This is a genomic window from Kocuria sp. ChxB (genome assembly GCF_044359605.1).
GTDB lineage: Bacteria > Actinomycetota > Actinomycetes > Actinomycetales > Micrococcaceae > Kocuria > Kocuria rhizophila.
Genome location: NZ_CP121123.1, coordinates 459950 through 517620 on the forward strand (window position 1 = coordinate 459950; position 57671 = coordinate 517620).

46 protein-coding genes and 3 tRNA genes (2 of these 49 running past the window's edge) are annotated in these 57671 nt (G+C 71.6%); 20 read left to right on the top strand and 29 right to left on the bottom strand.

Features of this window, described 5'->3' with window-relative positions; genetic code table 11:
• The 8 genes from ileS to P8S73_RS02005 form a co-directional block, all read right to left on the bottom strand.
• On the bottom strand, positions 1–1000 hold the 5' end (the start) of the coding sequence (gene ileS, locus P8S73_RS01970) for an isoleucine--tRNA ligase (RefSeq protein WP_144801722.1). The gene continues 2312 nt to the left of window position 1, outside the view; 1000 of the gene's 3312 nt are visible here — the first part of the coding sequence; the start codon lies at positions 998–1000; its stop codon lies off the left edge, out of view.
• 391 nt (positions 1001–1391) lie between these two features.
• Complete coding sequence (cobA, locus tag P8S73_RS01975; RefSeq protein WP_144801723.1) at positions 1392–2768, bottom strand: uroporphyrinogen-III C-methyltransferase; 1377 nt, start codon at positions 2766–2768, stop codon at positions 1392–1394.
• A gap of 109 nt (positions 2769–2877) precedes the next feature.
• A complete protein-coding gene (locus tag P8S73_RS01980) occupies positions 2878–3912 on the bottom strand; it encodes a siderophore-interacting protein (RefSeq protein ID WP_039100559.1) in 1035 nt (344 codons plus the stop codon).
• The gene (locus tag P8S73_RS01985; RefSeq protein ID WP_396350467.1) at positions 3909–4943 is read right to left on the bottom strand and encodes an ABC transporter ATP-binding protein; all 1035 of its coding nucleotides are present in this window, start codon (positions 4941–4943) and stop codon (positions 3909–3911) included. The genes P8S73_RS01980 and P8S73_RS01985 overlap by 4 nt, the downstream gene beginning before the upstream one ends.
• Complete coding sequence (locus P8S73_RS01990; RefSeq protein ID WP_039100558.1) at positions 4940–5989, bottom strand: iron chelate uptake ABC transporter family permease subunit; 1050 nt, start codon at positions 5987–5989, stop codon at positions 4940–4942. Before P8S73_RS01990 ends, P8S73_RS01985 begins: the two co-directional genes overlap by 4 nt.
• Positions 5986–6972: an iron ABC transporter permease gene (locus tag P8S73_RS01995; RefSeq protein ID WP_237573672.1), complete on the bottom strand. Its 987-nt coding sequence runs from the start codon at positions 6970–6972 to the stop codon at positions 5986–5988. Before P8S73_RS01995 ends, P8S73_RS01990 begins: the two co-directional genes overlap by 4 nt.
• A gap of 116 nt (positions 6973–7088) precedes the next feature.
• Positions 7089–8150, bottom strand: coding sequence for an ABC transporter substrate-binding protein (locus tag P8S73_RS02000; protein WP_144801726.1), 1062 nt, complete (start codon positions 8148–8150; stop codon positions 7089–7091).
• Between the two features lie 121 nt (positions 8151–8271).
• Complete coding sequence (locus tag P8S73_RS02005) at positions 8272–9072, bottom strand: SDR family oxidoreductase (RefSeq protein WP_144801729.1); 801 nt, start codon at positions 9070–9072, stop codon at positions 8272–8274.
• Between the two features lie 354 nt (positions 9073–9426).
• Between P8S73_RS02005 and valS the strand changes: the two genes are divergently transcribed.
• The gene (gene valS / locus P8S73_RS02010; RefSeq protein WP_039100554.1) at positions 9427–12078 is read left to right on the top strand and encodes a valine--tRNA ligase; all 2652 of its coding nucleotides are present in this window, start codon (positions 9427–9429) and stop codon (positions 12076–12078) included.
• A 77-nt stretch (positions 12079–12155) separates the two neighbouring features.
• Here the strand turns inward: valS and P8S73_RS02015 are convergent, their stop codons facing one another.
• The 6 genes from P8S73_RS02015 to P8S73_RS02040 form a co-directional block, all read right to left on the bottom strand.
• Entirely contained in the window at positions 12156–12758 is a 603-nt protein-coding gene (locus P8S73_RS02015) for a DsbA family protein (RefSeq protein WP_039100553.1), read from the bottom strand.
• 31 nt (positions 12759–12789) lie between these two features.
• Positions 12790–14085 (bottom strand): ATP-dependent Clp protease ATP-binding subunit ClpX, encoded by a 1296-nt coding sequence (clpX, locus tag P8S73_RS02020; RefSeq protein ID WP_039100552.1) that lies wholly within the window; start codon positions 14083–14085, stop codon positions 12790–12792.
• 176 nt (positions 14086–14261) lie between these two features.
• The gene (locus tag P8S73_RS02025; RefSeq protein ID WP_039100551.1) at positions 14262–14924 is read right to left on the bottom strand and encodes an ATP-dependent Clp protease proteolytic subunit; all 663 of its coding nucleotides are present in this window, start codon (positions 14922–14924) and stop codon (positions 14262–14264) included.
• A gap of 50 nt (positions 14925–14974) precedes the next feature.
• On the bottom strand, positions 14975–15628 hold the full coding sequence (locus tag P8S73_RS02030) for an ATP-dependent Clp protease proteolytic subunit (protein ID WP_039100550.1): 654 nt from the start codon (positions 15626–15628) through the stop codon (positions 14975–14977).
• Between the two features lie 234 nt (positions 15629–15862).
• A complete protein-coding gene (tig, locus tag P8S73_RS02035; protein WP_039100549.1) occupies positions 15863–17191 on the bottom strand; it encodes a trigger factor in 1329 nt (442 codons plus the stop codon).
• 102 nt (positions 17192–17293) lie between these two features.
• A tRNA-Pro gene (locus tag P8S73_RS02040) sits at positions 17294–17366 on the bottom strand.
• A 186-nt stretch (positions 17367–17552) separates the two neighbouring features.
• Here P8S73_RS02040 and P8S73_RS02045 point away from each other — a divergent pair.
• Positions 17553–17626, top strand: a tRNA-Gly gene (locus P8S73_RS02045).
• A 134-nt stretch (positions 17627–17760) separates the two neighbouring features.
• On the opposite strand, the gene P8S73_RS02050 is transcribed toward P8S73_RS02045, so the two are convergent.
• Together P8S73_RS02050 and P8S73_RS02055 are read right to left on the bottom strand one after the other, a co-directional pair.
• The gene (locus P8S73_RS02050) at positions 17761–18681 is read right to left on the bottom strand and encodes an Fpg/Nei family DNA glycosylase (protein WP_144801732.1); all 921 of its coding nucleotides are present in this window, start codon (positions 18679–18681) and stop codon (positions 17761–17763) included.
• 15 nt (positions 18682–18696) lie between these two features.
• Positions 18697–19209, bottom strand: coding sequence for a ribose-5-phosphate isomerase (locus tag P8S73_RS02055; protein WP_101888324.1), 513 nt, complete (start codon positions 19207–19209; stop codon positions 18697–18699).
• A gap of 222 nt (positions 19210–19431) precedes the next feature.
• Here P8S73_RS02055 and pepN point away from each other — a divergent pair, with 222 nt between their 5' ends.
• Both pepN and P8S73_RS02065 read left to right on the top strand, forming a co-directional pair.
• Entirely contained in the window at positions 19432–22023 is a 2592-nt protein-coding gene (gene pepN, locus P8S73_RS02060) for an aminopeptidase N (RefSeq protein ID WP_396350468.1), read from the top strand.
• Between the two features lie 152 nt (positions 22024–22175).
• Positions 22176–22586, top strand: a complete 411-nt coding sequence (locus P8S73_RS02065) for a globin (protein WP_050899421.1) — start codon at positions 22176–22178, stop codon at positions 22584–22586.
• A gap of 123 nt (positions 22587–22709) precedes the next feature.
• Here P8S73_RS02065 and P8S73_RS02070 read toward each other — a convergent pair whose 3' ends face one another.
• Both P8S73_RS02070 and P8S73_RS02075 read right to left on the bottom strand, forming a co-directional pair.
• Positions 22710–23420 carry a hypothetical protein gene (locus P8S73_RS02070; protein ID WP_396350469.1) on the bottom strand — a complete coding sequence of 237 codons (711 nt, stop codon included), beginning with the start codon at positions 23418–23420 and terminating at the stop codon, positions 22710–22712.
• Positions 23417–23884 carry a thioesterase family protein gene (locus tag P8S73_RS02075; RefSeq protein ID WP_019309011.1) on the bottom strand — a complete coding sequence of 156 codons (468 nt, stop codon included), beginning with the start codon at positions 23882–23884 and terminating at the stop codon, positions 23417–23419. Before P8S73_RS02075 ends, P8S73_RS02070 begins: the two co-directional genes overlap by 4 nt.
• 43 nt (positions 23885–23927) lie before the next feature.
• On the opposite strand from P8S73_RS02075, the gene P8S73_RS02080 reads away from it, so the two are divergent.
• Positions 23928–24818 carry an acyl-CoA thioesterase II gene (locus P8S73_RS02080; protein ID WP_039100545.1) on the top strand — a complete coding sequence of 297 codons (891 nt, stop codon included), beginning with the start codon at positions 23928–23930 and terminating at the stop codon, positions 24816–24818.
• 193 nt (positions 24819–25011) lie between these two features.
• On the opposite strand, the gene P8S73_RS02085 is transcribed toward P8S73_RS02080, so the two are convergent.
• Together P8S73_RS02085 and P8S73_RS02090 are read right to left on the bottom strand one after the other, a co-directional pair.
• Positions 25012–26274 carry an MFS transporter gene (locus P8S73_RS02085; RefSeq protein ID WP_039100544.1) on the bottom strand — a complete coding sequence of 421 codons (1263 nt, stop codon included), beginning with the start codon at positions 26272–26274 and terminating at the stop codon, positions 25012–25014.
• Positions 26271–27041, bottom strand: coding sequence for a siderophore-interacting protein (locus P8S73_RS02090; RefSeq protein WP_039100543.1), 771 nt, complete (start codon positions 27039–27041; stop codon positions 26271–26273). The genes P8S73_RS02085 and P8S73_RS02090 overlap by 4 nt, the downstream gene beginning before the upstream one ends.
• A 259-nt stretch (positions 27042–27300) precedes the next feature.
• Here P8S73_RS02090 and P8S73_RS02095 point away from each other — a divergent pair, with 259 nt between their 5' ends.
• Genes P8S73_RS02095 through P8S73_RS02110 form a run of 4 tightly spaced genes read left to right on the top strand, consistent with a single transcriptional unit; the run spans position 27301 to position 35676 of the window.
• Positions 27301–28779 carry a pyridoxal-dependent decarboxylase gene (locus P8S73_RS02095; RefSeq protein WP_039100542.1) on the top strand — a complete coding sequence of 493 codons (1479 nt, stop codon included), beginning with the start codon at positions 27301–27303 and terminating at the stop codon, positions 28777–28779.
• The gene (locus P8S73_RS02100; RefSeq protein WP_039100541.1) at positions 28776–31004 is read left to right on the top strand and encodes a GNAT family N-acetyltransferase; all 2229 of its coding nucleotides are present in this window, start codon (positions 28776–28778) and stop codon (positions 31002–31004) included. The genes P8S73_RS02095 and P8S73_RS02100 overlap by 4 nt, the downstream gene beginning before the upstream one ends.
• The gene (locus P8S73_RS02105; protein ID WP_396350470.1) at positions 31001–32920 is read left to right on the top strand and encodes an IucA/IucC family protein; all 1920 of its coding nucleotides are present in this window, start codon (positions 31001–31003) and stop codon (positions 32918–32920) included. Before P8S73_RS02100 ends, P8S73_RS02105 begins: the two co-directional genes overlap by 4 nt.
• A complete protein-coding gene (locus tag P8S73_RS02110; protein ID WP_396350471.1) occupies positions 32917–35676 on the top strand; it encodes a GNAT family N-acetyltransferase in 2760 nt (919 codons plus the stop codon). Before P8S73_RS02105 ends, P8S73_RS02110 begins: the two co-directional genes overlap by 4 nt.
• A gap of 58 nt (positions 35677–35734) precedes the next feature.
• Here P8S73_RS02110 and P8S73_RS02115 read toward each other — a convergent pair whose 3' ends face one another.
• The 3 genes from P8S73_RS02115 to P8S73_RS02125 all read right to left on the bottom strand — a co-directional run bounded on the left by P8S73_RS02115 (position 35735) and on the right by P8S73_RS02125 (position 38845).
• Positions 35735–36121, bottom strand: a complete 387-nt coding sequence (locus P8S73_RS02115; RefSeq protein ID WP_121240890.1) for a YciI family protein — start codon at positions 36119–36121, stop codon at positions 35735–35737.
• Between the two features lie 252 nt (positions 36122–36373).
• A complete protein-coding gene (ettA, locus tag P8S73_RS02120; protein ID WP_019309003.1) occupies positions 36374–38056 on the bottom strand; it encodes an energy-dependent translational throttle protein EttA in 1683 nt (560 codons plus the stop codon).
• A 93-nt stretch (positions 38057–38149) separates the two neighbouring features.
• Positions 38150–38845 (bottom strand): single-stranded DNA-binding protein, encoded by a 696-nt coding sequence (locus P8S73_RS02125; protein WP_121240892.1) that lies wholly within the window; start codon positions 38843–38845, stop codon positions 38150–38152.
• Between the two features lie 260 nt (positions 38846–39105).
• Between P8S73_RS02125 and P8S73_RS02130 the strand changes: the two genes are divergently transcribed.
• Together P8S73_RS02130 and P8S73_RS02135 are read left to right on the top strand one after the other, a co-directional pair.
• A tRNA-Arg gene (locus P8S73_RS02130) sits at positions 39106–39181 on the top strand.
• A gap of 229 nt (positions 39182–39410) precedes the next feature.
• Positions 39411–40004: a DUF2231 domain-containing protein gene (locus P8S73_RS02135; protein WP_121240894.1), complete on the top strand. Its 594-nt coding sequence runs from the start codon at positions 39411–39413 to the stop codon at positions 40002–40004.
• A gap of 229 nt (positions 40005–40233) precedes the next feature.
• Here the strand turns inward: P8S73_RS02135 and P8S73_RS02140 are convergent, their stop codons facing one another.
• Positions 40234–43326 carry a bifunctional [glutamine synthetase] adenylyltransferase/[glutamine synthetase]-adenylyl-L-tyrosine phosphorylase gene (locus P8S73_RS02140; RefSeq protein WP_237573671.1) on the bottom strand — a complete coding sequence of 1031 codons (3093 nt, stop codon included), beginning with the start codon at positions 43324–43326 and terminating at the stop codon, positions 40234–40236.
• 9 nt (positions 43327–43335) lie between these two features.
• Complete coding sequence (locus tag P8S73_RS02145; RefSeq protein WP_019308999.1) at positions 43336–44679, bottom strand: glutamine synthetase family protein; 1344 nt, start codon at positions 44677–44679, stop codon at positions 43336–43338.
• 372 nt (positions 44680–45051) lie between these two features.
• Between P8S73_RS02145 and panB the strand changes: the two genes are divergently transcribed.
• A complete protein-coding gene (gene panB, locus P8S73_RS02150) occupies positions 45052–45906 on the top strand; it encodes a 3-methyl-2-oxobutanoate hydroxymethyltransferase (RefSeq protein ID WP_059281352.1) in 855 nt (284 codons plus the stop codon).
• 25 nt (positions 45907–45931) lie between these two features.
• On the opposite strand, the gene P8S73_RS02155 is transcribed toward panB, so the two are convergent.
• Positions 45932–46108: a hypothetical protein gene (locus P8S73_RS02155; RefSeq protein ID WP_019308997.1), complete on the bottom strand. Its 177-nt coding sequence runs from the start codon at positions 46106–46108 to the stop codon at positions 45932–45934.
• A gap of 176 nt (positions 46109–46284) precedes the next feature.
• Between P8S73_RS02155 and map the strand changes: the two genes are divergently transcribed.
• Positions 46285–47181 carry a type I methionyl aminopeptidase gene (map, locus tag P8S73_RS02160; protein WP_039100519.1) on the top strand — a complete coding sequence of 299 codons (897 nt, stop codon included), beginning with the start codon at positions 46285–46287 and terminating at the stop codon, positions 47179–47181.
• Between the two features lie 97 nt (positions 47182–47278).
• Entirely contained in the window at positions 47279–48112 is an 834-nt protein-coding gene (gene ppgK, locus P8S73_RS02165) for a polyphosphate--glucose phosphotransferase (RefSeq protein WP_039100518.1), read from the top strand.
• A gap of 197 nt (positions 48113–48309) precedes the next feature.
• Here the strand turns inward: ppgK and P8S73_RS02170 are convergent, their stop codons facing one another.
• The 3 genes from P8S73_RS02170 to P8S73_RS02180 are packed head-to-tail and all read right to left on the bottom strand — an operon-like array spanning position 48310 to position 50137.
• Entirely contained in the window at positions 48310–49215 is a 906-nt protein-coding gene (locus P8S73_RS02170; RefSeq protein WP_082019216.1) for a Sir2 family NAD-dependent protein deacetylase, read from the bottom strand.
• 1 nt (position 49216) lies between these two features.
• Entirely contained in the window at positions 49217–49678 is a 462-nt protein-coding gene (locus tag P8S73_RS02175; protein ID WP_039100517.1) for a redoxin domain-containing protein, read from the bottom strand.
• A 42-nt stretch (positions 49679–49720) separates the two neighbouring features.
• Positions 49721–50137 (bottom strand): DUF3052 domain-containing protein, encoded by a 417-nt coding sequence (locus P8S73_RS02180; RefSeq protein WP_019308992.1) that lies wholly within the window; start codon positions 50135–50137, stop codon positions 49721–49723.
• A 373-nt stretch (positions 50138–50510) separates the two neighbouring features.
• Here P8S73_RS02180 and aceE point away from each other — a divergent pair, with 373 nt between their 5' ends.
• From aceE to P8S73_RS02210, 6 genes are all read left to right on the top strand, one after another.
• Positions 50511–53249 (top strand): pyruvate dehydrogenase (acetyl-transferring), homodimeric type, encoded by a 2739-nt coding sequence (gene aceE, locus P8S73_RS02185; protein WP_019308991.1) that lies wholly within the window; start codon positions 50511–50513, stop codon positions 53247–53249.
• A gap of 145 nt (positions 53250–53394) precedes the next feature.
• Positions 53395–54630, top strand: a complete 1236-nt coding sequence (locus tag P8S73_RS02190; RefSeq protein ID WP_035884967.1) for a CdaR family transcriptional regulator — start codon at positions 53395–53397, stop codon at positions 54628–54630.
• Between the two features lie 91 nt (positions 54631–54721).
• Entirely contained in the window at positions 54722–55633 is a 912-nt protein-coding gene (locus P8S73_RS02195; protein WP_019308989.1) for an ACP S-malonyltransferase, read from the top strand.
• A gap of 57 nt (positions 55634–55690) precedes the next feature.
• Positions 55691–56758 (top strand): beta-ketoacyl-ACP synthase III, encoded by a 1068-nt coding sequence (locus P8S73_RS02200; protein ID WP_019308988.1) that lies wholly within the window; start codon positions 55691–55693, stop codon positions 56756–56758.
• 149 nt (positions 56759–56907) lie between these two features.
• Complete coding sequence (locus P8S73_RS02205; RefSeq protein WP_019308987.1) at positions 56908–57153, top strand: acyl carrier protein; 246 nt, start codon at positions 56908–56910, stop codon at positions 57151–57153.
• Between the two features lie 121 nt (positions 57154–57274).
• Positions 57275–57671 carry the 5' end (the start) of a beta-ketoacyl synthase gene (locus P8S73_RS02210; protein ID WP_029603089.1) on the top strand. 866 nt of this gene lie beyond the right edge of the window, so 397 of the gene's 1263 nt are visible here — the first part of the coding sequence; it begins with the start codon at positions 57275–57277; its stop codon lies off the right edge, out of view.

Sequence of the window (57671 nt, forward strand, 5' to 3'; positions counted from 1 at the left end):
TGCCCGCGAGCTGCTCGCCCGTGTAGTGCGCCGTCACGGCCTCGGCCACGGCGGCGGCCGGGTCCTCAGCGTCCCCGTAGCCGAGGTCCTTGGCGTAGCTGCCCGCGAGCTCTGCCGCGACGAGGAAGCGGCGTCCGGCCAGCTCCCCGGCACCGGGGACCAGCACGTAGTCGATGGCGGGGCCCACCGCGAGCGCCTCGTTGGTGGGCAGGGTCCAGGGCGTGGTGGTCCACGCGATGGCCTCCGCGCCCGCGAGCTCGGCGGCGACCTCCGGGTGCGCGGCCCACGAGGTGTCCTCGGAGAGCCGGAACGCCACGGTCACGGAGGTGTCCTGGCGCATCTGGTAGACGTCGTCGTCCATGCGCAGCTCGTGGTTGGACAGCGGCGTCTCGTCCTTCCAGCAGTACGGCAGCACGCGGTAGCCGGAGTAGACCAGGCCCTTCTCGTCCAGGGCCTTGAACGCGCCGATCACGGACTCCATGTACTCCGGGTTCAGCGTCTTGTAGTCGTTGTCGAAGTCCACCCAGCGGGCCTGGCGGGTCACGTAGTCCTGCCACTCGGAGGCGTACTTCATCACGGAGGCGCGGCAGGCGTCGTTGAACGTGTCGATGCCCATGGCCTCGATGTCCTGCTTGTCAGTCATCCCGAGCTGCTTCATGGCCTCGAGCTCCGCGGGCAGCCCGTGGGTGTCCCAGCCGAAGCGGCGCTCCACGCGGCGACCCTGCTGCGTCTGGTAGCGCGCCACGAGGTCCTTGACGTAGCCGGTGAGCAGGTGGCCGTAGTGCGGCAGGCCGTTGGCGAAGGGCGGGCCGTCGTAGAAGACGAACTCGTTGGAGCCGTCCGTACCGCTGTCGCGCTGGTCGATGCTCGCCTGGAAGGTGTCGTCACGCTTCCAGTAGTCGAGGACGCGCTCCTCGACCGCGGGCAGACGCGGGGCCGCGGGGACGCCCTGGGCGTCGGGGTCGGTGCTCGCCTTGGGGTACACGAATGAGTCGGTCACGGTGCTCCATCCTGAGGTGCCGGTGGTTCAGGATGCGAGGACGCCCTGGCGCACGGGGCGCCGGTGGCGCGGTACCACCTCGCTTGTCCGCCGCACCGCCGGGGATGCCGACGACGCCGCGAGCCGCTCATTGGGGGCTGTCACGGGCCCGAGTCGTCCGGTTCTACTGAGGCCCGCACGGGCCGGTTCTTCCGGAGGGGCTCCCCGGTGATGGCCGGATCAGCGCCCGCGCGCACTGGGCGCACGGGACCATGGTAGCGCGCCGGGCGGCGTCGTCCACGTCCGTCCTCTGCCTGGGGCGGCGGGCGATCCGCAGGACGGGGTTGCCCCGCCCGGGAGTCGGCAGCCGCAGCTGCTCCCGGGTGCCGCCCGCAGCAGGGCACGGTCGCGGTCAGGGCCGCGGGTCGGTGCGCCCGAGGGCGGCGACCCGGCCCACGAGGATCACGGCCGGGGCCCGCACCCCGCGCTCCTCGGCCGTGCGCGCGACGTCCGCCAACGGCGCGAGCGTGGTGCGCTGCGTGGGCGTCCAGCCCCGTTCCACCACAGCCACGGGAAGGTCCAGGGGGTAGCCCGAGGCGAGCAGCGTCTCCGCTGTCCGCGCGAGTCCGCCCACCCCCATCATGAGGATCAGCGTGTGCCCCTCTCGGTACGGGACGTGGCGCAGCTCCTCATGGGCGGTGATGACCGTGAAGCCGTGGGCCATGTCCCGGTGCGTCACGGGGATCCCGGCGGCCGCGGGCACGGAGATCGCGGAGGTGACTCCCGGGACCACCTCGGTGGCGATCCCGTGGGCGTGGCAGAACTCCACCTCCTCGCCGCCGCGGCCGAACACGTACGGGTCTCCACCCTTGAGCCGCACCACCCGGCGCCCTGACCGCGCCTGGTCCACGACCGTCTGGTTGATCCGGTCCTGCGTGACCTTGTGGTACCCGGCGCGCTTGCCCACGTCGATGATCTCCGCGTGCTCCGCGAGCGCCGGGAGCAGGTCCGTGGGGCCCAGCCGGTCCGCGACCACCACGTCCGCGCCCGCCAGCAGGTAGCGCCCGCGCACCGTCAGCAGGCCGGGGTCCCCCGGCCCACCGCCCACGAGGGCCACGGTTCCCGGCTGCTGGGCGTCCGGTTCGAGGTGGTCGTTGGACCGGGAACCGAGCTTCGCAGGGACGTCGCCGATGCGTGCCTCGTCAGCCCATTCAGGGCGGGGACCCGGCGCCACACGGCCGCCCTGGTGCGGGGAGGGGCCCGCGGAGCTGGGGGCCGCGGGCCCGTCGGTCCCTCCTGGCGACAATGCGCCCTCCCGGGAACGCCGGGCCCTCACGGGGATCTCGCCGGTCTCCAGGCGTGCCGCGATCCACGCGGTGACGGCCTTGGCACGCCGTGGGTCCCCGCCCGCGTTGACGGCCACCGTGACCCCGTGCGCGCGAGCAACGGCCGGGACCCACGCACTGGACGCCGCGGCGTCGCCACCCGTGACGCAGAAGACCCGGTGCTGCTCCGCGGTGCGGGTCACGAGGTCCTGGACGGCGGGCGAGTCCGTGTGGGCCAGCACGAGCCACGCCCCGGGGACGTCCTCGGGGCGGAAGCCCCGGCGGTGCCACGTGAGCTCCCCGGCCTCGGCGAGCGCCCGCAGGTCCTCGTGCGCGTCCGGAGCCACGAGCTCGACGGCCGCGCCCTCGGCGAGCAGCGCGGGCACCCGGCGCGCGGCCACCGGCCCGGCACCCACCACGAGCACCCGACGGCCGGTGAGGTTCAGACCCAGGGGGTAGGTCATGGGCGGGGCACTCCTGAGGCGACGGCGGAACGGAAACCGCCATGCTACGTGCGGGTCCGTGGCCCCGTACCCCGGCCGTCACGGGGCGTCACACTCCCCCGGGCGGACCTCACTCGGTCGCGGCACCCTGCTTCCAGTAGCCCATGAACGAGATGTCCGCCTTGGGCACCCCGCCGCTCACGCACATCCGGCGCATGGACTTCACGGCCGAGGACTCCGCCGCGAGGAACCAGTACCTGCCGCGGCCCTCGGGGCGCGCCGTGGCCCACACGAACTCGGACTCGTCCTGCCAGGACGCCAGCTCCGTGTGGCCCACCGCCCAGTACCGGCGGGCGTGCTCCGCGAGCCGCTCCCACAGCCACAGCTCCAGGGCCAGGTTGCGCTCGCGGGGACCGCGCGGCAGCCAGGTCCAGACCAGCTCGGTGCCGCCGTCCAGCACCACGCGGTGGGCGCCGTGCTCGTCGCACGACGCCGCCCGGGCCAGAGCGCGCGGACCCGCCCCCGGGACGGCGTCGGCCTCCGCGGGGACCTCCACGGCCACGGTGATGGAGCGCGGGGGCTCGTACGCGCCGTCCACCGGGCGGTTGACCCGGACCCGCTGCTCCACGCCGTCCACGATCGCGGAGATCGCGGGCAGTGCCGTCTCGTCCCCCGCGATCACCACGTCCTGACCGGCTGCGCGACCGTCATCCCATGCCGCCCACCACGCGGAGTCGCCGGAGGGCACGAGCAGCCGCGCGGAGTCCCCGGCGCGGACCGAGTCCCCCCACGCGGCACCCGGACCCATGCCGTGCTCGGGGTCCCCGTGCAGCACCACGTCGATCGCGAGCTCCGGCACCCGCTCCCCCTCGAGCTCCACCGTGGTGGCGTCCCGCACGGTGTAGGTGCGCATCCACCCGGCCTCCTCGCGCGGAGCGGCCATGAACTCGCGGCGCCAGCGGACCATGTCCGCGACGTCCACGTCCACCGCGCCACCGGCGGGCGGGATGAGCACCTTGATGTAGGAGTCCGCCCGGGGCCCGGGGCCCTGCTCGCCCCACGGCATGGTCCTCAGCTGCTCCCCCGCCACGTGCACCCGCACGAGGTGCTCACTGAGCTCCTCCCGCCGGGTCACCGTGGCGTCCACGCACGCCAGCTGGGTCATGCGGACACCTCCCCGTTCTCCTCGTTCTGGTCCCGGGCGGCCGGGTGCGGCCGGGCCGTCCCGGTCCGTGACCCGAACGTGGGTCCGGTCGTCGTTCCGGCCGTGGCATCCGCCGGGGTCTGGGACCCCGCCATTCCCGGGGCTCGCGACCGGCCCGCCGACAGCGGGATCACCACGCGGGCGTCGGTCACGGGATCGTGCAGCGCGCGGGCGTCCATGTCGAACACGCGACCGACCACCTCGTCGGTCATGACCTCGTCCGCACCACCGCGGGCCACCACCTCGCCGGCCTTCATGGCCACGAGCACGTCCGCGTAGCGCGCGGCCAGGGACAGCTCGTGCAGCACCATCACCAGGGTGATCCCCCGGGCACGCTGCAGCTCGCACAGGATGTCCAGGATCTCCACCTGCCGGGCGATGTCCAGATAGGTGGTGGGCTCGTCCAGCAGCAGCACCTCGGTCTGCTGGGCCAGGGCCAGTGCGATCCACACGCGCTGTCGCTGCCCTCCGGAGAGGTCCGTCACGTGGCGTTCCATGAGATCGCACAGACCGGTGAGCTCGAGCGCCTCGGCCACGGCGGCGTCGTCCTCCGCGCGCCAACGCCCGAAGGCCCCGCGGTGCGGGTGGCGACCGCGCGAGACCAGCTCCCGCACGCTCACCCCCTCCGGCGCCACGGGGTCCTGCGGAAGGAAGCCCACCGTCTGCGCAAAACGGGTGCGGTGCCAGCCCCGGACGTCCTCCCCGCCCACGAGCACCTCACCGGCGGTGGGGGCCAGCTGGCGCGCGCACGTGCGGAGCAGCGTGGACTTGCCGCAGCCGTTGGCGCCCACGAGCGCCGTGACACGCCCCGCGGGGAACGTGACGTCCACGTCCGTGAGCACGGGCGCGCCGCCGTAGCCGGCCCGCAGTCCGCGCACGGCCACCGCGGACGACGCCGCCCGGCCGGTCCGCGCGGCGCTCGCCGCCTCCGCGCGCCGGGCCTCGTGCCGCGGGCCCGCCACGGTGTCCTTGACCTCGTTCTCGGGGCTCATACCTCCGCCTTTCCTCGTCCGATGAGCAGCCACAGCAGCACGGGGGCGCCGGCGGCCGCGGTGACCACGCCCACGGGCAGTGCCAGGTTCGGCAGGGCCTCGGCGGCCACGTAGTCCGAGACGACCATGAGCACCGCACCCACGAGGGCCGCGTGGTGCGCGTGCCCGGCGCCGCCACCGATGCCGCGCGCGATGGGCGCGGCCATGAACGACACGAACGCCACGGGCCCCACGGTGGCCGCGGCCACCGCCACCAGGGTCACCGCGAGCGCCAGGGCCGTGAGCCGCACACCCTGCACCCGCACGCCCAGCCCAGCGGCGAGCGCGTCCCCGGTGCCGAGGGCGTCCACGGCGGGCGTGAGCACCGCGCACAGGGGCAGCAGCACGAGCAGGCAGAGTCCCACCTGCGCGATGTCCTGCCAGGAGGCGGCGTTGAGCGAACCGGTGAGCCACTGCATGGCGTCCTGCGCGGCGTAGATGTCTGCACGGGTGAGCACGCCGTTGATGGCCGCCCCGGTGAGGGCACCCCCGGCCACGCCGGTGAGCACGAGCTTGCCGATGCTGGCGTGCGTGCCCCCGGCGGCGAGGATGACCGCGAGCATGAGACCGAAGCCTCCCACGAGCGCGCTGACCGTCACCGCGGCCCCGGAGAAACCCGCGGTGATCGCGACCACCGCACCGAGTCCCGCACCGGAGGACACACCCATAATGTCCGGGGAGGCCAGCGGGTTGCGCAGCACGCGCTGGAACAGGTGGCCCGCGAGTCCGAAGGCGGTGCCCGTGAGGATTCCCAGGACCGTGCGGGGCAGGGTGATCTGCCACACGATGTAGTCCGCCGGACCCTCGTAGTCGTGGGCCAGCACCGCGAACAGGTCCGGAACCGCCACCACGTACTTGCCGAGCGCGATGCGGGCGAAGGACGCGACGGCCAGGACGAGCAGCAGCAGGAGGGTGACCCGCCGGGTGCGGCGATGCGTGCGGGTACGTCCCGCGCGGACGGCGTCGACCGTCTCCGCGCGGGACGGGAGCTGCAGCGCCGCGCTCATGCCGCCACCGTCTTCCCGCGCAGCACGGCCACGAGGGCCGGGGCACCGATCACGACCAGGGCGATCCCCACCTGGATCTCCCGGTCCGGGACCAGCACGCGGGCCACGACGTCCGCCAGCAGCACGATGGCCGGTCCCGCGAGCAGGCACGCCGGGATCACCCGCCGGTAGGAGACACCCACGACCACGCGGACGGCGTGGGGCACGAGCAGCCCGCAGAACACGAGCGGGCCCACCAGCGCGGTGGACGTGCCCGCGAGCAGCACCACGGCCACACCGACCAGTCCGCGGGTCAGGGCGGGGTGGGTTCCCAGCCCCCTGCCCAGGGCGTCCCCGAGCGTGAGGGTGTCCAGGGAGCGGGCCAGGCACCACCCGAGCACGAGACCCGCGACGACCACGGGCGTGGCCGCCACCAGGAACGTGCCGTCCGGGCGGGTGAGCTCTCCCACCTGCCAGCGCCGGAAGGTGTCGAACGTGGCCTGGTGGCTCAGCAGGATCGCGCTCGTGAGCGCGGTGAGCCCCGCGGACACGGCCGCGCCCGTGAGGGCCAGCGTCACGGGACGCGCCCCGCCGCGGGCGGCCGTGGCCAGACCGTACACCGCGACCATGGCCACGGCCGAGCCCAGCGCGGCCAGCCACAGCTGGTTCGCCACACCCGACAGTCCGAACAGCGCGCCACCCGTCACCACCGCGAACGCGGCACCGGCCGTGAGCCCCAGGATCCCGGGATCGCCGAGCGGGTTGCGGGTGGCTCCCTGCAGCAGTGCCCCCGCCACGGACAGGGCCGCCCCGGTGAGCACCCCGGCGGCGGTGCGCCACACGCGGGACTCCACCACGGCGCCGTCGAGCGGGGGCACGCCCGGCACGGCGCCGGGATCACCGACGAAGACCTGCGGCACCACACGCCACGTGCTCGCGAGGTCGATCGGACGGGAGCCGCACGAGATCGAGAGAACGACGGCCACGATGAGAACGACCGCCATGACGAGCCAGGGCAGGACCCGGCGCCCCGGGCGCCCCGCACGGGAGCCCGGGGCGTGGGCACCGGCGGTATCCGCGGCGCCGGAGCGTGTGAGGGAGGTGCTGGCGGGCACGGAGGTTAGGCCCCCAGGGCGTTCTTGATCGCCGGGACGTGGGTGTCCAGGGCGTGCGGCAGGGACAGCGGCGAGGACGAGTACCCCGAGAGCACGTCCTGCTTGGTCGTGAGGAACAGCCCGTGGCCGGCGGCGATCGCCGGGATGGTCTTGAGCACGGAGTCGGTGCGGAACTTCTCCGCCTGCGCCTCGTCCTCGGCGGCGGCCACGAAGAGGTCGCTCTCGAGCTCGTCCGCGCGCTCCTTGGGCCACTCACGCCAGAACTCCTTCTCGGAGACGTTCTTGGTGACCACGGGCGCCAGGGTCAGGCCCAGCTCGGTGAAGAAGCGGGGGCGACCGTCCGAGGGGCCGTAGAAGCCCAGGGACTGCGAGACGTCCCCGTAGATGAAACTCTTGCCCCGGGCGTCGCCGAGCTCCTCGGAGCGGGTGCGGATGAGCTCCTCGGTACGGGAGATCAGCTCGTCGCCGGCCTGGGAGCGCCCCAAGGCCTGGGCGGTCACCCGCTGCATGTCCTGCCACGAGTTCACCCACGGGCCCGTGGGGTAGACCACCGTGGGGGCGATCTTGGTCAGGCGCTCGTACTCCTCCTGGGTCACCCCGGAGTTCACGGCGATGATCAGGTCGGGGCTCAGCTGGGCGATCTCCGTGAAGTTCACGCCGTCGGACTCGTCCATGGTCTGGGGCGCCGTCCCGCCCAGGTCGGAGACCTTGGCGTCGAACCAGTCGGTGGAGCCCTCGTCGTTGCCGCCCCACGCCACCTTGGTCATGCCCACGGGAACCACGCCGAGTGCGGCCACGAAGTCCTGGGTGTTGCTCGCACCCACGCACACCACGCGCTCGGGGGCCTTCTCCACGCTCGTGGACCCCAGGGCGTGCTTCACGGTCACGGGGAACGTGTCGGTGGGCGTGGAGGACGCCGAGGCACCCGGTGCCGCCTCCGAACCGCCGCCGTCCCGGGAGCCGGTGGAGCACGCCGTGACCCCCACCAGGGCGGTCACGGCCAGGCCGGAGCCGAGCAGGGTGCGGCGGCTGAGCTGGCGGTGGGGCTGGGACGAGTCGCGGGACATGGGCTCTCCTCGAGCGGTGAATTTGATAAGGCTTGCCTAACCTAATTCACTCGTTCGAGTGGTCGCAAGTGGGCTGTCCACGTCTCTCAGCACCTTCCCCGCCGCCGCGCGGGGGCCCGCGTCAGGACGTGCTGCGGATCACCTTGTGCGGTGCCGCCTGGGCCACGGGCTTGAGGGTCAGCGTGTCGATATTCACGTGGTGCGGCAGCTCCACCGCGAACGCGCAGACCTCCGCGACGTCCTCACCGGTGAGCGGCTCCGCCACGCCCGCGTAGACCTTCTCCGCGGCGGCCTGGTCCCCGCCCAGGCGGTTGAGGGAGAACTCGGGAGTGTGCACGAGCCCGGGCGCGATCTCCACGACCCGCACGTTGTGCTCGGCTTCCTCCAGCCGCAGCGCCTCGGTCATCGCACGCTCGGCGTACTTGGCGGCGTTGTACCCGGCACCGCCCTCGTACGCCCGGATCGCGGCCAGCGAGGTGAGGTTGAGCACCGTGCCCCGCCCGTTGGCGCGCAGCGCGGGCAGGAACGCCCGGGTGACCCGCAGGGTGCCCAGCACGTTGACCTCGTACATCCACTGCCAGCCCTCCGGGTCCGCGTCCGCCACGGAGTCCGTGCCGCGCGCCCCGCCGGAGATGTTGAGCACCGCGTCCACGGTCCCCTGCTCGGCGAGCACGCGGTCCCGCAGCGCGTCCACCTGCCCCTGGTCGGTCACGTCCGTGGGCGCGGCGATCGCCCCGGTCTGCTCCGCCAGCTCGGCGAGCCGCTCCGCCCGCCGGGCCACGGCGTACACCGTCCACCCGCTGGCCCGCAGCCGCCGCACCGTGGCCTCGCCGATGCCGGTGCTCGCTCCGGAGACCACCGCCACCTTGCCCGCCCCCGCCGTGCCGGGGGTGCCGTATGCCGATTCCGTGTTCTGCGTCATGCCCCGCAGTCTACGGAGCACGACGCCGCCCGGCCGGGTCCACGGGCCCGCGAGCGTTCCCGGGTCGGGGACCGGGCTACGGCCCGGCAGCATGTGCCGCACCGCCCGAGCTCGCTCGCCCCGGACCCGGACCGGACACGGTGACGGGAACCGGACGGCGTCCGGCGGGCATCGCCCCGGGCGGCGTCGCGCCCCGAGAGGTGACCGTGCGGCGTCGTGCGGGCAGCATCCCGGGGCGGCGAGGTGCCCGGCAGCGGTGATTGTGCGGCGTCGTGCCCCGTGCGCCCCACAGTGCGAGCGGCGTCGTCCCCCGGGGATTCGAAGCGGGGAAAAACCCCGTGAGAGACTGGGCGCATGGCACACGAGATGACGGGTACAGACACGCCCGAGACCCCCGACCACGCAGCGACCACCGCCACGGTGAGCGTTCCCGAGAAGCCGGCCCTGGAGGGCCTGGAGGAGAAGTACGCCGCGCAGTGGCGCGAGAACGGCACCTACGCGTTCCGCGAGGACACGGACCGGGAGTCCGTGTACTCGATCGACACTCCCCCGCCCACGGCGTCCGGCTCCCTGCACGTGGGACACATGTTCTCCTACACGCAGACGGACGTGCTCGCGCGCTTCCAGCGCATGAGCGGCAAGAACGTCTTCTACCCGCTGGGCTGGGACGACAACGGGCTGCCCACCGAGCGCCGCGTGCAGAACTACTACGGGGTGCGCTGCGAGCCCGGCCGCCCGTACGTGGAGGGCTACCGCCCGCCCGAGAAGCCCGCCAAGAACCAGCGGGACTGGGACGTGGTCTCCCGCCAGAACTTCATCGAGCTGTGCGAGGAGCTCGCCGTGGAGGACGAGAAGGTGTTCGAGCACCTGTTCTCCACGCTGGGCCTGTCCGTGGACTGGAACCGCACCTACCGCACGATCGACGCGCACTCCCGCAAGGTCTCGCAGCTCGCATTCCTCAAGGACTACGAGGCCGGCAACGCCTACATGGCCGAGGCGCCGACCATGTGGGACGTCACGTTCCGCACCGCGGTGGCCCAGGCCGAGCTGGAGGACCGCGAGCGCGAGGGCGCCTACCACCGCGTCTCGTTCCACCGCCCGGACGGCGAGAAGGTGTTCATCGAGACCACCCGCCCCGAGCTGCTGCCCGCGTGCGTGGCCCTGGTGGCCCACCCGGACGACGAGCGCTACCAGCACCTGTTCGGCACCACCGTGCGCTCCCCGCTGTTCGACGTGGAGGTGGAGGTCAAGGCGCACGCGCTGGCCAAGCCGGACAAGGGCTCGGGCATCGCCATGATCTGCACGTTCGGCGATCTCACGGACGTCACGTGGTGGCGTGAGCTGGACCTGCCCACGCGTGCCCTGATCGGACGCGACGGCCGTTTCCAGGCCGAGCAGCCCGAGTGGATCGCGGACGGCGCCCCCGCCGAGCGCTACGCGGAGGTGGCCGGGAAGACCGTGTTCTCCGCGCAGAAGGCCGTGGTGGACATGCTGCGCGAGTCCGGGGACCTGGACGGCGAGCCGAAGAAGATCATGCACCCGGTGAACTTCTACGAGAAGGGCGACAAGCCCCTCGAGGTGGTCACCTCCCGCCAGTGGTACATCCGCAACGGCGGCCGGGACGCCGAGCGCCGCGACGTGCTGATCCAGCGCGGCCGCGAGATGGCCTGGCACCCCTCCTTCATGCGCTCGCGCTACGAGAACTGGATCGAGGGCCTCAACGGGGACTGGCTGATCTCCCGCCAGCGCTTCTTCGGCGTGCCCTTCCCCGTCTGGTACCCGCTGGACGCCGCCGGGGAGCCGGACTACGAGCACCCCGTGCTGCCCTCCCCCGAGCAGCTGCCGGTGGACCCCGCCGCGGACACCGCCCCGGGCTACACCGAGGAGCAGCGGGACCAGCCCAGCGGGTTCATGGCGGACCCGGACGTGCTGGACACCTGGGCCACGTCCTCCCTGACCCCGCAGATCGCCACGGGCTGGGGCGTGGACGAGGAGCTGCACGCCAAGACGTTCCCCATGGACCTGCGCCCGCAGGGTCACGACATCATCCGCACGTGGCTGTTCTCCACCGTGGTGCGCGCCGAGACGCTCGCCGGGACGGTGCCGTGGACCAACACGGCGCTGTCCGGGTGGATCCTGGACCCGGACCGCAAGAAGATGTCCAAGTCCAAGGGCAACGTGGTGGTCCCCACGGACGTGCTGGAGAAGTACGGCGCGGACGCCGTGCGCTACTGGGCGGCCTCCGCGCGCCTGGGCGCGGACACCGCGTACGACGAGGGGCAGATGAAGATCGGGCGCCGCCTAGCCATCAAGCTGCTGAACGCGTCCAAGTTCGTGCTGGCCCAGGGCGTCACTGAGGCCTCCGTGCTGGGCTCCGGCACGGACGCCTCCGTGGTGACCAACGGCCTGGACCGCTCCCTGCTGGCCCAGCTGGCCACGGTGGTGGAGCGCGCGAGCGCCGCGTTCCGGGAGTACGAGTACGCCCGAGCGCTGCAGCTGATCGAGTCCTTCTTCTGGACGTTCACGGACGACTACGTGGAGCTCGTGAAGGACCGCGCCTACGGTTCCCGCGGGGGGCAGGCCCAGGCGTCCGTGCACGCGGCCCTGGCCACCACCCTGGACACCGTGCTGCGGCTCTTCGCACCGTTCATCCCGTTCGCCACCGAGGAGGTCTGGTCCTGGTGGCGCACCGGATCGGTGCACCGCGCGTCCTGGCCCGTGACCGACGGCTACGCCGGTCTTGCGGCCGAGGGCGACCCCGAGGTGCTCACCGTGGTGGGCGAGGCCCTGTCCGGGCTGCGCAAGTCCAAGTCCGAGGCCAAGGTCAAGCAGCGCACCGCGGTGCTCTCCGCCACGGTCAGCGCCCCCGCGGCCCAGCTGGAGCAGCTGCGTGCCGGGCTCGAGGACCTCAAGGCGGCGGGCAACGCCGCGGACCTCACGCTCTCCCCCGCCGAGGGTGAGCTCAGCGTGAGCGACGTCGAGCTGGAGCAGACCGAGGAGGCCTGACCCGGTTCCCCGGAGAAACACGACGGCGGGCCCGGACATCGTCCGGGGCCCGCCGTCTGCGGAACGGGTCGGAGACCTCAGCTGAAGTCCGGGCCCTTCTCGCGGCCGCGCTTGAGCTCGTAGAACCCCGGGTAAGAAGCCAGCGCCAGCGCACCGTCCCAGACCTTCCCGGCCTCCTCGCCCTTGGGCGCGGGGGTGAACACGGGGCCGAAGAACCCCGTGCCGTTCACGGCGATCACCGGGGTGCCGATGTCCTTGCCGGCCACGGCCCGTGCCTCGTCCGTGGAGGCGCGCAGGGCGGCGTCATAGTCCGTGGAGTCCTTGGCGGACGCGAGCTCCGCGGGCAGCCCGACCTCCGCGAGGGACTCGGTGATGATCTGCTCCAGGTCCTCCATGCCGCGGGGGTGGCGGCGCGTGCCCATGGCGTCGTAGAGCTTCTTGCGGTACTCGTCCCCGTGCTGCTGCGCGGCGGCCTCTACCACGCGCACCAGCCACATGGAGTCCTGCCGGCCGTGGTGGTGGTTGTCCGGGTTGTCCTCGTTGAGGATGCCCAGGGAGATGATCTTCCAGTCCACCTCCACGTCGCGCACGCGCTCGACCTCCTCCATCCAGCGGGACGTCATCCACGCCCACGGGCACAGGGGGTCGAACCAGAAGTCGACGTGCTGCTTCTCAGCCATGAGAGTTCCTTTCGTTGGTTCGTGCGGCGCGTCACGCTGACTTGTGGCGACGCCGCTCGGCCTCGATCATCTCGTGCGTGAAGATCTCGGGGTCCGCGATCTTGGCCACGGCGTCCTCGGTCACGAGCACGGCGGCGATGTCGTCCCGGCCCGGGAGGTCGAACATGACGGGCATGAGGATGTCCTCGAGAATCGCCCGCAGGCCGCGGGCACCGGTGCCGCGCTCGAGCGCGAGCTCCGCGATGGCCTCCAGGGCCTGGGGGTCGAAGGTGAGTTCCACGCCGTCCAGCTGGAACAGCTTGCGGTACTGCTTGACCAGCGCGTTGCGGGGTTCGGTGAGGATGCGCACCATGTCCGCCACGGAGAGCTTGGACAGCGTGGTCACCACGGGCAGTCGCCCGATGAACTCGGGGATCAGCCCGAACTTCAGCAGGTCCTCGGGCTGCACCTGCCCGGCGATGTCCACCTCGGTGGTGTCCTTGATGGGTGCGCCGAAGCCGATGCCCTTCTTGCCCGTGCGCTGCTGCACGATCTCCTCGAGACCGGCGAACGCACCGGCCACGATGAACAGCACGTTGGTGGTGTCCAGGTGCAGGAACTCCTGCTGGGGGTGCTTGCGCCCGCCCTGCGGGGGCACCGAGGCCACGGTGCCCTCGAGGATCTTCAGGAGCGCCTGCTGGACCCCTTCGCCCGATACGTCACGCGTGATCGAGGGGTTCTCCGATTTACGAGAAATCTTGTCGATCTCGTCAATGTAAATAATCCCCTGCTCCGCCTTCTTGAGATCGAAATCAGCGGCCTGGATGAGCTTGAGGAGAATATTCTCGACATCTTCACCGACATACCCGGCTTCCGTCAGGGACGTGGCGTCCGCGACCGCGAACGGCACGTCCAGCTTCTTGGCCAGCGACTGCGCGAGGTAGGTCTTGCCCGAGCCCGTGGGGCCCACGAGGAGGATGTTGGACTTGGCCACCTCGATGGCCTCTTCGTCCCCCTCGGCTCCCGCAATCGCAAGAGTGTGACCGGAGACCCCGGCGCGGATGCGCTTGTAGTGGTTGTACACCGCCACGGCCAGCGCCCGCTTGGCGGGTTCCTGGCCGATCACGTACTCCTGGAGGTGGTCGTAAATCTGCTGCGGGCGCGGGAGCTCCGTCTGGCCCGTCTCCGGGACCTCGGTGAGCTCCTCCTCGATGATCTCGTTGCACAGCTCGATGCACTCGTCGCAGATGTAGACGCGCGGGCCCGCAATCAGCTTGCGCACCTGCTTCTGGCTCTTGCCACAGAAGGAGCATTTGAGCAGGTCAACGCTCTCTCCGATGCGCGCCATGTGTCAGCCTCACAGTTCGTCGTGGCGGGTGCTGGGACCACTCTAGGCGAGGGGCGGGCGGTGCACCCAATCACCACCGCGGTGTCATGGGCAGCCCGCCGACGCTCGAACGGGACGCGGCCACGGCGGGCACCGGGTGCCCACCGTGGCCGCGTTCCACGCCGTGGCGGACCGCGTCAGGCCTGGGTCACCGTGGAGGGCTTGTTGATCTTGCGGGAGTCCAGGACCTGGTCGATGATCCCGTACTCCTGCGCCTCCTTGGCAGTGAGGATCTTGTCGCGCTCGATGTCGCGGTTGATGTCCTCCACGTTCTTGCTGGTGTGCAGCGCCATGGTCTCCTCGAGCCACGTGCGCATGCGCATGATCTCGTTGGCCTGGATCTCGATGTCCGAGGCCTGGCCGCCGCCCTGGCCCTCCATGGCGGGCTGGTGGATCAGCACGCGGGCGTTCGGCAGCGCGAGGCGCTTGCCCGGGGTGCCGCCGGCCAGCAGCACGGACGCCGCCGACGCCGCCTGGCCCAGGCACACGGTCTGGATCTCCGGGCGGATGTACTGCATGGTGTCGTAGATGGCCGTCATGGCCGTGAACGAGCCGCCCGGGGAGTTGATGTACATGGTGATGTCCCGGTCCGGGTCCTGGGACTCCAGCACGAGCAGCTGCGCCATGATGTCGTCCGCCGAGGTGTCGTCCACCTGGACGCCCAGGAAGATGATGCGGTCCTCGAACAGCTTGGTGTAGGGGTTCTGGCGGCGGTAGCCGTAGGGCGTGCGTTCCTCGAAGTCGGGGATCACGTAGCGGCTGGTGGGCAGCTGCGGTGCAGTGGCGTGAGGGAGGTTCATGAATCCGTCCTGAGAAGTCTGTGGGTGTGTCGTGGCGGGGCGGGGCGCGACTACTGCGCGTCCTTCATGGTCCCGCCGCCGCCGGTCACGTTGCTCGCGGACTGCGCGATGTGGTCGAAGAAGCCGTACTCCAGGGCACGCTGGGCGTCGAACCAGTTGTCGCGGTCGTTGTCGCGCAGGATGGTCTCGAGCGTCTGCCCGGTCTGCTCGGCGGTGAGCTCCGCGAGGCGCTGCTTCATGGAGAGGATCAGCTCCGCCTGCACGCGGATGTCCGAGGCCGTGCCGCCCATGCCACCCGAGGGCTGGTGCATGAGGATGCGGGCATTGGGGGTCGCGTAGCGCTTGCCCTTGGTCCCGGAGGAGAGCAGGAACTGCCCCATGGACGCCGCCAGACCGGTGGCCACGGTGACCACGTCGTTGGGGATCAGCTGCATGGTGTCGTAGATGGCCATGCCCGCGGTCACGGAGCCACCCGGGGAGTTGATGTACAGGAAGATGTCCGCCTCGGGGTCCTCGGCGGAGAGCAGCAGCATCTGCGAGCAGATGAGGTTGGCGTTGGTGTCCTTCACCTCGGAGCCCAGCCAGATGATGCGCTCCTTGAGCAGACGGTTGTAGACGTAGTCGTCCTGACCGCCCGGCGCCATGTCCTCCATGCGCGGAGAGGCCGGTGCGGCACCGTACGGCTGGTGGGGAGTGGAGGTCATGAATGCCCTCTTTCTTCTGGAAGGGTCGCCGCGGCTCGCCGGACGAGCGCGGGGCCCACGTACATTTCCTGAGTCAGAAGCGTAGTGCTCACCGTGTCCACCCAGCCCCAGATCCCGGGGCTGTTCGCTGGTGGCGCATGGTGGCACGCCCACGGCGAAACGCCGCGGCCGCCCCCGGTCAAGGGGCGGCCGCGGCGTCGTCTCACGCGTGCTCCGCCGGGGCGGAGTGGAGGATCACTCGCTGTCGGAAGCCTCGGCGTCCTCGTCCGCGGTGCCCACGAAGGAGGACAGGTCCACGGTGTTGCCCTTGGTGTCGGTGACCTTGGCGGTCTCCAGAACCTTGGCCAGCGCCTTGCGGCGGCGGACCTCGCCCACCATCATCCCGGCCTGGCCCGAACCGTCGAGCATCTGCGCGAACTGGTTCGGGTCCATGCCGTACTGCTGGGACATGGAGATGATGTAGTCGATCAGCTCGGACTGCTCCACGCCGACCTCTTCGGCCTCAGCCACGGCGTCCAGGATGATCTCGTTGCGGAACGCGGTCTCCGCGTTCTTGCGGACCTCGGCGCGGTGCTCCTCGGTGTCGTGGCCCGGCTCCGCGGAGGCCTGGGCCTGCTCGGAGTCGAAGTGCTGGGAGATCTGGTCCTCGATGACCTTCTCGGGCACGGGGACCTCGATGAGCTCCACGAGCTTGTCCAGGACCTTGTCGCGGGCCTCGATGCCCTGCTCCACCACGGCGGACTCGGCGGCCTGCTTCTTCAGGTCCTCCTTGAGCTCGGCAATGGTGTCGAACTCGGAGGCCAGCTGGGCGAACTCGTCGTCGGCCTCGGGCAGCTCGCGCTCCTTGACGGCGGTGACCTTGACCTTCACGGTGGCCTCGGCGCCGGAGTGCTCGCCACCGGCCAGGGTGGTCTCGAAGGTGGCGTCCTCACCCGCGGAGAGACCGGTCACGGCCTCGTCGATGCCCTCGAGCATGGTGCCGGAGCCCACCTCGTAGGAGAGGTCGTTGGCGGCGTCGACCTCGTCGCCGTCCACCAGGGCCTGCAGGTCCAGGGTCACGTGGTCACCCTCGGCCGCGGGGCGGTCCACGGACTTGAGGGTGCCGAAGCGGGCGCGCAGCTCGTCCAGGGCCCTCTGCTCGTCCTCGGCGGTGGCCTCGCGGGCCTCCACCTCCACCTCGAGGCCCTTGTAGTCGGGCAGCTCGATCTCGGGGCGGATGGCCACGGAGATCTCCACCTTGGTGTCGGCCTCGCGGTCGTTCTCCTCGGGCTTGGAGAGCACCTCCACCTGCGGCTGGGAGAGCGGGGTCAGCTCGTTCTCCGTGAGGGCCTGCTGGTAGAAGTTGTTGAGGCCCTCGTTCAGGGCGTTCTCCACCACGAAGTCGAAGCCCACGCGCTGGTCGATGAGCTTGGAGGGCGTCTTGCCCTTGCGGAAGCCGGGGATCTGGATCTGGTTGGCCAGCTCCTTGTAGGTCTCCTGCACAAAGGGCTTCAGATCCGCGTACGCGATGTCAATCGTGATCTTCGCCTCGGTGGGGTTGAGTTTCTCGACGGCGCTCTTCACTTCCGCTGTACTCCTGGGGTCGTTGGGTGCTTACGGCAACGGACCGGGGTCGGTCCGGTGGGTCGACGGGCGCTGCAGCACGGGTGCTGCGGTGCCCAGACGTCGGGGTGACAGGACTCGAACCTGCGATCTCCTGCTCCCAAAGCAGGCGCGCTAGCCACTGCGCTACACCCCGTGGTCGCGAGCTCGCCGGGCGGGCTGCGGGATCCCGCGCGAGCGCGGGACGAGGGCGCCGGACCACTCGGAGCGGGCCGACAACGTTCCACTCTATCGTGTCGCGGGGCCACGCCCGGAAATCGGGGCCCGGGACCGCGGGCGAGTGGAAGGCGGGGAGGGCCTCGTGTACTCTTTTCACGTCACCGGGGGCGTAGCTCAATGGTAGAGCCCCAGTCTTCCAAACTGGCTACGCGGGTTCGATTCCCGTCGCCCCCTCCAGACCCACGGAGAACCCCGCAGCGCCCGGCGTTGCCGGGTTCTCCGCATTTTGACGACGCCGCACGGTCACCGCAGCGGGCCGGCTGAGCTCCCCAAGTTTCCGGGCGTCCCCGAGTTCCCGGGCCTCCCCGACCTCAGGCCTGACAGCTCGGGCACCAGTACAGACCCCGGCCGTTGAGGTCCTTCTTCAGCACGGTGGTCCCGCACCGCAGGCACGGCTTCCCGTGGCGGTGGTAGACGTAGTTGGCGTGCTCGGGCCAGGCCTCGGCGTCCGGCACGCCCGGGCGGTCCACGGGGTCGGTGGTGATGATCCTGCCCACCCGCACACCCACGGCCATGAGGGCCACGTTCTCCTCCCACAGCCCCAAAAGGTCCTCCCGCGTGAGCGATGTGCCCGGGGTCATGGGGTCCACTCCGCGGCGGAAGAGGGACTCGGCCCGGAAGATGTTGCCGATCCCCGCCACCACGTGCTGCTCCATCAGCAGCACCCCGATGGGCCGTCGGGACCTCCCCGCGGCGGCGACGAACGGCTCGGGGTCGGCCTGCGGATCCAGCGGGTCCGGACCGAGCTTCGCCTCGGCGGCCGCGGCCTCCTCGGGGGTCTCGGCCACGCACAGCGCGGGGCCGCGCAGATCAGCCCAGCCGTGCTCCCCCGCGAGCCGGACCCGCACCGCACCCACGGGGGCCTCGGGAACCACCCGCCCGGCGTCGTCGTGGGCCACGGGGGCCGCCGCGGAGCCGGACTCGCGCTCCCCCAGCCGGCGCGGCGCGCCGATCGACGACGCCGCCGCGAACGTCTCGTCCCCCGCGAAGCTCCACGCGCCGTAGATCCCCAGGTGCGAGCGCAGCACGAGGACGTCCGTGGGGTCATCCGGCGCGGCGAAGTCCAGGTAGAGGAGCTTGCCGTGGGCCCTGGAGCGCGTCAGCACGCGGCCGTCGAGCAGCGCGGCGCCCGCGGAGAAGCGCCCCTGGGGGCTGCTCACGCGCAGCTGCTGCCCCTCGAAGAGGTCGGCCAGCTGGCGCGCGAGGCGGTGGACGGAGTGGCCCTCGGGCACGGGTGCTGGCCCCGCTCAGTTCGCGGTGAAGGGGCGCGTGGTGACCGCGGACAGCTTGCCCGCGATGTCCCCGGTGCGCTCGTACTCGCCCAGCTGGGCGATGCGGCGGACGTGGCGCTCGTCGCCCGAGAACGGCTCCGCGAGGAAGGTGAGGGCGAGCCCGAGGGCCTCCTCGAACTCGTGCTGACGTCCGCCGAGTGCCATCACCTGGGCGTCGTTGTGCTCGCGCGCGAGCTTGGCGGTGTCCTGGTTCCACACGAGCGCGGCGCGGATGCCCTCCACCGTGTTGGCCGCCATCTGCTCACCGTTGCCGGAACCGCCCAGCACGATCCCCAGGGAGTCCAGACCGTTCTCCCGGTCCTCCTTGACGCCCAGGGCGGCGCTGATGCAGAACGCGGGATAGTCGTCCGCGGCGTCGTACTCCACCGGCCCGTGGTCGATCATCTCGTACCCGTGCTCGGTGAGCTTCTCCATGAGGTGGTGCGAGAGCTCGAGGCCGGCGTGGTCGGTGGCAATGTGCACGCGCATGGGTGTCAGCAACTCCTGGCTTGGCGTGGGCGGTGCGCCGGGCGGCGCCCGCGGGGTCGGTGTGCGACCCCCACTGTATCGCCGCGCTCCCACGCCACCGGCCCGGACGGTCGGTGTCCGCCACGCACCGCCCGCCTGACGCGTGGGGAGGTGTGGCGGCTGTCATAATGACTGAATGCGCCGCGTGCGCATGGACTTGTCGTCGAGGAGAGGAACGCCGTCGTGCCCGGAACCAACCTGACCCGAGCGGAGGCCGCCGAGCGCGCCAAGGTCGTCTCGGTGCAGTCGTACCGAGTGGAGCTGGACCTCACCGAGGACCCCCGGACCTTCCGCGCGCGCACCACGGTGGCGTTCACCGCCGAGCCGGGGACGAGCACGTTCATCGACGCGATCACCGCCTCGGTGGAGTCCGTCACCCTCAACCGTGCGTCCCTCGACCCCGCCGAGGTCAGCGACGGCGAGCGCATCCAGCTCCCGGGGCTCGCGGCGCAGAACGAGCTGGTGGTCGAGTCCACCATGCACTACATGAACACGGGCGAGGGCCTGCACCGCTTCGTGGATCCGGCGGACGGTCAGGTGTACCTCTACTCGCAGTTCGAGGTCGCGGACACGCGCCGGATGTTCCCGGTGTTCGAGCAGCCGGACTTGAAGGCCACGTTCCAGTTCTGCGTGACGGCCCCCGCTGAGTGGGCCGTGGTCTCCAACCAGCCCAGCCCCGAGCCCGTGGCGGTCTCCGAGGGCGTGGCCCGCTGGGACTTCTCCCCCACGCCCGTGATGTCCTGCTACGTGACCGCGCTGATCGCCGGCCCGTACCTCAGCACCCGCGACAGCCTGGTCTCCTCCGACGGCCGCACCGTCGAGCTGGGGCTGTACGCGCGGCGCTCCCTGTTCGAGCACATGGACGCCGAGGAGATGTTCGAGGTCACCAAGCAGGGCTTCGAGTTCTTCGAGTCCCAGTTCGACACCCCCTACCCGTTCGAGAAGTACGACCAGCTCTTCGTGCCCCAGTTCAACGCGGGCGCCATGGAGAACGCGGGCGCGGTGACGTTCGTGGAGTCCTACATCTTCCGCTCCAAGCCTGCCCAGGCTCTCGTGGAGCGCCGCGCCATCACCGTGCTCCACGAGCTCGCGCACATGTGGTTCGGGGACCTGGTGACCATGCGCTGGTGGAACGACCTGTGGCTCAACGAGTCCTTCGCGGAGTACATGTCCACCCTGGCGTGCGCGCAGAACACGCAGTACACCAACGCCTGGACCACGTTCGTGGCCGGGGAGAAGTCCTGGGGGTACGCGCAGGACCAGCTGCCCACCACGCACCCCATCAAGGCCGAGATCCCGGACCTCGAGGCCGTGCTCGTGAACTTCGACGGCATCACCTACGCCAAGGGCGCCTCCGTGCTCAAGCAGCTCGTCGCGTGGGTGGGCCAGAAGGAGTTCATGGCCGGGCTCAAGCGGTACTTCGACAAGCACGCGTGGTCCAACACCGAGCTCTCCGACCTCATGGTGGAGCTCGAGGCCGCGAGCGGGCGTGACCTGACCGACTGGTCCGAGCGCTGGCTCGAGACCGCCGGGGTGAACACACTGGTCCCCCGCGTGGAGACCGACGACGACGGCGTGATCACCTCCTTCTCGATCGAGCAGATCGGCCAGGAGGGCCACCCCACCCTGCGTCCCCACCGCGTGGCCGTGGGCTTCTACGACCACCACGAGGACACCGGACGGCTCACCCGCACGTTCCGCGTGGAGCTGGACGTGGACGGCGAGCTCACCGAGGTCCCCCAGCTCGTGGGCCGGGAGCGCCCGGACCTGGTGCTGCTCAACGACGACGACCTGGCCTACGCCAAGATCCGCCTGGACGAGTGCTCCCTGGCCACCGCCATGACCCACCTCGGGGACTTCGAGGAGTCCCTGCCCCGCTCGCTCGTGTGGGCCGCCGCCTGGGACTCCGTGCACGACGGCGTGAGCCCCGCGCGCGACTACGTGGACCTGGTGCTGTCCAACGTGGGCCACGAGACCGACTCCACGGCCGTGCAGGTGCAGCTGCGCCAGCTGGACACCGCCCTGGACCGCTACCTCGCCCCGGAGCACGCGGACGAGGTTCGTGCACGGGCCGCGGACACCCTGTGGGACCTCACGGCGGCGGCTACGGCGGGCTCCGACCACCAGTGGCAGTTCTTCCGCGCCTTCCTGCGCCGCGCCTGCACCGAGGAGCAGGTCGACCGCGTGGCGGGCTTCTCCCGCGGCGAGGGCGTGCCCGAGGGCGTCGAGCTGGACACCGACACGCGCTGGGCAGTGCTCACGGCGCTCGTGGCCGCGGGCCGCGCCGGGACCGACGAGATCGAGGCGGCCCTGCGCGAGGACAACACCGAGACCGGCGCGATCGCCGCCGCAACCGCCCGCGCCGCCGTGCCCACCCCCGAGGCCAAGGCCGAGACCTGGCGTCTGGTCGTGGAGCAGGGTTCCCTGCCCAACTCCCAGCAGCAGGCCGCGATCGCCGGCTTCTTCCGGGTGCACGACGACGCCCTGCTCGCCCCGTACGCCTCCCGCTACTTCGCGGAGGTCACCGGCGTGTGGCGTGAGCGCACCCACGAGCTGGCACAGCAGATCGCCGTGGGGCTCTTCCCCCGCAGCGCCACGCAGGAGACCGTGGACGCCGCCCAGGAGTTCCTGGACGGGCTGGACCCCGCCCACAGCGGGCTGCGCCGGATCGTGCTGGAGCGTCAGGATGCCGCACGCCGCGGTGTCCGCGCCCAGCAGGTCGACGCCGCCGCCCGGGCCGAGCGCCCCGCCGACGGTTCGGACGCCGAGCGGTGAGCCCCGACCCCGACCCCGCACGGGAACCCCACTCCACCGGCCCCGGGCCCCTGTCCCCGGACGCGGCCGCCCCGACCGGACGGCGCACGTTCACGCTCGGAGCGGTCGGGTCCCGGTCCGCCGGGCCGTCCGTGACCCAGCCACCGCAGCAGGTGGGGGACGCCCGGGAGGCGGCCGAGGCGGCGTCGTCGGACTCCTTCTACGCGCAGGTGGGCGGGCACGAGACGTTCGAGAAGCTCACCCGCGAGTTCTACGCGCGCGTGGCGGAGGACCCGGACTTCAAGGCCCTGTACCCGGAGCAGGACCTCGGCCCGGCCGAGGAGCGGCTGCGGATGTTCCTGGAGCAGTACTGGGGCGGGCCCACCACGTACTCGGAGCAGCGGGGCCACCCCCGGCTGCGGATGCGCCACGCCCCGTTCCCCGTGGACACGTGGGCGCGCGAGACCTGGCTGCGGCACATGCGCGCGGCCATGGACACCCTGGAGCTGTCCCCGCTGCACGACGGCATCATGTGGGACTACTTCGACCGCGCCGCCCACGCCATGGTCAACCGCCCGGGCTGAGATCCGGGCGCGTCCTCGGACGGGCAGGCCGTGCGGCCGCCCGGCAGAGCGCAGCGGGCCGCTCTCGGGAGCTGCTCCCGGGTGCGGCCCGCTGCTGTGGGGTCCTCCGCTGCCGTGAACGGCTCAGCGGGGCAGCTTGACGAGCACGTGTCCCGCACCCGTGCTCAGCCGGGCCCACTGTCCCGTCTGCTCCACGGCCACCCGCACCACGGGCTCCGCTGACGGGAGGAAGCCCAGCACGTCCAGGGCGAAGGCGGCGGCGTCGGGAATCTCCGGGCCGTCCAGCGGGCCCCAGTCCGAGGACGCGCCCCACACACGGGAGCGCACCTTCTGCACCAAGGCCGCGCCGGAGTCCGCCGGGACGGTGTCCGCCACGGTCTGGATCCCCCGCCGGGCCACCTCGTGCACGCGGTGGGCCGCCACGGAGCCCACGGCGCTCCAGCCGGTGCGCGGTGCCACGATCCCGGCCCACGCGGCCGAGACCTGCTGCGGCGGGGCGCTGAGCCACACCGTCTGCTCGTCAGCGGACGGGGGCTCGCCCGCGACCCGCGCCAACCGGTCCGTGACCGCGGACGCCGCCACGGTGAGGTCCAGCTCGGTGGACTCGGCCAGCCTCATGGTCCGCAGCCCCAGCACCACGGGGGCGGTGTCCAGCAGGCCCGCGGGGTGGATCACCGAGACCCACACCGCGAGCACGCGGTCCAGGCCCTGCAGCCGGACGGCCGCCTGCGGGTCCACGGAGCGGGCGCGGCTCAGATAGGTGGCCAGGTCCGCGGCGTCCTGCCGGTCGAGCAGCGCGAAGCCCTCCACCCAGGGATCTCGGAGGGCGCTCATTGCCCGTGGGAGTACTTGACGTCGTCCTCGAGCGAGGCCAGCAGCGCGCGGTGGTCCTCCGAGAGCTTGACGCTCTTGCCCGACTCGGGGTCCATGACCACGATCACGGACTCCCCCTCCGCGTACACGTGGGAGCCGTCCTCCTCCTGCAGCCGGTAGGAGATGGTGAAGGAGGAACCGCCGATGCGCGAGATCCACGTGCGCACGTACACCGGGTCCATGCGGAAGAACAGCTGCTCCTTGTAGTCCACGCTCTGGTGGGCCACCACCGTTCGCAGCTCCCCCACGGACTCCCGGAACGTGGTGTCCTCGGGGATCCCGTGGTCCGGGTCCTTCGCGATGGGCGAGGCGGTGAGCCGCACGCGCGCGTCCTCGAAGTAGCGCAGCATGGTCACGTTGTTGATGTGACCGTACTGGTCCTGGTCGAAGAATCGCATCTGCACGGGAACGTCGAGGGAAGTCATGCGTCCATCACACCACATCCACCGGCCGGTTTAGAGTGGGCCCATGACTTTGGATCCGACGCAAGACCCCGTGGAAGCCCTCATCCGCATGCTCGATCTCGCCGACGGCGGCGGTGCGCGCACCACGGAGGACATCTTCGTGGGTCGCACCATCACCACCCCCCGCGCCCGCGTGTACGGGGGGCAGGTGCTCGCGCAGGCCTCGATGGCGGCCATGCGCACCGTGGACCCGGGCCGGGCGATCCACTCGCTGCACGCGTACTTCCTGCGCGGCGGGGACATCGAGCTGCCCATCACCTTCGGGGTGGAGCGCGTGCGGGACGGACGCTCCTTCTCCGCGCGCCGCATCCACGCCTATCAGGAGGGCAAGACCATCCTGTCGATGATCGCCTCCTTCCAGGAGCCCGCCGAGGGCCTGGAGCACCAGGACCAGATGCCGGAGAACGTCCCGGACCCGGAGACCCTGCCGTCCCTGCGGGAGACCATGGGCGCACTCGACATCCCCGAGGCGCGCGCCCAGGCGTTCGAACGCCCCTTCGACATGCGCTACATCACCGAGCCGCTGTTCCTGCCGTGGCAGGGATCGCAGGACTCCTACAACGCCGTGTGGGTCAAGGCCCTCGCGCCGCTGCCGGACGACCCGCAGATCCACCGTGCCGCCCTGGCGTACGTCTCCGACTACACGATGATGGAGCCCATCCTGCGCCGCCACGGCCGCTCCTGGGGCGAGCGCGGCATGAACGTGGCCTCCCTGGACCACGCCATGTGGTGGCACCGCTTCGCGCGCGCGGACGAGTGGATCCTCTACACCCAGACCTCCCCGAGCGCGTCCTCCGCGCGCGGGCTGTCCATCGGGAAGATGTTCACGCGGGACGGCACCATGATCGCCACCACCGTGCAGGAGGGCATGATGCGCCTGCCCGAGTTCCACTGAGCCGCACCGCGCACGGAACGACGACGCCGCAGGGGTGACCCTGCGGCGTCGTCGTTCGTACGGTGCGGGAACCGCTCCACCGCGGTGCGACCCGCGCGGGGCCAGCCGCCAGCGGTGCCGCGCGAGAACGCCCCTCCAGCGGTGCGACCCGCGAACGGTGAGCCAGCGGCGGCGCGGACGGCTGCGGCGTCGCTCAGCGCCTCGCGGAGAGCAGCGGGTGGGTCCGGCACGCCACCACGCCGGCCACGGCAACGAGGAGGCCGAAGACCAGGGCCGTGCCGTAGCCCCCGGCGTCGGCGATGAACAGCCCCGCCGAGGCGCCGATGGTCCCGCCCAGCATGGAGATCGAGCTCAGCAGGGTGAAGTCCGCGCCCGCGTGACCGGGGCGCGCGATCCCCAGGTTGACCGCGTAGATGCCGGTGTTCATCACGGTGTAGCCCGCGAGCACGCAGCACGCGCCCACGATGCCCAGCAGCACCTGCATGCCGTGGGCGAGCTCCGCCCCGGACCAGACCACGGGCACGAAGCAGATCCCGCCGAAGAGCTGGATGGCCGCGCCGATCAGCAGGGTGGTGCCGCGGCCACGGGTGCGGCACAGCCGGCCACCCATCAGGGCGGCCGCGAGAGCGGGTGCCGCGGCGATCACCGAGGTCACGGTGCCGATGAAGCCCAGGGACCACCCGGCGTCCACGAGCGCGGGCGTGACGAGCGACCACACGGCCGCCGAGCCGAGGGCCACGAGCGGAACCGCCACGAGTGCCCACCGCTTGCCTCCGGGCACGGACAGCACGCCGAACATCCGGGACAGGGCCGCGGGACGCGTCTCCACGGGCGCGTACTCCTGCTCCCGGTGGCGCAGCACGGGGACCATGGCCACCGCGGTGCAGGCCGCGAGCATCACGACCGCCGCGCGCCAGCCCCACGCGTCGTAGACGAGCAGCGCCAGGCCACCGCCCACCACGGTGCCGATGTAGCTGGCCCCCACCTGGACGCCCGCACCGAGATCGTGCTGCTCGGGCTCGAGCCCGCGCACGGACAGCGCGTCCGCGGCGATGTCCTGGGTGGCGGAGAACAGCACGAAGGCCGCGGCCAGCAGGATGATCGTGCCGAGACCGTCCTGGGGGTCCGAGAACACCGCCATGGCCAGCAGGGACAGCACCATGAGCGGCTGCAGCACGAGCAGCCACGTGCGGTAGTGCCCACGGGAGCGCGCCGGGGACCAGCGGTCCAGCAGGGGCGCCCACAGGAACTTTAGCGGCCACACGAGCGCGAGCAGCTGCAGCATGCCCAGGGTTCCGAGGTCCGTGCCGCCGTCCCGCAGGATGCCCACCAGCCCGGTGGAGAGGAACGAGGCCCCGATGAACTGCGTGGTGTACAGGGCCCACAGCAGCAGCCAGAAGGGCCGGTTCCCGGAACGCACCGCTGCCACGGGCTCGGGGGCTGTCAGGGTGCTCATGCGTTCCTCCAGTAGGCGGTGGCGTCGATGTGGGTGCGCGGAACCCCGTAGTGGGAGCGCAGAGTGGTGCTCAGCCGCCGGTTCTCCGAGGCCTCCACGGCGATCCAGAACCGGTCCTGCGCGGTGGGACGGTGGGCGTCCCAGTCCGCGAGCACGGCATCCGCCATGGTGGCTCCCTCCCCGTCGTGGCGCACCCGGCGCACCGTGTGGTGGGGTGCGGCCGCGAGCGGGAGGTCCTCGTCCTGCGCGTTGCGGTAGCCGAACCACACCTCCACGTCCTGGGACTCCAGTGCGGGGAGCATCGCGTTGACCGCCGGCAGGCTCGCCGGGTCCCCCACGATCACGGTCCGGCCGCTGAAGTCGGCGTCGAGGGACGGAGAGGGGGACTCCGCGGAGGCGCGGCGCGGCGCGCGCTTGGGCTGCCACGGCGGGGTGCTGCCCAGCAGGGAGGCCCGGATGGTGTCCCCGGGCGCGCACGTGCGGGCCCAGTCGGAGGCCGCACCCTCGTGCAGCGCGAACTCCATGTCGAAGAGGCCCTGCTCCGGACGGGGATTGATAACGGTGAACGCCCGCTGGTGGTCCTTCCCCTCGGACGTGAACCACAGTCGCAGCCACAGGGTGGGGAACGGGGTGTGCCGGGCCAGAAAGCCCTCGTCCCGCACGGTGATGCGCGTGTAGGTGTCGCTCACGTCCTCGCGGGCGACCACGCTCAGCACGGTCTCCGAGGCCCCGAGCGCGCGCACGGCCAGTCGTTCCCAGTGGGGCATGGGGTGTTTCTCCTTGCTCGGCGGGCGTGTCCGCGCGGCGGTCCTGGGGGCCTCCGCACCCGTGGGCTGCATGGCTCCAGCCGCCCGGCGCGGATCAGGTCCAGGGTGCTCGCCCCGTTCCTGCCCATCGCGCCCGGCGCCGTGACCGCGAGTGCACATCGACATGTTCTTAGGTTAGCCTAACCTGTCGTGGAATAGGATACCGATTCGTATCCTATTACGCCTGACGAGTGCACCCCACGGAAAGAAGCCACGTTTCATGAGCTCACCCCTGCTGCACCAGGACACCGTCGCGGACCTCGTGAGGGACGTCACCACGGCCGCGGCCGCCGGCGCCGCGCGCATGGCCTCGGCCGAGCAGCCCCACGAGCCGGCGACCCACGCCCAGATCGCCGCGGAGCTCGCGCACGTGGACCTCGACTCGCCCCTGCCGGACTTCGACGCCGCCGTGGACGAGCTGGACCGCACGTGGCTGCGCCACGCGGTGTGGTTCCACCACCCGCGCACCCTCGCCCACCTCAACTGCCCGGTGGCCGTGCCCGCCGTGGCCGCCGAGACGCTGGCCGCCGCGGTCAACGTGTCCCTGGACACGTGGGACCAGTCCAAGGCCGCCACCGTCATGGAGCGGCAGCTGCTCGCGTGGACCGCCGGGCGCATCGGCTTCCCCGAGGGCGCCGACGGCATGTTCACCCCGGGCGGCACCACCTCCAACCTGCAGGCCCTCATGCTGGCCCGCGACGAGTGCCTGGAACGCTCCGCGCTCGTTCCGGGAGCGGCCCCGCGACCGGTGCGGGCGGCGTCGTTGCGGATCCTGGCCAGCGCGGAGAGCCACTTCTCCGTGGTCACTGCCGCGCACGTGCTCGGGCTGGACGACGACTGCGTGGTCCCCGTGCCCGTGGACGACCGCGGGATGCTGTCCGTGCCCGCCCTGCGGCGCGTTGTCGCCGACCTCGAGGCGCAGTCGCTGACCCCGATGGCCGTGGTGGCCACGGCGGGGACCACGGACCGCGGGGTCGTCGACCCCCTGCCGGAGCTCGCCGAGCTGTGCACGGCGCAGCGGATCTGGCTGCACGTGGACGCCGCCTACGGCGGAGGGCTGCTGGTCTCCCCCGCCCACCGGGAACGGCTCGCGGGGATCGAGGGTGCGGACTCCGTCACCGTGGACTTCCACAAGACCTGGTTCCAGCCGGTCAGCTGCTCCGCGGTGGTTGTGCGGGACGGACGCACGCTGCGCCACTGCACGCACCACGCCGCGTACCTCAACCCCGCGGACACCCCCGAGCCCAACCAGGTGGACCGCTCCCTGCAGACCACCCGCCGCTTCGACGCGCTCAAGCTGTGGGTCACGCTGCGCACCCTGGGCCCGGACGCGATCGGACGGCTGCTGGACACCGTGATCGACCTCGCCGCACGCACGGCGGACGGGCTGCGAACGGACCCCCGCTTCGAGCTGGTGTGCGAGCCGTCCCTGAGCACGGTGCTCTTCCGGTGGCTGCCCCCGGCCCGGGAGGACGGGCCGGAGGACCCCGACCGCTGGGTCCGCGCGATCCGCCGCGCGGTGTGGGACACGGGCCGCGCCACCGTTGCCGAGACGGAGATCGAGGGTCGCCCGTGCCTGAAGCTCACCCTGCTGAACCCCGAGACCACCGACGATGACGTCCGGGCTGTCCTGGACCTGGTCCACGAGACCGCCCTGTCCCTGCTGACCCGCGAGCACACCGGAAAGGCCTGCGCATGAACCCCCGAGACACCGCTCCCGCCGCACCCCGCCCCACGGCGACCACGGACCGGGGCACCCCGGAGGACCCCCTGGACCTGCTGTGCGTGGGCGTGGGCCCGTTCGGTCTGGGTCTGGCGTGCCTGGCCGACCCCCTGGCCGACGTGCGCGCCGCGTTCCTGGACGCCGCCGACGGCTTCGACTGGCACCCCGGGCTGCTGTTCGAGGACGCCACCCTGCAGGTCCCGTTCCTCGCGGACCTGGTGACCATGGCGGATCCCACGTCCCGCTTCTCGTTCCTGCAGTGGCTCAAGGAGACGGGCCAGCTGTACCCGTTCTACGTGCGGGAGTCCTTCTACCCGCTGCGGCGGGACTACAACGCGTACTGCCGCTGGGCCGCCGAGCGCGTGCGTGGGGTCCACTGGGGCCACCGGGTCGTGGGGGTCACCCGGCCCGCCGGTGAGGGCCCGTGGTGCGTGGAGGTGGACTCGCACGGTGAGCGCCACGTGTGGTGGGCCCGCCACCTGGTGGTGGGCACCGGCACCGTCCCGCAGGTGCCCGCACAGCTCTCGGAGGTCTCCGGGGCCGCGGTGCACGCGGGTGAGTACCTCACGCGGCGCGAGGACCTGGTGGGCCGGGAGCACGTGAGTGTGGTGGGCTCGGGCCAGTCCGCGGCCGAGGTATTCCTGGACCTGCTCACCACCCCGGACGGTCCCGCGGTGGACTGGATCACGCGCTCGCCGCGCTTCTACCCCATGGAGTACTCCAAGCTCTCCCTGGAGCTGACCTCCCCGGACTACCTGGACCACTTCCGGTCCCTCCCGGAGGCCGAGCGGGACCGGCTCAACGCGTCCCAGCCGCAGCTGCACCGGGGAATCTCGGACGAGACGATCGAGGCGATCCACGAGGCCCTGTACGTCCGCCGGGGTGATCCCCGTGCCGCCCCCGTGCGGCTCGTGGCGGCCACCGAGCTCACGGGCGCGTGGCACGAGGGCGGGCGCACGGTCCTGCAGTGGCGCAGCACCGAGAACCACCGGGTGCGCGAGACGGTCACGGACGCCGTGGTGGCCGCCACCGGCTACCGCCCGGCGGCCCTGGACTGGCTCGAGCCGGTGCGCGAGCAGCTCTGCCTGGACTCGGCGGGGCGGCTGAGCCCCGAGCGCCACCACCGGGCCAGCGCGGACGGCACCGTGCACGTGCTCAACCACGGCGAGCACACGCACGCCCTCACCGCACCAGACCTGGGCATGGGCGCGCTGCGCAACGCCCACGTCCTGGCACACGTGACGGGCCGGGAGCCCTACGCGACCGAGGCGCACACCACGTTCCAGAGCTTCGGGATGATCCCCCAGGCCCCCGCGGTCCCCCGCGTGGACCCCTCCCGGTGGCACGACGGCGCCCTGACGCTCCACACGCAGGGGCGCACGTTCTCGCTGCGGCCGGTGGACGTGGATGCGGACCTGCCGCTGCTCCACGAGTGGCTCAGTGCGCCGCGCGCCCACGCGTGGGAACTCGTGGGCGCGTCCCCGGAGGAGGTGGCCCGCGAGTACCGCCGGATGGTGGCGGCTCCCGGTGAGGACGCCTGGCTCGTGAGCGAGCACGGCGAGCCGCTGGCCCTGCTCGAGACCTACGACCCCGCCCGCAGCCCGCTCGCTGCGGTCTGGCCCGTGCGCGACGGCGACGCCGGTCTGCACCTCTTCGTCGCTGCCTCCACCCGCCCGGTCCCCGGCACCACGCGCGCCGTGATGGCCGCGGCCCTCCGGTTCCTGTTCTCGGACCCGGCGGTGCAACGGGTGCTCGTGGAGCCGGACCTGCGCAACGAGAAGATCCGCGCGATCAACCGGTGGGCCGGGTTCCGGGAGGTGGGCGAGTGCCCGCTGCCGGGCAAGACGGCGTGCGTGAGCGTCGTCGACCGCGCGGACCCCGCACCCTGGAAGGACGGGGAGGACGACGCCGCCCGCGAGCGCCGCGCCGCCCCACCCTCCCAGGGCGACCACGTCAGGGACTCGCCCGCTCCCGGCGGCCCGCGCCCCACGGCCGCAGACGGCCGCGAGCCACGCGCTGCACCGCACTCCCCGGGCGTCAGAAACCCTGGAGCGGAGAATGCGCCCGCACCCAGCGGTCCCCGTCGCACGGCCGCCACCGCCCGGGACGGTTCAGCGCCGACCCCGCAGGATCGGACCACGCCCTCCACGGCAACCACCCGGCTGCCCGCCGAGCACCGCAGCACGGAGGTGACCCGATGACGGACCTCGGTCAGCGGCAGCACCCGACCGACGACACCCGGCGCACCGCACCGCACCCCACGCGGGCGCCCGGCCTGGACCGGGAGACGGCCCGTGCACTGCAGCGGGACGTGCTCGCCAAGATGTTCTCCGAGTTCAGCCACGAGCGGATGCTCACCCCCGAACCCTGCGGTGACGGGTGGACGGTGGCCGACGCCTCGGGCGCACCGCGCTGGTACTTCGAGGCCACCCGGCACCCGCTCGAGCACTGGGAGGTGGACCCGGACTCGGTGCACCGCATCGACCCCGGGCACGGGCCGGACGGCCGCCCCCGCGAACGCGGTGGTGCAGCGGTGCCGGGACCGGGCGTCGTCGTGCCCGCGGGCGGCCGGGAGGCGGACGGCACCGCGCCGGACGCCCAGCAGGCCGTGCTGGACCTCCAGGACGTGCTGGGGCTCAGTGACGAGATGCTGCCGCTGTACCTGGAGGACCTCTCCGCGACCATGTTCTCGATGGCGCGGCGTCGTGCGGCTCCCGCGCCCACCGCCGCGGAGCTGGCCCACAGCGAGCTGCCCGAGGTGGAGCGTTTCCTGGACCGCGGGCACCCGGGGTTCGTCGCGAGTTCCGGCCGCGTGGGCCTGGGCGCCGCGGAGGCCGAGGCCTGGGCGCCGGAGGCCGCCGAACCCACCGCGCTGACGTGGCTGGCCGCGCGCCGGTCCCTGAGCACCGTGTCCCTGGGCGTGGAACTGGATGACGAGGAGCACGTGCGCCGTCACCTCACGGCCGGTGAGCGCGAGCGCTTCCGGGCCGTGCTCCGCGATGCCGGTGAGGACCCGGACGAATACACGGTGATCCCGGTGCACCCCTGGCAGTGGGAGCACCGGATCCTGCCGGGGATGCTCCCGGACGTGCTGCGACGGGACCTGGTCCTGCTGGGCGAGGGCGACCACCTCTGGCGGGCGCAGCAGTCCCTGCGCACGTTCCTGGACGTCACCGATCCGCGCCGGGACTATGCCAAGACCGCGATGGGCGTGCACAGCATGGGTTTCCTGCGGGGCCTGTCCCCCGCGTACATGCGCGCCATGCCAGCCATCAGCGACTGGCTGCACGCGATCACCCGGGAGGACGAGTTCCTCCGCGAGCGCGGCATCCGGGTGCTGCGGGAGCACGCCTCGGTGGGCTACACCGGGGACTCGCACCACCGCAGCGGGGTGCGCTCGGACTACACCAAGCAGCTGGCCGCGCTGTGGCGCGAGTCCCCGCTTCCCCTGCTGGCCCCGGACGAGCACGCCGCGAGCCTCGCCGGGGTGCTGCACACGGACCGTGCTGGGCGCCCGCTGGCCGGGGCGTGGATCGAGCGTTCGGGAGCCTCGTCCGAGGACTGGGTCCGGGCGCTGCTGGACGTGTACCTCGTGCCGGTGGCCCACCTGCTGCTGTCCCAGGACACGGCGATGATGCCCCACAGCGAGAACGTGATCCTGCGGCTGCGCGACGGCTTCCCCGTGGGGGCGTTCTGGAAGGACCTCGGCGAGGAGGTCGCCGTGCTCAGCAACCGTCCGCTACCCGAGGGCATCGAGCGCATCCGGGCCGTCACCGATCCCGAGGAGCGCGAACTCGCGGTCCACACGGACGTGCTCGACGGCGTGCTGCGCCACCTGGCCGTTCTGCTGCACACCACCGGAATCCTGGACGAGACGCAGTTCTGGGGGATCGCCGCCCAGTCCCTGGACGAACACCGCGAGCGGTTCCCCGAGCACTGGCGGGAGCTGGACCTGTTCCGGGAGAGCTTCGCGCACTCGTGCCTGAACCGGCTGCAGCTGCGCAACCCGCAGCGGATGGTGGACCTCACGAACCAGTCGGAGTCCCTGACCTATGCCGGCCGGCTGGAGAACCCGCTGGCCACGTTCCGCAACCACGCCCGAGGAGGAGTTCGATGATCAAGGGACAGGGATGGCGGATCTTTCGTGATCCCGCAGGTGTGCCGCACGTCCAGGCCGATGACCTCACCGCGCTGGCTCACGGCCACGGATACGTCACCGGTCTGGACCGCGCGTGGTACTCGGAGGTGCTGCGCCGCCGGGCCGAGGCCCGTTCCGCCGAGCTGCTGGGCCCGGATGCGTTCGATGCGGACGCGCTGAGCCTCGCCGCGGACGTCGTGGGCACCGCGCGGCGCTGGTGGGAGGCGGCGTCGGCGGCGGACCGGGAGTTCTTCGCCGCGTACGCGCGCGGGATCTCCGAGGCACTGGCGCAGGTCTGGGCCGACACCCCCGAGGTGCGCGAGGCGGGTCTGACCGAGGAGCCCCCGCGCCCGTGGGATCCGTGGACGCCGATCGCCGTGCACCTGGACGCCCACCTGCTCACCGGCAGCCTCCCCGAGCAGCTGTGGCGACGCCGCGTGCGGCGCGTGCTCGGCGAGGCGTGGGTTCCCGTGCTGGACGCGGAGTCCCCCGCGGCCGCCGGCTCCAGTGCGTGGCTCGTGCCCGGGGAGCTCTCCGTGAGCGGCGCGCCGCTGCTCGCGGCGGACCCCCACCGGGTCGTCGAGGAGTCCGGGCCGTACCAGCCCGTGTGCCTCTCCGCCCCGGGGCTCCGCGTGCGCGGTCTGGCCCTCGTGGGGCTGCCGGGTGTGCCGCACTTCGGGCGCACCGAGACGGCCGCGTGGGCGATCACCGCCGCCATGACCGTGACCGAGACGCTCACCGAGCTGCCCGTCGAGGCCCGGGACGGCGCGTGGCACGTCACGGACACGGGTGAGCCGCTCGTCGCCCGCAGCACCGTGCTGCGCTCCCGCGACGGCGTGGAGCGCACCGTCACCGTGCGTTCCTGCGCAACAGGCTTCGTGCTGCCGGGCACCGACGCGGAGGAGTCCCTGCTCGACGAGGCCGCCCCCGGCTCCACCGCGACCGTCACCGTGGTCTCCCCCACTCCCGTTCCGGAGCCCTCCCGGGCGCTCGCCGCGTGCCGTGAGCTGCTCGGCGCGCGCACCGCGGACGACGTGGTGGCCGCGCAGTCCGGGTGGGCGGTGCCGTGCAACGACGTCCTCGTCGCGGATGCGGACGGTGCGTGCCGTCACACGGTGGCCGGGGCGTTCCTCGGGGCCGCGGAACCGCCCCGGGCGCTGCACGGGATCACGGTGCGGGCGAACCAGCGCCCGTCGGACGCCGAGGGCTCGGCGGCCCGACTCGCGTGCGCCTCTCCGCACCGCGCGGACCGGGCCACCGCCCTGCTGGACGCCGCCGTGGCCGAGCACGGGGTCGTGCGCCACGAGGACCTGCTGGCCGCGCAGCTGGACACCGCCGCGCCGCACTGGCCCCGGCTGCTGCGGAGTCTGTTCGTCGAGCCGGTGCGGTCCACGGAGGCGAGGTCCGCCGAGGACTCGCACGCCGTCGCCTCGCCGGTCGTCGTCTCGCCGGCCGCCGACTCGCCCGGTGCGGCCCGCCCCGGTGCGCCCGGGCGACGGCTGTCCCACACGGCCTCCTGGGTGCGCGCCCGGCTGCTCGCGTGGGACGGGGACATGTCCGCCGGCTCCACCACGGCCTCGTGGTTCGCGGTGTGGCGCGACGCGTTCGTGCAGGAGCTCGTGGCGAGCACCGACCTGTGCGCGCTCTCGGCGCCCACGGGCATGCCCGCCCTGTGGGATCCGTTCCTGCACGGCACCGGGCGCGTGGGGCTCGCCGTGGAGAACATCGTGCGCCGAGCGCCGGCCCTGGGTGTGGACGTCACCGGGTGCGCCCTGGCCGCCGTGGAACGGGTGGCCCAGGAGCACCTCGGGCCCGCCGGATCCGTGCTGCCGCGGTGGGGAACCCTGCACGCGTTCACCCCGTGGCGCGCCGACCCGGCCACGACCCCCGCCCAGCCCGTGCCCGTGGGCGGGGACACCGACTGCCTGCTCGCGGCCGGCACCCTGCCCGGCACGGGCCCCGCGTGCCTGCGCGTGCCCGCGGCCCGGGTGCTGTGGGACCTCGCCGACCCGGCGGCATCGTGGTGGATCACCCCCGATCCCGTGGACCGCGGCCGCGGGGGCGAGGCGCCCGTGCACCGGTGGTCCCGCGGCGAGATGGACCAGGCCCTGCCGTTCGTCCCGGCTGGCGCCGTGGGCACCCCGGGCGGCGTGATCGACCTGGGCACCCTTCCCGGGAGTTCAAAGGACACGGCGGGCCACGCTTCCGGACCGCGCGCACGGCTGCGCCCCGTGGATCCCGCGCACGACGCCGCCGCGATCCACGAGTGGGTCAGCGCACCCCGCGCGCGCTTCTGGGGCATGACCGGGCTCAGCCGTGAGCAGGTCGAGGAGGTCTACGCGTACCTGGCCGACTCCCCCACCCACCACGCGTGGCTCCTGGAGCTCGACGGCGTCCCCGCCGGGATCTTCCAGAGCTACGAGCCGCACGCCAATCCCGTGGGTGCCGCCTACCGGGTGGAGCCCGGGGACCTCGGGGTCCACGTGCTGCTGGCTCCCACGGAGCACCGCACTCCCGGGCTCACCGGGGCGTTCGAACGGCGCGTGCTCGAGCAGATCGCCCGCCACGGCACCGCGCGGCGCATCGTGGCCGAGCCGGACGTCTCCAACGACCGCGCCCTCACCCGGCTGGAGGCCACCGGCTTCGAGCTCGGCCCCGCCATCGACCTGCCGGGCAAGACCGGGCGGCTCGCGTTCCTGCGGCTGGACGGAGCGGCCACCCCCGCCCAGGGCTGACGATGCCGCCCGCGCTTGCCCGGGGCTGCCGGTCACCCGGCCGGCCCCGGGGGCGTCCTCAGGCCCCGGGGCCCGGGGACATGACCGGGCGCAGCTCCACCGTGTCCCCGGGGCACGAGAACGCGGCCGCGATCTGCTCGGCGCGTTCGTGGGAGGCGACGTCGAGGACGAAGAAGCCGGCGAGGTGCTCCCCGTTCCCGGAATAGGGCCCGCTGGTGGGACTGGGCTGCCCGTCGTGGACGTAGACGCGCGCGGCGGCCGGGTCACCGAGCGGGCAGGCGAACACGACCTCCCCGTTGGCCTCCGCCTCGCCCACCACGCGGTCCCAGGTGGCTGCGAGCGCGTCCTTCTGCTCCTGCGGCAGCGCCTGGTACTCGCGGGTGTGCTCGCTCGTGGGGTGCGCCCACGGCTGCGGGTTCGAGTGGATCAGGATGACGAACTTCACGGCGGTGCTCCTCTGGCTGGCTGGTCGGGTGCCGACGTGCACGGAACGCGGGTGCTGCACCCCAGTGTCCCAGGTGGCCGTGCACGGAACCGCGCACCCCACCGGGGCCCTGCGTGAACGCCACGTACAACTCATCCGACGACACGATCCCCGCAACTCCCTGACATTCAGGGTGCTGCGGGGATCGCTGGAACCCACCGTGGTGCGGGCGGTGACCGGCGGCGTCGTCGTGCGGCGGACCGGGCGAAGCCGTCAGTCGCGCGTGAGGCGGCGGTGCGTGAGGCGCTTGGGGCGCGCGGCCTCGGCGCCCAGGCGCTCCACCTTGTTCTCCTCGTACGCCTCGAAGTTGCCCTCGAACCAGTACCAGTTGTCCGGGTTCTCCTCGGTGCCCTCCCACGCGAGGATGTGGGTGGCCACGCGGTCCAGGAACCACCGGTCGTGGGAGACCACCACGGCGCAGCCGGGGAACTCGAGCAGGGCGTTCTCGAGCGAGCCGAGGGTCTCCACGTCGAGGTCGTTGGTGGGCTCGTCCAGCAGCAGCAGGTTGCCGCCCTGCTTCAGCGTCAGGGCCAGGTTCAGGCGGTTGCGCTCACCGCCGGAGAGCACACCGGCCTTCTTCTGCTGGTCCGGGCCCTTGAAGCCGAAGGCGGAGACGTACGCGCGGGACGGCATCTCCACCTTGCCCACGTTGATGTAGTCCAGCCCGTCCGAGACGACCTCCCAGAGGGTCTTCTCCGGATCCAGGTTGGCGCGGCCCTGGTCCACGTAGGAGATCTGCACGGAGTCGCCCACCTTGAGCTCGCCGCCGTCCAGCTCCTCCAGACCCACGATGGTCTTGAACAGCGTGGACTTGCCCACGCCGTTAGGGCCGATCACGCCCACGATGCCGTTGCGCGGCAACGAGAACGAGAGGCCGTCGATGAGGGAGCGGTCACCGAAGCCCTTCTTGAGGTCGCTGGCCTCGATGACCTGGTTGCCCAGACGCGGTCCCGGCGGGATCTGGATCTCCTCGAAGTCCAGCTTCCTGGTCTTCTCGGCCTCGGCCGCCATCTCCTCGTAGCGCGCCAGACGGGACTTGGACTTGGTCTGGCGACCCTTGGCGTTCGAGCGCACCCACTCGAGCTCGTCCTTGAGGCGCTTGGCCTGCTTGGCGTCCTTCTTGCCCTGGACCTCCATGCGCTTGGCCTTGGTGTCCAGGTAGGTGGAGTAGTTGCCCTCGTACGGGTACAGGCGGCCGCGGTCCACCTCGCAGATCCACTCGGCCACGTGGTCCAGGAAGTACCGGTCGTGGGTCACGGCCAGCACGGCACCGGGGTAGCTCGCGAGGTGCTGCTCGAGCCACAGCACGGACTCGGCGTCCAGGTGGTTGGTGGGCTCGTCCAGCAACAGAAGGTCCGGCTTCTCCAGCAGCAGCTTGCACAGCGCCACGCGGCGGCGCTCACCACCGGAGAGCACCTTGACGTCCGCGTCCGGCGGCGGGCAGCGCAGGGCGTCCATCGCCTGCTCGAGCTGCGAGTCGAGATCCCACGCGTTCGCGGCGTCGATCTCCTCCTGCAGCTTGCCCATCTCCTCCATGAGGGCGTCGAAATCGGCGTCCGGCTCGGCCATCTCCGCGGAGATCTCGTTGAAGCGGTCGAGCTTGGCCTTGATCTCGCCCACGCCCTCCTCCACGTTGCCGAGGACCGTCTTCTCCTCGTTCAACGGGGGCTCCTGCAGCAGGATGCCCACGGAGTAGCCGGGGCTCAGCCGGGCCTCACCGTTGGAGGGCTGGTCCAGCCCCGCCATGATCTTCAGGATGGTCGACTTGCCCGCGCCGTTCGGGCCCACGACGCCGATCTTGGCGCCCGGGAAGAACGACATGGTGACGTCGTCCAGGATGACCTTGTCGCCCACCTTCTTGCGGGCCTTGTTCATGGTGTAGATAAATTCCGCCATGCCCTCCAGGCTACCGCGCCGCCGTGCCCCCGCGAGCCACGATCCCCGCAGGGGGCACGGCGGTGTGGCCGGTGCCACGACACGCCCCGGCCCTCACGAGGCAGCCGCCGCGGAGGCCCCCTCCTCGCTCTTCGAGGTCTCCCGCGCGGAATCCTCGCCGGAACCGCCGGAGCCGTTCGCAGCGGCGTCGTGATCGTCCTGCTCGCCCAGGCCGTCGAACGTGTGGTCGTCCTTGTCCACCGCGATCAGCGCACCCGAGGCGAGGTCCACGAACCCGTCCTCACCGAGGCCCAGGGACTGGGCGTCCCGGTACCGGGCGTCCCCGCCCGGCTGCGCCTCACCGCGCACGACGCCGCTCGTCCCCTCCTCGGGGCCCTCCCCGGCATCCTCCCGGCCCTGCCCCGTCCCGGAGTTCTCCGCGCGTGGACCCCGGCCACCGGATCGGGAGAAGTTCGCGGTGCCGAAGCTGAGGTCGTGGCCCACGGCCGCGGCGTCCACCTGGACCACGGTGCGCGGCCCGGTCTCCGACTGCCACTCGTTGATGCCCAGCTTGCCCGTGACCACCACCGGGTGCCCGCAGCGGACGCTCGCCATGACGTGCATGGCCAGGGCACGGAAGCAGCGCACGGTGTACCAGTTGGTGCTCGTGTCGTGCCACGAATTGGTGGCGGCGTCGAACCGGCGGGTGGTGGTGGCCAGGCGGAACCGGGCGACCATGGTGCCGTCCTCGAACAGGCGGGACTCAGGGTCCTTGCCCACGAATCCGCGCAGGGTGATGAGTTCGCTCATGAGGTGCTCCTCGTCTCAGACGTGAGGTGTCGGTGCGGGTCCCCCGGTGCTGACTGCCGTGCTCCGGTGGACTCGTCCGGCCCCGGTGCGGGGCTGTCCCCACTGTGGATCGCCACCGCACCGGTGCCGCGGCGAGAACCGGAACTGGGGAGCGCTCCGGCGGGGAGCACGTTCAGCGCACGGTTGTGCAGTGCGGACGGCGCGGTGCCTGCACGGATGACGTCCTCGCGTTGCTAAACTGAGTCGTCGCTTCGCGGCCCGCCCCAGTAGCTCAGTGGATAGAGCAGGAGCCTTCTAATCTCTTGGTCGGGGGTTCGACTCCCTCCTGGGGCACCACGAAACGCCTGGTCAGAGGGGCGTTGAATCGGCCTCGTTGACACGGGGCCGGTTTCCGTTGACGCGGCCCTGTTCTTGGCCCGCCCCCGGTGTCCGTTCACGTGTCGAGACTCGGGGATGACCCCGCCCCAGGGCAGTGGTGGCCACGCGCAGCATCCGCAGGGGTGGAGCACCACGGTCCGGTCAGTGCCACGATGGCCTCACACCGTCAGCGACGAGAGGTTCTGCCATGACCACCTCCCAGCACGTCCACACCTCCTCCACCCCGGAGAGCTTTCTCACCCCGGCAGTGCGCGCCCTCGAGAACGCGCGGGCCCTGGACCCGGTGGTCCGCGCCGCGGATGTCCTCTCCTCGGTGGCCACGGTCAACGAGAGCGTCCGCGAGCTGCTGCGGGGCAAGCGCCTGGGGCACGCGCTGCACCCGCTGCTCATCGAGGTCCCCATGGGCACGTGGCTGAGCGCGCTCGCCCTGGACGTTCTGGGCGGGCCGGACGAGCGCCGCGCGGCGCGGCTGCTCACGGGTGTCGGTGTGCTGTCGGCGGTGCCCTCCGCGCTCACCGGGTGGGCCGAGTACTCCGGGCTCCAGCAGCGCGACCGGCGCGTGACCGTGGTCCACGCCGGCGCCAACGGCGTCGCCACCGGACTGCAGGCCGGCTCGTGGCTCGCTCGACGCTCCGGGCGTCACGGCATGGGCCGCGTCCTCGCCGTGGGGGCCATGTCCGCCGCGGGTCTCGGCGGGTACCTGGGCGGTCACCTCTCCGTGTCGCGCCAGGTGGGTTCGCGGGACGTCGCCTACCAGGACGGCACCAACGGCCGCCTCTGAGACCGGATTGACTGGCCGGTCGGCGTGACGCTTCCTGGAACGGCCCCGGGGCCCACCACCCGAGGCACCGGATGAGGAAGACTCCGTCGAACCCCTCGTGACGGTGTCGAGCGGTCCCGAGGTACCCGTGGCGCGGGTAGTGCTGCGGGTTCTCGGTCATGGCCGTGTTCCGTGCGAGGCCTTATCCGTGACGTCCGCCCCGGTGGGGTCCGTGCGGCGGCGTCGTCCCTCAGCGGCCGTAGAACAGCCGCTCGAACACCGAACGCGACTGCCGGGTGATCCGCAGGTAGTCCTCCTCCAGCTGGGTGGCGGAACCGGGCTCGTACCCGATCCACCGCGCCACGGCCTCGAGGTCGGCGCGCCGCGACGGCACGGAGTCCGAGGCGCGGCCCGAGCGCAGCACGTTGCCGTTGCGGATGTCCGTGGCGAGCTTCCACGCGTGCTCCAGGATCGAGGCGTCCTCGGGCCCCACGAGCTCCGCCGCGACCGCCGCGTGCAGTGCGGGAAGCGTGGACGTGGTGCGCAGCTCCGGGACTTCGTGACCGTGCCGCAGCTGCAGCAGCTGCACGAGCCACTCCACGTCCGAGAGCCCGCCGCGGCCGAGCTTGACCTGCCGCAGGGGGTCCGCGCCGCGGGGCATGCGCTCGCTCTCCACCCGGGCCTTCATGCGTCGGATGTCCACGAGCTGACGGTCCGTGAACTCGGCCGGGTAGCGGTGGCGATCCACCACGCGGAAGAACGCGCGGGCCACGTCCTCGGAACCGGCCATGAACCGGGCGCGGGTGAGGGCCTGGAACTCCCAGGTCTCGCCCCATCGCTCATAGTACTCCGCGTAGGAGGCCACCGAGCGCACCTTCGCGCCCGAGCGTCCCTCCGGACGCAGGTCGTTGTCGATCTCCAGCACCCGTTCGGCCTGGATGGGCGGCGTGCACGGCTGCTTGAGCAGCTTGACCATGCGGTTCAGCACGGCCTCCGCCGCGGTCTGCGCCTCCCCCGCGTCCGCCCCCTCGACGGGCTCGTAGGCGTACACCACGTCCGCGTCCGAGCCGAAGCCGATCTCCCGCCCGCCCTGGCGGCCCATGGCCACCACCAGCAGCTTTGCGGGCAGCTCGCCCTCGTGCTCGGCCTCGTACTCCTTCTGGGCCAGGTGCAGCGCGGCCATCACGGTGGCCTGGTCCACGTCGGAGAGTCCCGCCACCGTGGTCTCCACGTCGGCGACGCCGCTCGTGTCCGCGAGCGCGATCCGCAGCTGTTCGCGCCGCCGGATCTGCCGAATCGCCCGGATGGCCTCGTCCGGATCCCGGTGCCGTGTGAGCTGCGAGCGCATCTCCACCCCCAGGTCCTCCAGGCTGCGGGTGGCCAGCAGGGAGTCGTCCCCCAGCCAGGCGGTGGACTCCGGGGAGACCTCCAGCAGGTCGGAGACGTAGCGGGAGCTGGAGAGGATGCTGCACAGCCGTTCTGCGGCGGCGTTGGAGTCCCGCAGCAGGCGCAGGAACCACGGGGTGGTGCCCAGGGACTCGCACACCCGGCGCAGGTTCAGCAGACCGGCGTCCGGGTCCACGCCCTCGGCGAGCCAGTCGAGCAGGACCGGCAGCAGGGTCCGCAGGATCTCGGCCCGCCGGCTGACACCACGGGACAGCGCCTCGATGTGCCGCATCGCGGCCCGGGTGTCCTGGTAGCCCAGCGCCGCCAGGCGGTCCCGTGCGGAGTCCGTGGTGAGCGTGGTGTCCGCCGGGGCGTTGGCGAGCGCCGCGAGCATCGGGCGGTAGAAGATCCGCTCGTGCATCGAGCGCACGCTGCGCTTGAGCCCCGACCACCGCTCCACGAGCTTGGCCGCGGTGGGGTGGCTGCCCTCCGTGGCGCCGTCGATCGAGCGGGCGATCACCGCCAGCTCCCGCTCGTCGCGGGGCATCAGGTGGGTGCGGCGCAGCCGGAAGAGCTGGATCCGGTGCTCCAGCAGCCGCAGCCACCGGTAGTTGCGCCCGAACTCCTCGGCGTCCTTGCGCCCGATGTACCCGCCCGAGGACAGTGCCGCGAGCGAGTCCGTGGTGGCGCGCGTCCGCACTGTCTCGTCGCCTCGACCGTGCACGAGCTGCAGCAGCTGCACCGTGAACTCCACGTCCCGCAGCCCGCCGGGCCCGAGCTTGATCTGGCGGTCCCGGTCCGCCTCGGGGATGTTCTCCGTGACGCGGCGTCGCATGGCCTGCACGGACTCCACGAAGCCCTCGCACTCCGCGGAGGACCAGATGAAGGGGGCGATCGCGTCCTCATAGCGCTCCCCCAGCTCACGGTCCCCGGCCACGCACCGGGCCTTGAGCAGGGCCTGGAACTCCCAGGACTTCGCCCACCGTTTGTAGTAGCGCACGTGGGAGTCCAGTGTGCGCACCAGCGGCCCGTCCTTGCCCTCGGGGCGCAGGTTCGCGTCCACCTCCCACAGGGCGGGTTCCGGACCGGTGGCCATCATGGCCTGGGCCAGCTGGTGCGCGAGCTCCGTGGCGATCTCGGTGGCCGTGTTCTCGTCGGGCACCTCTCCGGACTCCGCCGCGCGGGTCTCCATGACGTACACGACGTCCACGTCCGAGATGTAGTTCAGCTCGCGCGCGCCGCACTTGCCCATGCCGATCACGGCCAGACGCACCTGCTCCACCAGCGCGGGGTCCCAGCGCTCGTGGGCCTGGGCACGGGCCACGGCCAGTCCCGCCTCGAGCGCTGCCCCCGCCAGGTCCGCGAGCTGGCGGCCCACGGCGGGCATGTACGCCACCGGGTCCAGGGCGCCCACGTCCCGGATGGCCACCCGCGCCAGACCCCGGCGGTAGGCCACGCGCAGCGCCTTCTGCGCCTCCTGGCCCGTTACGGTGGCCACGGGTGTCCCCGCGTCCGGATCCGCGCCCACGGACCCGAGCAGCTCTCTGCGCAGTGCGTCCGGCTGCTCTGCGCCCGGCTGGTCCTCGGGGCGGATGTCCAGCAGGTCGAGGTTCTCGGGAGCGCGCAGCAGGAACTCACCGAGCGCCTCGGAGGCCCCCAGCAGCCGGAACATCGTCTCGGAGTCCGCGGGATCCCCGGTCACGCGCCGCGCCACCTCCGGGTGCTGCTCGATCAGCCGCACGATCAGCTGCAGCGCCACGTCCGGCGACGCCGCGTGGGCCAGCCCCTCGAGCAGCCGCGGCAGGTCCACGGCGTCGAGCTCTGGGAAGCCCAGCCACCGCCGCGCGTTGGTCACGTCCGCGAAGCCCACGCCGATCAGCTGCTTCGCGGAGATCGTCTCCGCGCACTCCTTGGCCGTGGCGCCCTGTCCCGCGGTTCCCCCGCTCCCGGTGCTCACTGCCGGCGCCTACAGGATGCCCAGGTTGGTGCGCAGCTCGTACGGGGAGACCTCCTGGCGGTACTGGTCCCAGTCGCGGCGCTTGTTGCGCAGGAAGTACTCGAAGACCTGCTCCCCCAGCAGCTCGGCCATGAACTCGGACTCCTCGGTGAGCCCGATGGCATCGTGCAGGCTGGACGGCAGGGGTTTGTGTCCCACGGCCCGGCGCTCGGCGCTGCTCATGGAGAAGACGTCGTCCATCTCCACGGGCGGCAGCTCGTACTCGTTCTCGATCCCCTTGAGCCCCGCGCCGATGAGCGCGGCGTAGGAGAGGTACGGGTTGGTGGCGGAGTCGATGCCGCGGTACTCGATCCGCGAGGACTGCACCTTGTCCGGCTTGTAGAGGGGCACGCGCACCAGCGCGGAACGGTTGTTGTGGCCCCAGGACATGTAGGACGGCGCCTCGTCCCCGGCCCACAGCCGCTTGTACGAGTTCACGAACTGGTTGGTCACGGAGGTGAACTCCGGCGCGTGGCGCAGCAGTCCGGCGATGAAGTGGCGGCCGGTGTCCGAGAGCCGGAACTCCGCCCCGGCTTCGTAGAAGGCGTTGGTGTCCCCCTCGAACAGGGAGAAGTGCGTGTGCATGCCGGAGCCGGGGTGGCGGGAGAACGGCTTGGGCATGAACGTGGCGTAGCTGCCCTGGGACAGCGCCACCTCCCGGACCACGGTGCGGAACGTCATGATGTTGTCCGCGGTCTGCAGGGCGTCCGCGTAGCGCAGGTCGATCTCGTTCTGACCCGGCCCCGCCTCGTGGTGGGAGAACTCCACGGAGATCCCCACGGCCTCCAGCATGCTCACCGCGCGGCGCCGGAAGTCCTGGACCACGCCGCCGGGGACGTGGTCGAAGTAGCCCTCGTAGTCCACGGGCACGGGCTCCCCCGTGCGGGGGTCCAGCTCCGGGGAGCGCAGCAGGTAGAACTCGATCTCCGGCGCGGTGTAGCACGTGAACCCCATGTCGGAGGCCTTGGCAAGCACCCGCTTGAGCACGCCCCGGGGATCTGCGGCGGAGGGCTCACCGTCCGGGGTCTTGAGGTCGCAGAACATGCGGGACGTGGGCTCGTCCTCGCCGCGCCACGGCAGCAGCTGGAACGTGGAGGGGTCCGGCTGCAGCAGCATGTCCGACTCGAACACCCGGGACAGTCCCTCGATCGAGGAGCCGTCGAAGCCGAGACCTTCCTCGAACGCGGACTCCACCTCCGCCGGGGCCAGCGCGATGGACTTCAGGGTGCCCACGACGTCCGTGAACCAGAGCCGCACGAAGCGCACGTCCCGGTCCTCGATGGTGCGGAGAACGAATTCCTGCTGACGGTCCATGGGTCCACCTCGGATTCCTCGGGGCTGCGGCACAGCGGTTCACGAGCTCGGTGTCCGGGTGCGCGCACCCGACGGAGCCAGGCCCCACTGTATCGGCCCGCGCCGACATCCCGTCTGGGTCCTCCGCGCCCGCCACCCGCCGCGTCGAGGTCGAGGGGTACGGGGCCGCCCTGCCACGCACCGGCCGGGCAATCCGGGTCTCCCGGGCCCACGCGTGCCGCCGGAGGACCCGGGCCGTCCAGGCCCACGCACGCGGCCGGGGAACCACGCCCCGTGCAGCCGTGCCGCGAGGTGCGGAAGGTGGCCCACCGGCGTCGTGCGCCCCGCCGATTCGGCCCGCGGCACCGTCCCGACGGCCGGTAGGCTGGAGCGATGACCGACTCCCAGCCCGTTCCCGGGACCCCTGTGACACCCGCCCTCGCCGACGTCAAGCGCGTGCGCACCGTGCACCTGCGGCGCGCCAAGGACGCGGGCGAGAAGTTCTCGATGCTCACCAGCTACGACGTCCTCACCGCCGGGATCTTCGACCGCTCCGGCGTGGACGTGCTGCTCGTGGGCGACTCGCTGGGCAACACCGTGCTGGGCCACGAGAGCACGCTCCCGGTCACCCTGGAGGACATGGTCGTGTTCGCGGCGGCGGTGGTGCGAGGCGTGCAGCGGGCGCTCGTGGTGGTGGACCTGCCGTTCGGCTCCTACGAGGAGTCCCCCGCCCAGGCCGTGCGCAGCGCCGCGCGGATCATGAAGGAGACCGGCGCGCACGCCGTCAAGCTCGAGGGCGGTGAGGTCGTGGCGGAGCACATCGCCGCAGTGGTCCGCGCGGGGATCCCGGTCATGGGGCACGTGGGCTTCACCCCGCAGTCGGAGCACGCGCTGGGCGGCTTCCGCATCCAGGGCCGCGGCGGGGCCGCCGAACAGCTGCTCCGGGACGCCCGCGCCGTCCAGGACGCCGGGTGCTTCGCCGTGGTGCTGGAGATGGTGTCCGCGGACGCCGCTACCGCGGTGGAGGACGCGCTGGAGATCCCCACCGTGGGCATCGGCGCGGGGAACGTGACTACCGGGCAGGTGCTCGTGTGGCAGGACATGCTGGGGCTGCGCACCGGGCACATGCCGCGGTTCGTGCGCCAGTACGCCGATCTCGCGCGGGTCGCGGGCGACGCCGTGTCCGCCTACGTGGCGGACGTGCGCTCGGGAGCGTTCCCCGCGGAGGAGCACACCTACCGCGGGTGACGACGCCGCCCGCCCCCTCCCGGGCTCAGTCGCCCTGGAACGCGGCGTCTTCGTCGTCCCACCGCTTGGTGTTCTCCGCCGCGTGCTCCAGTGCCCTGGCCGCTTCCTCGCGCGTGGCGTAGGGGCCCATGAGCTTGCGGTAGTCGTCCTGCGGGCCCTCCTCCACCTGCTTGGTGTAGAGGTTGAACCAGTACTCGGCCATGTGCTGCCTCTCTCTCCGGCGCGGCGCGCCGTCTGCCCGCCGGGAGGCGGGTCGCGAACACCCGGGCGGAACGAGCCCGGGACCCAAGGCTTAGGCTAGTTGGTGAATCAGGTCCCCGGGAGGCACCGACGCCCCGGAGCACACCAGTCCACCGCCGCAGGAGGCATCGACCCATCGTGACCAGCCACAACCTCGCCCCAGCTCCCGGATCCACCGCCCCGATCGGCGCGCTGCGCCCCGGCTCGCTCTCCCCGTTGCGGCCCGTGCCGCGCGGCATCGAGCGCCCGGAGTACGTGGGGCGGACCGAACCGGACGAGGGCAGTGCGTCCAACGTCTACACCCCGGAGGAGGTCGAGCTCGTGCGTGAGGCGGGGCAGATCGCGGCGCGCGCCCTGCAGGCCGCGGGTGCCGAGGCGAAGCCGGGGGTCACCACGGACGAGCTGGACCGGATCGCCCACGAGTACATGTGCGACCACGGGGCCTACCCCTCCTGCCTGGAGTACCGCGGTTTCCCCAAGTCCATCTGCACGTCTCTCAACGAGGTCATCTGCCACGGCATCCCGGACTCCACGGTGCTCGAGGACGGGGACATCATCAACCTGGACGTCACCGCCTACAAGAACGGGATGCACGGGGACACCAACGCCATGTTCCTGGTGGGGGACGTGGACGAGGACTCGCGGCTGCTCGTCGAGCGCACGCTCGAAGCCACCAACCGCGCCATCAGGGCCGTCCGCCCTGGTCGCGAGATCAACGTGATCGGCCGGGTCATCGAGAAGTACGCCCAGCGCTTCGGCTACGGCGTGGTGCGGGACTTCACCGGCCACGGCGTGGGGCGCGAGTTCCACACCGGGCTGATCGTCCCGCACTACGACGCCGCCCCGTCCTACAGCACCGAGATGGTCCCCGGGATGATCTTCACGATCGAGCCCATGCTGACCCTGGGAACCATCGCGTGGGACCAGTGGGAGGACGACTGGACCATCACCACGCACGACCGCATGCGCACCGCGCAGTACGAGCACACCATGGTCGTGACCGAGGACGGCGTGGAGATCCTCACCCTCCCGTGATCCGCGCACGTCGGCCCGTAAACTCGAAGGCACGGGGCGAGCGGGAGAACTCCGCCGCCCCGGAACAGCGTCAGACCGGGAACCGAAGGGACCGTTCATGAGCTCAGGTACTCCGCAGGGTGTCGTCTCGCAGTACGGCATTGGAATCGACATTGGTGGTACCGGCACCAAGGGCGGGATCGTGGATCTCGCCACCGGCCAGCTCGTGGGCGAGCGCTTCCGGATCCCCACGCCGCACCCGGCCACCCCGGAGGCGGTGGCGGACGTGGTGCGCCAGATCGTGGACGAGCTGCAGTCCCGGCCGGAGGCCCCGGCACCGGACAGCAACGTGGGCATCGTGTTCCCCGCGATCATCAAGAACGGCGTGGCCCTGTCCGCCGCGAACGTGGACAAGTCCTGGATCAACACGGACGTGGACGCACTGATGACCGAGACCCTGGGTCGCGAGGTCGAGGCGCTCAACGACGCCGACGGCGCCGGTCTCGCCGAGGCGCACTACGGTGCCGGCAAGGGCAAGGAGGGGCTGGTCATGGTGATCACCCTGGGCACCGGCATCGGCTCGGCCATGATCCTCAACGGTCAGCTCGTGCCCAACGCCGAGCTCGGCCACCTGGAGATCGACGGCCACGACGCCGAGACCCGCGCCTCCGCGGCCGCGCGCGAACGCGAGCAGCTGCCCTGGAAGAAGTGGGCCACCAAGCGGCTCCAGCGCTACTTCTCCCACGTGGAGTTCCTGTTCTCCCCGTCGCTGTTCATCATCGGCGGCGGCGTGTCCAAGAACTCGGAGAAGTTCCTCCCCTACCTCGAGCTGCGCACGCCGGTGGAGATCGCCGCCCTGCGCAACAACGCGGGCATCGTGGGTGCGGCCCTGTGGGCCCAGCAGTGCCGCGGCGCCCAGGCCGCCAAGCCGGTCATCGACCCCGTCGACTGAGCACCCGGTGAACTCCGAAGGCCCCGCGTCCTCACGGATGCGGGGCCTTCGGAGTCGGTGCCGCCACCGTGCGGACACGGAACGGGCACTGCAGACAGAGCGAGACCCCGATGACATCCGCGGCTTCCCCTCCGCAGACCCCCGGGGTCTCGTGGTTTGAGTCTATGTGCTCCTCCGGGCGGGGGCAAGCACCGGATTCAAGGCACCAGCAGGGATGCGAGATCTGTGAGGAACTCCCCCACCCGGGCATCCACCTTGAGCGTGGCCAGCTCGTCCGCGCCGGTCACCCCGTGGTTGACGATCACCACGGGCTTGCCCTCCCGGGCGGCCTGCCTGACGTAGCGTCTGCCCGAGTTCACCGTGAGGGAGCTGCCGGCCACCAGCAGGGCGTCCGCGTGCGTTACCATCCGTCGGGCCAGCGCCACGTTCAGTGCCGTGGCGTTCTCCCCGAAGAACACGACGTCCGGCTTCAGCACCCCCTGGCAGACCGGGCAGTCCCAGACCCGGAACCCCGCGGTGTGCTCCACGGTGGCATCGGCGTCCGGGGCGTACTCCACGTCCGCCGCGGAGTCCATGCCGTCGTAGAAGCCGGGGTTGAGCTCGTCGAGGTAGCGCGAGACCTCCTCCCGGGGGAAGCGCGAGCGGCACGAGGTGCACACGACCCACGCGTAGGTCCCGTGCAGGTCCACGACCGCGAGTGATCCCGCCTTCTGGTGCAGGCGGTCGATGTTCTGGGTGATGATCCCGTCCACGGCGCCTGCCGTCTCCAGGGTGGCCAGAGCCGTGTGCGCCGCTGACGGCTCGGCTCGCGCCACGAAGTGCCAGCCGAACTGGTTGCGCGCCCAGTAGTGGCGGCGGTTGCCCACGTCCGCGATGAACTCCTGGTAGGTCATGGGGTTGCGGGGTTTCGCATCGGGTCCCCGGTAGTCGGGGATCCCGGAGGACGTGCTGACCCCAGCTCCCGTGAGGACGGCGATCCTGCGCCCCACGAGCAGCTCGTGGACGGGACGCAGCCCCGCGCGGGCGTCCAGGGCATGGGGGTCCGGGAACAGGTCCCGGTCCACGGGCGTGCCGTACCCGGCACGCAGCACCCGCGCCGGCATCTCAGGACCGGGGGAGGTTCTCGAGGACGGTGCGCAACCGCTCCCACGAGCGGGACTCGGTCATGTCCGCGGCACTGACGTCCCGGACCACGCCCTGGGAGTCCACCGTGATCGTGTGCCGCCGGGCGCACCCCTCCTGCTCGTCGAACACGCCGTAGCACCGCGCCACCTCACCGTGGGGCCAGTGGTCCGAGAGCATTTCGAAGTCGTAGGACTCCTGCCGGGCGAAGGCGTCGAGACAGTGGTGGCTGTCCGTGGACACGCACAGCACCGTGGCACCGAACTCCTCGAACGTGTCGGTGTGGTCCTGCAGGTGGCACAGCTCGTCCGTGCAGATGGGCGAGAACGCGAACGGGAAGAACACCAGCACCACCGGCGCACCCCGGAACTGCGCGAGCGTGCGGATCTCGCCGTCCCTGTTGGTCAGCGAGAAGTCCGGTGCTGCGGATCCGATGTCGCTCATGTCGTCCTTTCCCACGGCGCGGCCGGCGGGTGGCCGGGCACCTCAGAAGTTGCGCTTGGGGGCCAGTCGCGAGACGGTCCAGTCGGAGGAGACGCGCGCCGCACTGGTGACGTGGAGGCCCGCGGTCGAGGCGGCCTCCTGGATGTCGGCGGGAGAGACGTGGTCCTCGCGGCCGGCCTTGGGGGTCAGGAGCCAGACAACGCCGCCGTCGTCGAGGGTGGTCTGCACGTCGACGAGCTCGTCCACGAGATCACCGTCGCCGTCGCGCCACCACAGCACCACGGCGTCCACGACCTCCTGCGCGTCCTCGTCGAACAGCTCAGAGCCGATGGCCGCCTCGATCCGCTCCCGCAGGTCCGCATCGACGTCGTCGTCGTAGCCGAACTCCTGGACGTAGTCGCCGTCCTTCAGGTTCAGCTGCTCCGCAATGCTCTCCTCGGGGGCTTTCGCCTCGCTCACCGTGTCTCTCCTTCTCAGCTGTGTCGTGCGGGTCCCCGGTTGACCGCCGATCGGCGGTCCGGGCCCGTACCCACCGTGACGGGAGCGTCGACGGTGCGTAATAAAGACAACACTGGTTTAGCGCCACGTTCAAGCCACGGCGCGGGCCCGCCGCCAAATCACCACGGGTTGCGCTGTCCCCCGGGGACGGCCAGGAGAGTGGCGGTGCAGAGATGTGACGCGCAGAACGCCGCCGGGGCAATCCCCCGGGCCGTAGCCTGTGACACCATGAAAGGACCACGGGGGCGGACACGTCTCCGTCCACCCGACGCCTGACACACCGCTCCGCCACCGGGCACCCCGAGCACACGGAGCTGACGATAGAGAGGTTCTCGTGTCTTCCGACAGCAATCACCACATTCTGAGTGGCTTGACGAACAATCTCCAGGACGCGGACGCGCAGGAGACGCAGGAGTGGATCGAGTCCTTCGACGCGCTGATCCAGGCCCAGGGCACGGCGCGGGCGCAGTACATCATGCGCGCCCTGCTGCAGCACGCCGGCACGCACTCCGTGGGTGTCCCCATGGTCACCACCTCCGACTACGTCAACACCATCCCCGTGGACCAGGAGCCCGAGTTCCCCGGTGACGAGGAGATCGAGCGCCGCTACCGTGCCTTCCTGCGCTGGAACGCGGCCGTCATGGTCCACCGCGCGCAGCGCCCCGGCGTCGGAGTGGGCGGTCACATCTCCTCCTACGCCGGCGTGGCCACCCTCTACGAAGTGGGCCTGAACCACTTCTTCCGCGGTCCCGAGCACCCCGGCGGCGGCGACCAGGTGTTCTTCCAGGGCCACTCCTCCCCCGGCAACTACGCCCGCGCGTACCTCGAGGGCCGCCTCACCGAGGAGCAGCTGGACGGGTTCCGCCAGGAGAAGACCAAGGCCCCGAACGGCCTGCCCTCCTACCCCCACCCGCGCAGCCTGCCCGACTTCTGGCAGTTCCCCACCGTGTCCATGGGCATCGGGCCCATGAACGCCGTGTACCAGGCGCAGTTCAACCGCTACCTGCACAACCGCGGGATCAAGGACACCTCCGAGCAGCACGTCTGGGCGTTCCTCGGCGACGGCGAGATGGACGAGCCCGAGTCGCGCGGTGTGCTGCAGCTCGCGGCCAACGACAAGCTGGACAACCTGACCTTCGTGGTCAACTGCAACCTGCAGCGTCTCGACGGCCCCGTGCGCGGCAATGGCAAGATCATCCAGGAGCTGGAGGCGTTCTTCCGGGGTGCCGGCTGGAACGTCATCAAGGTCGTGTGGGGCCGCGAGTGGGACGCCCTGCTCGAGGCTGACCACACCGGGGAACTCGTGCGCATCATGAACGAGACCCTGGACGGCGACTACCAGACCTTCAAGGCGGAGTCCGGCGGCTTCGTGCGCGACCACTTCTTCGCCCGGTCCGCGGCCACCAAGGAGCTCGTGGCGGACTACACCGACGAGCAGATCTGGAACCTCAAGCGCGGCGCCCACGACTACAACAAGGTCTACGCGGCGTACAAGGCGGCGCTGGAGCACAAGGGCCAGCCCACCGTGATCCTGGCGCAGGGCATCAAGGGCTACGGCCTGGGCCCGCACTTCGAGGCGCGCAACGCCACCCACCAGATGAAGAAGCTCACGCTGGAGGACCTCAAGGCCTTCCGCGACCACCTGCGCATTCCCATCACGGACGAGCAGCTGGAGTCCGACCTCTACAACGCCCCGTACTATCACCCGGGCCCGGACTCCCCCGAGATCAAGTACATGCTGGAGCGCCGCAAGGAGCTGGGCGGCTTCGTCCCGGACCGTCCGCACCCCCAGAAGGAGATCACGCTGCCCTCGGAGCGCGCCTACGCCTCCGGCAAGAAGGGCTCGGGCAAGCAGATGGCGGCCACCACCATGGCCTTCGTGCGCATCCTCAAGGACCTGATGCGCGAGAAGGACTTCGGTCACCGCATCGTGCCGATCATCCCCGACGAGGCCCGCACCTTCGGCATGGACTCGTTCTTCCCCACGGCCAAGATCTACAACCCCAACGGGCAGAACTACCTCTCCGTGGACCGCGAGCTGATGCTCGCGTACAAGGAGTCGGCCCAGGGTGTGATCCTGCACCCCGGGATCAACGAGGCCGGCGCCACCGCGGCCTTCACCGCGGCGGGCACGTCCTACGCGACCCACGGCGAGACCATGATCCCGGTCTACATCTTCTACTCGATGTTCGGGTTCCAGCGCACGGGTGACGAGTTCTGGGCGGCTGCGGACCAGATGGCCCGCGGTTTCGTGATCGGCGCCACCGCAGGACGCACGACCCTGACCGGTGAGGGCCTGCAGCACGCGGACGGGCACTCCCCCCTGCTGGCTGCGACCAACCCCGCCGTGATCCACTACGACCCCGCCTACGGCTACGAGATCGCGCACATCGTCAAGCGAGGCCTCGAGCACATGTACGGCACGGGCGACGAGGACCACAACGTCATGTACTACCTCACGGTGTACAACGAGCCCATCCACCAGCCCGCGGAGCCCGAGAACGTGGACGTGGACGGCATCGTCAACGGCATCTACCTGCTCAAGCCGGCGGAGACCGAGGGCCCGCGCGCCCAGCTGCTGGCCTCCGGCGTGGGTGTCCCGTGGGCGCTCGAGGCCCAGCAGATCCTCGCCGACGAGTGGGGCGTCTCCGCAGACGTGTGGTCCGTGACCTCCTGGACCAACCTCCGTCGTGACGCCATGGCTGCCGAGCAGGACGCGTTCCTGGACCCCGAGTCCGGGGCCCGCACGCCGTACATCACCCAGGCGCTGGCCGGGGCCACGGGTCCCGTGGTCGCCACGAGCGACTACGCCTCCCAGCTGCCGGACTCCGTGCGGCAGTACGTCCCCAACGACTGGGCCTCCCTGGGCGCCGACGGCTTCGGGTTCGCCGACACCCGGGCCGGTGCCCGCCGGTTCTTCACCATCGACGCCCACTCGATGGTGGTGCGGACCCTGGAGATGCTCGCCAAGCGCGGCGAGATCGACTGGTCCGCCCCGGCCGAGGCGCTCACCCGGTACAAGCTCACGGACCCCGCTGCCGGCACCTCCGGCAACGCCGGGGGCGACGCCTGAGCCGTCCCGCATCACCGACCCACCGCCCCCGCGCCCCTCACGGCGCGGGGGCGGCGTCGTTCCGGTGTGGGCCCGAGCAAGGGGCGCGGCCGGCGCTGGGCCCCGGGCTCGGGGAACCGTGCAGGGCATCGACTACCCTCGTCTCATGCCCACCGACGCCACCGGGTCCGCACCCCGCAAGCCCCGCACCTCCCGCCGGGTGACGTGGCCCCTGCGCGGTCGGCAGCAGGCCGCACCGCACCCCAGGACCCTGGAGAACCTCAAGGCCAACCTCGGGCAGGTCTCCACGGTGGCGGTTCAGCGGCTCGCGAGCACCCTGCCGTGGTTCTCGCAGCTGCGCCCGGACGAGAGGTCCGAGCTGGGCCTGCTGGCGCAGCGCGGCATCGCGTCCTTCGTGCGCTGGTACGAGAACCCCAAGGAGCCGGTGTGGGTGCTCACGGAGATCTTCAAGCAGGCCCCCACGGAGCTGACCCGGTCCATCACCCTGCAGAACGCCCTGCAGGTGCTGCGGATCGTCGTGGACGTCGTGGAGGAGAAGGTTCCCGAGCTCGCGCAGCACAACGACGAGGTGGCACTGCGCGAGGCCGTGCTGCGGTTCTCCCGCGAGGTCGCGTTCGCCGCCGCGGACGTCTACGCCAAGGCTGCCGAGAACCGCGGATCGTGGGACGCCCGTCTCGAGTCCCTCGTGGTGGACGGCATTCTGCGGGGCGACCACTCGGACAACCTGCGCTCCCGGGTCTCGGCGCTGGGTTGGACGGACCGGGGGGACGTGACCGTGGTGGTGGGACGCGCGCCGAGCACCAACGGGCCCGCCGGCGTGGAACGGATCCGGCGCGTCGTCGAGCGCCACGCGGCGGAGTGCCTGGTGGCCATCCAGACCGACCGGCTGGTCCTCGTCCTGGGTGGTCTCAAGGACGGGGCCCGGTCCCTGTCCCGGCTCGCGAGCGTCTTCGGGGAGGGTCCCGTGGTCCACGGTCCCCCCGTGGCCACCGTGTTCGAGGCCAAGGAGTCGGCGGACCGCGCCAACGCGGGACTTCGAGCGGTGGCGGCCTGGCCCCAGGCACCCCGCCCCACGGATTCCGAGGACCTGTGGCCCGAGCGGGCCATCAGCGGGGACCCGCTGGCGCTCACCGCCATGGTCGACGCCGTCTGGGAGCCGCTGTCCGCCTCCTCCACCGGCCTGGTGGACACCCTCACCACCTACCTCAGCGTGGGACACTCCCTGGAGGCCACGGCGCGCGAGCTCTTCGTCCACGCGAACACCGTGCGGTACCGGCTCCGGCGCGTCAGCGACATCACCGGCTGGGACCCCCTGCTCCCCCGGGACGCCTTCGTGCTGCACTGCGCCCTGCTCGCGGGGCGGCTGTCGAGCACCGACTGACATCGGCTTGTAGGGAAGCCACAAATCCCCCTGCCCGGCTTGGTGCGGCCCGGTGTGCCGCGAGGGCCCCCCGACTTGGTGGAATGAACGGGTGATTGCACTCGTCTGCCCCGGTCAGGGGTCACAGAAACCAGGATTCCTCACCGAGTGGCTGGCCGTGCCGGGCGTTCCCGAGCACCTCGAGCAGCTCTCCGACGCCGCCGGGCTGGACCTCGCGCACTACGGCACCGAGGCGGACGAGGACACCATCAAGGACACCGCGGTGGCCCAGCCGCTGATCGTCGCCGCAGGACTGCTCGCCGGGCGGCTGATCGCCCCGCAGCTCGAGGGACGCTCCGACGTGGTGCTCGCCGGGCACTCGGTCGGTGAGATCACGGCTGCGGCCCTGGCTGGCGTGCTTACCGAGGCCGAGGCCATGCGCTTCGTTCGGGTCCGCGCCACCGAGATGGCCGCCGCCTCCTCGGCAACCCCCACGGGCATGGCCGCCGTCCTCGGCGGCACCCCGGAGGACGTGGCCGCCGCCATCTCCGCCGTGGGCGCCACGGCCGCGAACGCCAACGGGGGCGGTCAGGTGGTAGCAGCAGGAACCCTCGAGCAGCTCGACGCTCTCGCCGAGAACCCGCCCACCCGCGCCAAGGTGGTCAGGCTCAAGGTGGCCGGCGCCTTCCACACGGAGCACATGGCCCCCGCACTGCAGCCGCTGCGGACCCTCGTTCCCGAGCTCTCCCCCCAGGATCCTGAGCACGCGCTGCTGAGCAACCACGACGGCGCCCGCACCACCAGTGGCGCGGCGTTCCTGGACTCCCTCGTGGAGCAGGTGTGCCGCCCCGTGCGCTGGGACGCCTGCATGGCAACCCTCTCGGACATGGACGTCACGCAGATCGTGGAGCTGCCGCCCGCCGGAACCCTCGTGGGACTGGCCAGGAGGGGCCTCAAGGGTGTCCCCGCAACGGCGGTCAACACCCCGCAGGACCTGGACCAGGTGCGGAGTACGCTGGCCTGAGAAGGGTGATCCACCCGCACTCGCTGAGATCCGCACCATCGAAGGAGTCGGCCTCCCGTGGCGACCATCAAACAGAACATTCCCCACGCCCACACGCGCATCCTGGGCATCGGTGCCTACCGGCCGTCGGAGATCGTGACCAACGACGACGTCTGCCAGTGGATCGACTCCTCGGACGAGTGGATCGTCAAGCGCACCGGCATCCACACCCGTCACCGCGCCCCGGCTGACGTGTCGGTCCTGGACATGGCGGAGCACGCGGCACGCGAGGCGCTCGAGAACTCCGGCCTCACCGGTGAGCAGCTGAGCACGATCATCGTCTCCACGGTGTCCTTCCCCTACCTCACCCCGTCCCTGGCCGCGAAGCTCGCGGACCGGCTCGGGGCCACGCCCGCCGCGGCGTACGACGTCTCCGCGGCGTGCGCGGGGTACTGCTACGGAATCGCGCAGGCGGATGCGCTCGTGCGCTCCGGTGACTCCACCAACGTGCTCGTGATCGGAGTGGAGAAGCTCTCCGACGTGATCGACAACTCGGAGCGCTCCATCTCCTTCCTGCTCGGCGACGGCGCCGGGGCCGTGGTGATCGGCCCCTCGGACGTCCCCGGGATCGGTCCGTCGGTGTGGGGCTCGGACGGTTCCAAGTGGGACGCCATCCGCATGACCCACCCGCTCACCGACATCCGCGCCGTCGAGCGCGGGGGTCAGCGCAGCTTCGCCAAGGATCTCGTGGATCCCGAGACCGGTGAGATGGACCCGGACGCCACCATGTGGCCCACGCTGCGCCAGGACGGGCCGACCGTGTTCCGCTGGGCCTCGTGGGAGGGTGCTCGCGTGGCCCAGGAGGCCCTGGACGCCTCCGGTCTGGCCCCGGAGGACCTCGCCGCCTTCGTGCCGCACCAGGCCAACATGCGGATCATCGACCAGATGGCCAAGGTGCTCAAGCTCCCCGAGTCCGTGATCGTTGCCCGGGACATCGCCGAGGCCGGCAACACCTCCGCGGCCTCCATCCCCCTGGCAACCCACCGTCTGCTCGCGGAGCACCCGGAACTGTCCGGCAAGCCCTCCCTGCAGATCGGCTTCGGGGCCGGTCTGGTGTACGGCGCACAGGTGGTGCTCCTGCCCTGATCCAGTCCCCGGGGTGTCGTAGGGTTAGACCGCACACCTCTTGTCCACGGGCCGCCCGAGCAATCGGGCGCTCCGAGCGGGGGTTCCACCGAAACCCCGTGGTCACGAAGAACGGTTGCGTTGCGCGACCTCAACGAAAGGAAGCCGAAATGGCGAGCAAAGACGAAATCCTGGCCGGCCTGGCAGAGATCGTGAACGAAGAGACCGGCCTCGAGACCGAAGCCGTGCAGCTCGACAAGTCCTTCACCGAGGACCTCGACATCGACTCGATCTCCATGATGACCATCGTGGTCAACGCCGAGGAGAAGTTCGACGTCACCATTCCCGACGAAGAGGTCAAGAACCTCAAGACCGTCGAGGACGCCGTCAACTTCATCGACAACGCCCAGGCCTGATGCCCGGGCGAGCGGTGGCGCACCCCCTGTGCAGGAGGTGCGCCGCCGCCGTCACGCCAGGTGGCTGGACAGCAGCAGCTCCTGGAACACCTGCGATTTCGGACACGAGGAAGTGCAGAACATGTCCCGCAAAGTAGTCGTCACCGGCCTGGGTGCCATCACGCCCATCGGTGAGAACGTCCAGGAGACCTGGAAGAACGCCCTCCAGGGCGTCTCGGGCGTTCACGCCCTCGAAGAGGACTGGGTCGAAGAGTACGACCTCCCCGTCCGCATCGGCGCGCAGTGCCCCAAGCCCGCGGAGGACGTCGTGTCCCGCGTGCAGGCCAAGCGTCTTGACCCTTCCGGCCAGCTGTCCGTGGCCGCGGCCCGCGAGGCCTGGACCGACGCCGGGTTCTCCGGCAAGGACGCGGACTCCAGCGACGACGTCGACCCGTTGCGTCTGGGCGTTGCCTTCGGCACGGGCATCGGTGGTGTGTGGACCCTCCTGGACGGATGGGACACCATGCGCACCAAGGGGC

Excerpts from the sequence above, each read along its gene's own strand:
- cobA (WP_144801723.1), bottom strand. The coding sequence starts at position 2,768 with ATGACCTACCCCCTGGGTCTGAACCTCACCGGCCGTCGGGTGCTCGTG.
- P8S73_RS01980 (WP_039100559.1), bottom strand. The coding sequence starts at position 3,912 with ATGACCCAGCTGGCGTGCGTGGACGCCACGGTGACCCGGCGGGAGGAG.
- P8S73_RS01985 (WP_396350467.1), bottom strand. The coding sequence starts at position 4,943 with ATGAGCCCCGAGAACGAGGTCAAGGACACCGTGGCGGGCCCGCGGCAC.
- P8S73_RS01990 (WP_039100558.1), bottom strand. The coding sequence starts at position 5,989 with ATGAGCGCGGCGCTGCAGCTCCCGTCCCGCGCGGAGACGGTCGACGCC.
- P8S73_RS01995 (WP_237573672.1), bottom strand. The coding sequence starts at position 6,972 with ATGGCGGTCGTTCTCATCGTGGCCGTCGTTCTCTCGATCTCGTGCGGC.
- P8S73_RS02000 (WP_144801726.1), bottom strand. The coding sequence starts at position 8,150 with ATGTCCCGCGACTCGTCCCAGCCCCACCGCCAGCTCAGCCGCCGCACC.
- P8S73_RS02005 (WP_144801729.1), bottom strand. The coding sequence starts at position 9,072 with ATGACGCAGAACACGGAATCGGCATACGGCACCCCCGGCACGGCGGGG.
- valS (WP_039100554.1), top strand. The coding sequence starts at position 9,427 with ATGGCACACGAGATGACGGGTACAGACACGCCCGAGACCCCCGACCAC.
- P8S73_RS02015 (WP_039100553.1), bottom strand. The coding sequence starts at position 12,758 with ATGGCTGAGAAGCAGCACGTCGACTTCTGGTTCGACCCCCTGTGCCCG.
- clpX (WP_039100552.1), bottom strand. The coding sequence starts at position 14,085 with ATGGCGCGCATCGGAGAGAGCGTTGACCTGCTCAAATGCTCCTTCTGT.
- P8S73_RS02025 (WP_039100551.1), bottom strand. The coding sequence starts at position 14,924 with ATGAACCTCCCTCACGCCACTGCACCGCAGCTGCCCACCAGCCGCTAC.
- P8S73_RS02030 (WP_039100550.1), bottom strand. The coding sequence starts at position 15,628 with ATGACCTCCACTCCCCACCAGCCGTACGGTGCCGCACCGGCCTCTCCG.
- P8S73_RS02055 (WP_101888324.1), bottom strand. The coding sequence starts at position 19,209 with ATGCGCGTGCACATTGCCACCGACCACGCCGGCCTCGAGCTCTCGCAC.
- P8S73_RS02070 (WP_396350469.1), bottom strand. The coding sequence starts at position 23,420 with ATGAGCGCCCTCCGAGATCCCTGGGTGGAGGGCTTCGCGCTGCTCGAC.
- P8S73_RS02075 (WP_019309011.1), bottom strand. The coding sequence starts at position 23,884 with ATGACTTCCCTCGACGTTCCCGTGCAGATGCGATTCTTCGACCAGGAC.
- P8S73_RS02080 (WP_039100545.1), top strand. The coding sequence starts at position 23,928 with ATGACTTTGGATCCGACGCAAGACCCCGTGGAAGCCCTCATCCGCATG.
- P8S73_RS02085 (WP_039100544.1), bottom strand. The coding sequence starts at position 26,274 with ATGAGCACCCTGACAGCCCCCGAGCCCGTGGCAGCGGTGCGTTCCGGG.
- P8S73_RS02090 (WP_039100543.1), bottom strand. The coding sequence starts at position 27,041 with ATGCCCCACTGGGAACGACTGGCCGTGCGCGCGCTCGGGGCCTCGGAG.
- P8S73_RS02095 (WP_039100542.1), top strand. The coding sequence starts at position 27,301 with ATGAGCTCACCCCTGCTGCACCAGGACACCGTCGCGGACCTCGTGAGG.
- P8S73_RS02100 (WP_039100541.1), top strand. The coding sequence starts at position 28,776 with ATGAACCCCCGAGACACCGCTCCCGCCGCACCCCGCCCCACGGCGACC.
- P8S73_RS02105 (WP_396350470.1), top strand. The coding sequence starts at position 31,001 with ATGACGGACCTCGGTCAGCGGCAGCACCCGACCGACGACACCCGGCGC.
- P8S73_RS02110 (WP_396350471.1), top strand. The coding sequence starts at position 32,917 with ATGATCAAGGGACAGGGATGGCGGATCTTTCGTGATCCCGCAGGTGTG.
- ettA (WP_019309003.1), bottom strand. The coding sequence starts at position 38,056 with ATGGCGGAATTTATCTACACCATGAACAAGGCCCGCAAGAAGGTGGGC.
- P8S73_RS02125 (WP_121240892.1), bottom strand. The coding sequence starts at position 38,845 with ATGAGCGAACTCATCACCCTGCGCGGATTCGTGGGCAAGGACCCTGAG.
- P8S73_RS02135 (WP_121240894.1), top strand. The coding sequence starts at position 39,411 with ATGACCACCTCCCAGCACGTCCACACCTCCTCCACCCCGGAGAGCTTT.
- P8S73_RS02145 (WP_019308999.1), bottom strand. The coding sequence starts at position 44,679 with ATGGACCGTCAGCAGGAATTCGTTCTCCGCACCATCGAGGACCGGGAC.
- panB (WP_059281352.1), top strand. The coding sequence starts at position 45,052 with ATGACCGACTCCCAGCCCGTTCCCGGGACCCCTGTGACACCCGCCCTC.
- P8S73_RS02155 (WP_019308997.1), bottom strand. The coding sequence starts at position 46,108 with ATGGCCGAGTACTGGTTCAACCTCTACACCAAGCAGGTGGAGGAGGGC.
- ppgK (WP_039100518.1), top strand. The coding sequence starts at position 47,279 with ATGAGCTCAGGTACTCCGCAGGGTGTCGTCTCGCAGTACGGCATTGGA.
- P8S73_RS02170 (WP_082019216.1), bottom strand. The coding sequence starts at position 49,215 with ATGCCGGCGCGGGTGCTGCGTGCCGGGTACGGCACGCCCGTGGACCGG.
- P8S73_RS02175 (WP_039100517.1), bottom strand. The coding sequence starts at position 49,678 with ATGAGCGACATCGGATCCGCAGCACCGGACTTCTCGCTGACCAACAGG.
- P8S73_RS02190 (WP_035884967.1), top strand. The coding sequence starts at position 53,395 with ATGCCCACCGACGCCACCGGGTCCGCACCCCGCAAGCCCCGCACCTCC.
- P8S73_RS02205 (WP_019308987.1), top strand. The coding sequence starts at position 56,908 with ATGGCGAGCAAAGACGAAATCCTGGCCGGCCTGGCAGAGATCGTGAAC.